This window comes from Rahnella sp. NRRL B-41462 (assembly GCF_003263525.1).
Taxonomy (GTDB): Bacteria; Pseudomonadota; Gammaproteobacteria; order Enterobacterales; family Enterobacteriaceae; genus Rahnella; species Rahnella aceris.
Genome location: NZ_JYDF01000047.1, coordinates 1 through 57,671 on the forward strand (window position 1 = coordinate 1; position 57,671 = coordinate 57,671).

At 53.2% G+C, this 57,671-nt stretch carries 51 protein-coding genes (1 of these 51 running past the window's edge); 16 read left to right on the forward strand and 35 right to left on the reverse strand.

The window, feature by feature from the left end; genetic code table 11:
- Nucleotides 1-59: 59 nt before the first annotated feature.
- The 11 genes from UC14_RS12635 to UC14_RS12685 form a co-directional block, all read right to left on the reverse strand.
- Nucleotides 60-1,382 (reverse strand): cytochrome c, encoded by a 1,323-nt coding sequence (locus UC14_RS12635; RefSeq protein WP_112197832.1) that lies wholly within the window; start codon nucleotides 1,380-1,382, stop codon nucleotides 60-62.
- Nucleotides 1,383-1,404: 22 nt separating this feature from the next.
- Nucleotides 1,405-3,009: a GMC family oxidoreductase gene (locus UC14_RS12640; protein WP_112197833.1), complete on the reverse strand. Its 1,605-nt coding sequence runs from the start codon at nucleotides 3,007-3,009 to the stop codon at nucleotides 1,405-1,407.
- Entirely contained in the window at nucleotides 3,002-3,571 is a 570-nt protein-coding gene (locus tag UC14_RS12645; protein WP_112197834.1) for a sugar dehydrogenase complex small subunit, read from the reverse strand. Before UC14_RS12645 ends, UC14_RS12640 begins: the two co-directional genes overlap by 8 nt.
- Nucleotides 3,572-3,649: 78 nt before the next feature.
- Nucleotides 3,650-4,126 (reverse strand): heme-binding protein, encoded by a 477-nt coding sequence (locus tag UC14_RS12650; protein ID WP_112197835.1) that lies wholly within the window; start codon nucleotides 4,124-4,126, stop codon nucleotides 3,650-3,652.
- A gap of 418 nt (nucleotides 4,127-4,544) precedes the next feature.
- Nucleotides 4,545-6,524: a formate-dependent uric acid utilization protein AegA gene (aegA, locus tag UC14_RS12655; RefSeq protein WP_013575576.1), complete on the reverse strand. Its 1,980-nt coding sequence runs from the start codon at nucleotides 6,522-6,524 to the stop codon at nucleotides 4,545-4,547.
- A 209-nt stretch (nucleotides 6,525-6,733) separates the two neighbouring features.
- Nucleotides 6,734-8,287 carry a serine hydrolase gene (locus UC14_RS12660; RefSeq protein WP_112197836.1) on the reverse strand — a complete coding sequence of 518 codons (1,554 nt, stop codon included), beginning with the start codon at nucleotides 8,285-8,287 and terminating at the stop codon, nucleotides 6,734-6,736.
- 83 nt (nucleotides 8,288-8,370) lie between these two features.
- A complete protein-coding gene (locus UC14_RS12665; protein WP_013575574.1) occupies nucleotides 8,371-9,144 on the reverse strand; it encodes an ABC transporter ATP-binding protein in 774 nt (257 codons plus the stop codon).
- Nucleotides 9,141-9,971, reverse strand: coding sequence for an ABC transporter ATP-binding protein (locus UC14_RS12670; RefSeq protein WP_013575573.1), 831 nt, complete (start codon nucleotides 9,969-9,971; stop codon nucleotides 9,141-9,143). The genes UC14_RS12665 and UC14_RS12670 overlap by 4 nt, the downstream gene beginning before the upstream one ends.
- Nucleotides 9,971-10,846, reverse strand: coding sequence for an ABC transporter permease (locus UC14_RS12675; RefSeq protein WP_112197837.1), 876 nt, complete (start codon nucleotides 10,844-10,846; stop codon nucleotides 9,971-9,973). The genes UC14_RS12670 and UC14_RS12675 overlap by 1 nt, the downstream gene beginning before the upstream one ends.
- 46 nt (nucleotides 10,847-10,892) lie before the next feature.
- Nucleotides 10,893-11,906, reverse strand: coding sequence for an ABC transporter permease (locus tag UC14_RS12680; RefSeq protein ID WP_013575571.1), 1,014 nt, complete (start codon nucleotides 11,904-11,906; stop codon nucleotides 10,893-10,895).
- Nucleotides 11,903-13,498: an ABC transporter substrate-binding protein gene (locus UC14_RS12685; protein ID WP_112152282.1), complete on the reverse strand. Its 1,596-nt coding sequence runs from the start codon at nucleotides 13,496-13,498 to the stop codon at nucleotides 11,903-11,905. The genes UC14_RS12680 and UC14_RS12685 overlap by 4 nt, the downstream gene beginning before the upstream one ends.
- 250 nt (nucleotides 13,499-13,748) lie before the next feature.
- Here UC14_RS12685 and UC14_RS12690 point away from each other — a divergent pair, with 250 nt between their 5' ends.
- Entirely contained in the window at nucleotides 13,749-14,861 is a 1,113-nt protein-coding gene (locus tag UC14_RS12690; protein WP_112197838.1) for a dipeptidase, read from the forward strand.
- Between the two features lie 228 nt (nucleotides 14,862-15,089).
- Here UC14_RS12690 and ydgH read toward each other — a convergent pair whose 3' ends face one another.
- Nucleotides 15,090-16,043 (reverse strand): DUF1471 family protein YdgH, encoded by a 954-nt coding sequence (gene ydgH, locus UC14_RS12695; protein ID WP_013575568.1) that lies wholly within the window; start codon nucleotides 16,041-16,043, stop codon nucleotides 15,090-15,092.
- Nucleotides 16,044-16,578: 535 nt separating this feature from the next.
- On the opposite strand from ydgH, the gene pntA reads away from it, so the two are divergent.
- Nucleotides 16,579-18,108 (forward strand): Re/Si-specific NAD(P)(+) transhydrogenase subunit alpha, encoded by a 1,530-nt coding sequence (gene pntA, locus UC14_RS12700; RefSeq protein ID WP_013575567.1) that lies wholly within the window; start codon nucleotides 16,579-16,581, stop codon nucleotides 18,106-18,108.
- Nucleotides 18,109-18,117: 9 nt separating this feature from the next.
- Nucleotides 18,118-19,509 carry a Re/Si-specific NAD(P)(+) transhydrogenase subunit beta gene (pntB, locus tag UC14_RS12705; RefSeq protein ID WP_013575566.1) on the forward strand — a complete coding sequence of 464 codons (1,392 nt, stop codon included), beginning with the start codon at nucleotides 18,118-18,120 and terminating at the stop codon, nucleotides 19,507-19,509.
- 68 nt (nucleotides 19,510-19,577) lie between these two features.
- Here the strand turns inward: pntB and uspE are convergent, their stop codons facing one another.
- Nucleotides 19,578-20,537, reverse strand: coding sequence for a universal stress protein UspE (uspE, locus tag UC14_RS12710; protein WP_013575565.1), 960 nt, complete (start codon nucleotides 20,535-20,537; stop codon nucleotides 19,578-19,580).
- Nucleotides 20,538-20,672: 135 nt separating this feature from the next.
- Nucleotides 20,673-21,428, reverse strand: a complete 756-nt coding sequence (locus UC14_RS12715) for an FNR family transcription factor (protein WP_013575564.1) — start codon at nucleotides 21,426-21,428, stop codon at nucleotides 20,673-20,675.
- A 440-nt stretch (nucleotides 21,429-21,868) separates the two neighbouring features.
- Between UC14_RS12715 and UC14_RS12720 the strand changes: the two genes are divergently transcribed.
- On the forward strand, nucleotides 21,869-22,894 hold the full coding sequence (locus UC14_RS12720) for a TerC/Alx family metal homeostasis membrane protein (protein ID WP_013575563.1): 1,026 nt from the start codon (nucleotides 21,869-21,871) through the stop codon (nucleotides 22,892-22,894).
- Between the two features lie 79 nt (nucleotides 22,895-22,973).
- Here UC14_RS12720 and UC14_RS12725 read toward each other — a convergent pair whose 3' ends face one another.
- Together UC14_RS12725 and UC14_RS12730 are read right to left on the reverse strand one after the other, a co-directional pair.
- Complete coding sequence (locus UC14_RS12725; RefSeq protein WP_013575562.1) at nucleotides 22,974-24,194, reverse strand: glycosyl transferase; 1,221 nt, start codon at nucleotides 24,192-24,194, stop codon at nucleotides 22,974-22,976.
- Between the two features lie 119 nt (nucleotides 24,195-24,313).
- Nucleotides 24,314-25,129 (reverse strand): mannosyl-3-phosphoglycerate phosphatase-related protein, encoded by an 816-nt coding sequence (locus UC14_RS12730; protein ID WP_112152280.1) that lies wholly within the window; start codon nucleotides 25,127-25,129, stop codon nucleotides 24,314-24,316.
- A gap of 213 nt (nucleotides 25,130-25,342) precedes the next feature.
- Here UC14_RS12730 and smrA point away from each other — a divergent pair, with 213 nt between their 5' ends.
- Both smrA and apbE read left to right on the forward strand, forming a co-directional pair.
- Nucleotides 25,343-25,909 (forward strand): DNA endonuclease SmrA, encoded by a 567-nt coding sequence (gene smrA, locus UC14_RS12735; RefSeq protein WP_112197839.1) that lies wholly within the window; start codon nucleotides 25,343-25,345, stop codon nucleotides 25,907-25,909.
- 114 nt (nucleotides 25,910-26,023) lie between these two features.
- Nucleotides 26,024-27,064, forward strand: a complete 1,041-nt coding sequence (apbE, locus tag UC14_RS12740) for an FAD:protein FMN transferase ApbE (protein ID WP_013575559.1) — start codon at nucleotides 26,024-26,026, stop codon at nucleotides 27,062-27,064.
- Nucleotides 27,065-27,110: 46 nt separating this feature from the next.
- On the opposite strand, the gene glgX is transcribed toward apbE, so the two are convergent.
- Nucleotides 27,111-29,393 (reverse strand): glycogen debranching protein GlgX, encoded by a 2,283-nt coding sequence (glgX, locus tag UC14_RS12745; RefSeq protein WP_013575558.1) that lies wholly within the window; start codon nucleotides 29,391-29,393, stop codon nucleotides 27,111-27,113.
- A 212-nt stretch (nucleotides 29,394-29,605) separates the two neighbouring features.
- Between glgX and UC14_RS27290 the strand changes: the two genes are divergently transcribed.
- From UC14_RS27290 to cbl, 3 genes are all read left to right on the forward strand, one after another.
- A complete protein-coding gene (locus UC14_RS27290; RefSeq protein ID WP_255563060.1) occupies nucleotides 29,606-30,178 on the forward strand; it encodes an NAD(P)-dependent oxidoreductase in 573 nt (190 codons plus the stop codon).
- Nucleotides 30,108-30,551, forward strand: a complete 444-nt coding sequence (locus UC14_RS27295; protein ID WP_255563061.1) for an NAD(P)-dependent oxidoreductase — start codon at nucleotides 30,108-30,110, stop codon at nucleotides 30,549-30,551. Before UC14_RS27290 ends, UC14_RS27295 begins: the two co-directional genes overlap by 71 nt.
- 192 nt (nucleotides 30,552-30,743) lie before the next feature.
- Nucleotides 30,744-31,697, forward strand: a complete 954-nt coding sequence (gene cbl / locus UC14_RS12755) for an HTH-type transcriptional regulator Cbl (RefSeq protein ID WP_013575556.1) — start codon at nucleotides 30,744-30,746, stop codon at nucleotides 31,695-31,697.
- 127 nt (nucleotides 31,698-31,824) lie between these two features.
- Here the strand turns inward: cbl and UC14_RS12760 are convergent, their stop codons facing one another.
- Nucleotides 31,825-33,768, reverse strand: coding sequence for an exoribonuclease II (locus tag UC14_RS12760; protein ID WP_112197840.1), 1,944 nt, complete (start codon nucleotides 33,766-33,768; stop codon nucleotides 31,825-31,827).
- 149 nt (nucleotides 33,769-33,917) lie between these two features.
- The gene (locus UC14_RS12765) at nucleotides 33,918-36,224 is read right to left on the reverse strand and encodes an FdhF/YdeP family oxidoreductase (protein ID WP_112197841.1); all 2,307 of its coding nucleotides are present in this window, start codon (nucleotides 36,222-36,224) and stop codon (nucleotides 33,918-33,920) included.
- Between the two features lie 458 nt (nucleotides 36,225-36,682).
- On the opposite strand from UC14_RS12765, the gene UC14_RS12770 reads away from it, so the two are divergent.
- On the forward strand, nucleotides 36,683-37,852 hold the full coding sequence (locus UC14_RS12770) for a serine hydrolase (protein ID WP_037034044.1): 1,170 nt from the start codon (nucleotides 36,683-36,685) through the stop codon (nucleotides 37,850-37,852).
- A 255-nt stretch (nucleotides 37,853-38,107) separates the two neighbouring features.
- Nucleotides 38,108-39,367, forward strand: coding sequence for an oxalate/formate MFS antiporter (gene oxlT, locus UC14_RS12775; RefSeq protein ID WP_013575552.1), 1,260 nt, complete (start codon nucleotides 38,108-38,110; stop codon nucleotides 39,365-39,367).
- A gap of 107 nt (nucleotides 39,368-39,474) precedes the next feature.
- Here oxlT and UC14_RS12780 read toward each other — a convergent pair whose 3' ends face one another.
- From UC14_RS12780 to UC14_RS27085, 5 genes are all read right to left on the reverse strand, one after another.
- Nucleotides 39,475-39,702 (reverse strand): hypothetical protein, encoded by a 228-nt coding sequence (locus UC14_RS12780; RefSeq protein WP_013575551.1) that lies wholly within the window; start codon nucleotides 39,700-39,702, stop codon nucleotides 39,475-39,477.
- Nucleotides 39,703-39,883: 181 nt separating this feature from the next.
- Nucleotides 39,884-40,822 carry an ABC transporter substrate-binding protein gene (locus UC14_RS12785; protein WP_013575549.1) on the reverse strand — a complete coding sequence of 313 codons (939 nt, stop codon included), beginning with the start codon at nucleotides 40,820-40,822 and terminating at the stop codon, nucleotides 39,884-39,886.
- Between the two features lie 9 nt (nucleotides 40,823-40,831).
- Entirely contained in the window at nucleotides 40,832-41,929 is a 1,098-nt protein-coding gene (locus UC14_RS12790) for an LLM class flavin-dependent oxidoreductase (protein ID WP_112197842.1), read from the reverse strand.
- A gap of 200 nt (nucleotides 41,930-42,129) precedes the next feature.
- Entirely contained in the window at nucleotides 42,130-42,846 is a 717-nt protein-coding gene (locus UC14_RS12795) for a substrate-binding domain-containing protein (RefSeq protein WP_232829680.1), read from the reverse strand.
- Nucleotides 42,803-43,024 (reverse strand): LysR family transcriptional regulator, encoded by a 222-nt coding sequence (locus tag UC14_RS27085; RefSeq protein WP_232829681.1) that lies wholly within the window; start codon nucleotides 43,022-43,024, stop codon nucleotides 42,803-42,805. The genes UC14_RS12795 and UC14_RS27085 overlap by 44 nt, the downstream gene beginning before the upstream one ends.
- Nucleotides 43,025-43,211: 187 nt before the next feature.
- Between UC14_RS27085 and UC14_RS12800 the strand changes: the two genes are divergently transcribed.
- Together UC14_RS12800 and UC14_RS12805 are read left to right on the forward strand one after the other, a co-directional pair.
- Complete coding sequence (locus tag UC14_RS12800; protein WP_112197843.1) at nucleotides 43,212-43,817, forward strand: cysteine dioxygenase; 606 nt, start codon at nucleotides 43,212-43,214, stop codon at nucleotides 43,815-43,817.
- A complete protein-coding gene (locus UC14_RS12805; RefSeq protein ID WP_112197844.1) occupies nucleotides 43,810-45,477 on the forward strand; it encodes a rhodanese-like domain-containing protein in 1,668 nt (555 codons plus the stop codon). Before UC14_RS12800 ends, UC14_RS12805 begins: the two co-directional genes overlap by 8 nt.
- Here the strand turns inward: UC14_RS12805 and UC14_RS12810 are convergent.
- From UC14_RS12810 to UC14_RS12820, 3 genes are all read right to left on the reverse strand, one after another.
- Nucleotides 45,474-45,740, reverse strand: a complete 267-nt coding sequence (locus UC14_RS12810) for a DUF3811 domain-containing protein (RefSeq protein WP_013575544.1) — start codon at nucleotides 45,738-45,740, stop codon at nucleotides 45,474-45,476. The genes UC14_RS12805 and UC14_RS12810 overlap by 4 nt on opposite strands.
- Nucleotides 45,741-46,059: 319 nt before the next feature.
- Entirely contained in the window at nucleotides 46,060-46,353 is a 294-nt protein-coding gene (locus UC14_RS12815) for a DUF1161 domain-containing protein (RefSeq protein WP_013575543.1), read from the reverse strand.
- A gap of 52 nt (nucleotides 46,354-46,405) precedes the next feature.
- Nucleotides 46,406-46,774, reverse strand: coding sequence for a DUF1283 family protein (locus tag UC14_RS12820; protein WP_037034037.1), 369 nt, complete (start codon nucleotides 46,772-46,774; stop codon nucleotides 46,406-46,408).
- A 132-nt stretch (nucleotides 46,775-46,906) separates the two neighbouring features.
- On the opposite strand from UC14_RS12820, the gene UC14_RS12825 reads away from it, so the two are divergent.
- Nucleotides 46,907-47,233, forward strand: a complete 327-nt coding sequence (locus tag UC14_RS12825) for a YnfA family protein (RefSeq protein WP_015689934.1) — start codon at nucleotides 46,907-46,909, stop codon at nucleotides 47,231-47,233.
- 4 nt (nucleotides 47,234-47,237) lie between these two features.
- Here UC14_RS12825 and UC14_RS12830 read toward each other — a convergent pair whose 3' ends face one another.
- Nucleotides 47,238-48,143 carry a LysR family transcriptional regulator gene (locus UC14_RS12830; protein ID WP_013575540.1) on the reverse strand — a complete coding sequence of 302 codons (906 nt, stop codon included), beginning with the start codon at nucleotides 48,141-48,143 and terminating at the stop codon, nucleotides 47,238-47,240.
- Nucleotides 48,144-48,455: 312 nt separating this feature from the next.
- On the opposite strand from UC14_RS12830, the gene UC14_RS12835 reads away from it, so the two are divergent.
- Nucleotides 48,456-49,751: an NCS2 family permease gene (locus UC14_RS12835; RefSeq protein ID WP_013575539.1), complete on the forward strand. Its 1,296-nt coding sequence runs from the start codon at nucleotides 48,456-48,458 to the stop codon at nucleotides 49,749-49,751.
- A 127-nt stretch (nucleotides 49,752-49,878) separates the two neighbouring features.
- On the opposite strand, the gene ydfG is transcribed toward UC14_RS12835, so the two are convergent.
- The 7 genes from ydfG to UC14_RS12870 all read right to left on the reverse strand — a co-directional run bounded on the left by ydfG (nucleotide 49,879) and on the right by UC14_RS12870 (nucleotide 56,960).
- Entirely contained in the window at nucleotides 49,879-50,628 is a 750-nt protein-coding gene (ydfG, locus tag UC14_RS12840; RefSeq protein WP_112152274.1) for a bifunctional NADP-dependent 3-hydroxy acid dehydrogenase/3-hydroxypropionate dehydrogenase YdfG, read from the reverse strand.
- Between the two features lie 126 nt (nucleotides 50,629-50,754).
- The gene (locus UC14_RS12845; protein WP_013575537.1) at nucleotides 50,755-51,810 is read right to left on the reverse strand and encodes an aldo/keto reductase; all 1,056 of its coding nucleotides are present in this window, start codon (nucleotides 51,808-51,810) and stop codon (nucleotides 50,755-50,757) included.
- A 25-nt stretch (nucleotides 51,811-51,835) separates the two neighbouring features.
- Nucleotides 51,836-52,930 (reverse strand): ABC transporter ATP-binding protein, encoded by a 1,095-nt coding sequence (locus UC14_RS12850; RefSeq protein WP_013575536.1) that lies wholly within the window; start codon nucleotides 52,928-52,930, stop codon nucleotides 51,836-51,838.
- Nucleotides 52,931-53,884 carry a carbohydrate kinase family protein gene (locus UC14_RS12855; RefSeq protein WP_112197845.1) on the reverse strand — a complete coding sequence of 318 codons (954 nt, stop codon included), beginning with the start codon at nucleotides 53,882-53,884 and terminating at the stop codon, nucleotides 52,931-52,933.
- A 26-nt stretch (nucleotides 53,885-53,910) separates the two neighbouring features.
- Complete coding sequence (locus tag UC14_RS12860; RefSeq protein WP_112197846.1) at nucleotides 53,911-54,750, reverse strand: carbohydrate ABC transporter permease; 840 nt, start codon at nucleotides 54,748-54,750, stop codon at nucleotides 53,911-53,913.
- Nucleotides 54,747-55,649 (reverse strand): carbohydrate ABC transporter permease, encoded by a 903-nt coding sequence (locus UC14_RS12865; RefSeq protein WP_015689932.1) that lies wholly within the window; start codon nucleotides 55,647-55,649, stop codon nucleotides 54,747-54,749. The genes UC14_RS12860 and UC14_RS12865 overlap by 4 nt, the downstream gene beginning before the upstream one ends.
- A 60-nt stretch (nucleotides 55,650-55,709) precedes the next feature.
- Nucleotides 55,710-56,960: an extracellular solute-binding protein gene (locus UC14_RS12870; protein WP_013575532.1), complete on the reverse strand. Its 1,251-nt coding sequence runs from the start codon at nucleotides 56,958-56,960 to the stop codon at nucleotides 55,710-55,712.
- Between the two features lie 542 nt (nucleotides 56,961-57,502).
- Here UC14_RS12870 and UC14_RS12875 point away from each other — a divergent pair.
- Nucleotides 57,503-57,671, forward strand: partial view of an ROK family transcriptional regulator gene (locus tag UC14_RS12875; RefSeq protein WP_173362098.1) — the 5' portion only. 1,004 nt of this gene lie beyond the right edge of the window; the window shows 169 of its 1,173 coding nt (coding positions 1-169); it begins with the start codon at nucleotides 57,503-57,505; its stop codon lies off the right edge, out of view.

Here is a 57,671-nt window from a genome sequence, read left to right on the forward strand (position 1 = left end):
CTTAAACGATCGGCATTAGCCTTGTGCGGCTCCTTTTGTTTAGCTTTCACCGTCGTGAATTATTTTTGCGTGCCATCTTCAATTTTCGGCGGATAGGGCAGGTCAGCGGCTTTACGCATCTTCGCCACATCTTTCGCGGTGACCGTGGCTCCCGCCGGATTGCCAAACTGTGTGCTGACGTAATGACTCAGCGTCGCAATCTGGTCATCATCGAGCTGACAGGCAAACGACGGCATCATGATTTCGCCTTTATCCATGTGGCGCTGGACGCCGTTGAGGATGACCGAAACCTGATTGCGGCTGTCGTAAGAACCGGTGCTGGTATGGCTGAACAGTGACGGATAGGCATGGAATCCCTCGCCGCTGCCTTCACCGCCTTTGCCGTGACAGGCTGCGCAGCTGGCATTAAACAGGGCGGCGGCTGACTGGTCGATTGTCTGGCCTTCGGCGCGCAGTGGGTAAATATCCTGATTCTGCTCACCCCATGCATCTCGCGGTTTGGTTTGCTTGTCATCTCCGATTGCCGGGACGGAACGGATATAGGTGGCAATCGCGTTCAGGTCACTGTCTGAAAGATGCTGCAGACTGTGCTCAATGGCTTCTGACATCGCCCCTGACGCTGACGCCTTACCGGCAACAAAACCTGTTTTCAGGTAAGTCACCAGATCCTGCTGCGACCAGTTGCCGATCCCGGCATTTTTATCCGGCGTGATGTTGAAAGCTACCCATGAGCCTAAATCGCCACCGGAAAACGCTTTGTCGGTGTCCATGCCCATGGTCAGCGTGCGCGGCGTATGGCAGGTGCCGCAGTGTTCCAGCGCTTCCACCAGATAAGCCCCACGGTTCCAGTCCGCTGATTTGGACGGATCGTTTTTCAGCTCACCTTTGTCGAAGTTAAACAGCTTCCACACGCGCATGCCCCAGCGCTGGTTGAAAGGGAAGGACAAATCCGTCTGCGGGCCAGCGGAATGTACCGCGGGCAGCGACATCAGATAAGCTTTGATCGCTAAAACATCTTCACGTTTCATTTTGGTGAAGGAGTCGTAAGGCATAGCGGGATACAACTGTTGTCCGTCTTTGCCGACACCGTCACGTACCGCGCGCACGAATTCATCGTCCGTCCAGTTGCCAATACCAAACTGTTTGTCAGAAGAAATGTTGGTGCCGTAAATCACCCCGAAAGGCGACGCCAGCGGATAACCGCCGCCGAATTTTGCCGTTTTATCCGCCCCCGGCGCAGTATGGCAGGCGGTACAGTCACCGGCTGTCGCCAGATATTCACCGCGCTTAATTAAATCTGCGTTGCCCGCTGCGTCATCAGCCCGGGCGGCGTTAGCCGCGACCATTAACGGCAGCAACGCCAGCATGAATTTCATTTTCATTACTCAGTCCTCAGAAAATCAATCAGGCCAGGCTTTTCAGCACCGTATCAGCCATACGCAATGCCAGCGCAGTTCCCGACAGCGTGGAGTTCACCGTTGAAGCAGAGGGCATAATGCCGGTACCGGCGATGAACAGGTTCGGGTGGTCATGCGTACGGCAATCACCATCCACCACGGAATCTTTCGGGTCGCTGCCCATGATCATGGTGCCGGTAATATGCTGGTTGTTGTCGTACACCCCACGCTTGCTGTACACCACTTCGGTGCCGCCCATTTCTTTGACGATTTTCTGAAAATCAAGCATCGACTGGTCATAACCGCGGTGAACGTAGTCCGGGAATTTGTAATGCACTTCGAGGCGCGGAATACCCCATTCGTCTTTCTCGGTTTTGCTCAACACCACACGGTTTTCCGGTTCCGGCAGCATTTCCAGCAGGCATTTCAGCTGAATAAAACGCTCGGACTGATAGGTCAGTTTGTCGTTCAGCGCTTTACCGTAATAACCCTGACGCACCAGGCGCTCGGTCAGATAACGCACCGGCGACGTGTTGGCGACGTCGATACGCAGCGCAGAACGATCGCGGCGGAAATCACCATCACGCAGATTATTGATACTGCCCGGGCGCATCGGGCCGCGGCCGAAATACACTGGCTCGTCGGCGTAAAACTCAACAGAGGTGCCGGGGTGATCCATCAGATTTCGACCCACCATGCCGGAGCTGTTGGCGATACCGTTCGGGTATTTATCGCTGGTGGACATCAGCAACAGTTTCGGGCTTTCGATGCCGTTGGCGGTCAGCACGAAGCGTTTACCGGTGACTTTATGGGCCACTTTGTCAGCATCCAGATAGTGCACAGCCACGATCTCGCCGCTGTCATTGGCTTCGATGTTGTACACCACGGCATTGGCAATCACGCGCACACCGGCTTCGATAGCTTTGCGCGCCGAAATACCGCCGTGATACTGCGCATCAATCGGGCAAACAGGCATACAGTTATTGTTGCCGCAGCAGGCAGGACGACCGTCATAAGGAATACTGTTACGCGCCTGCGGGCCGATACCTAATACGTAACCGAGTTTGGCAATGCGTTTGCTGATGCGGTCAAAACCGTAGGGCAGCGGAATACCCGGCAGCGGATAGGGTTGTGAACGCGGTGAATCCAGCGCGTCGTCACCGGAAACGCCCATCTGAATTTCGGCTTCGGTGTAATACGGCTCCAGATCTTCATAACTGATTGGCCAGTCACGACCCACGCCATACAGCGTTTTGATTTTCATATCATTTGGCAGCAGGCGAAACGCCTGTCCCGCCCAGTGCCAGGTTGTGCCACCGACACCGCGCAGATACTGAGCAGCGTAGAGGTCTGGGCCTTTCTGGATCAGATAATTGTTATCTTTCGGCTGGAATTTCGGTTGCGGTGCCCAGGGTTTCGGCGGATAGGGTTCGGTAAAGTCGCCTTTGAGCGGTGACTGACGGAACAGTTCTACCGCTTCGTCTCGTTTGATCACCGGCCCGGAATCGAGCATCAGCACGGAAACGCCGGCTTTGACCATTTTCAGCGCAGCCAGCGAACCGGCGATACCGGCACCAATAACAACGACATCTGCATTCAGTGCATCAGCCATGAGCAATCACCTCCGTGGAATTTTGTTGCAGTGCAGCAGGTTTGTTGACCCAGAAATTCGGTTCACCCGGCGCATAACTCGGCGGCAGCAGGTTATTTTTCAGCAACTGATAGCTGACTATATTTTCAAATCCGATACATTTCTGACTGCCGGGTTGACCGACCACACCGAGATACCAGCCACTGACCAGTTGCTGATACAACTGCGCCAGCTCTGCCGGTTGCTGTGCAAGAAGCTGATGTAAATCATCACCCACCACGCCGCTGTGTGCGGTGATCAGTGCTGAAAGGGTATCGAGTTGTGAGTCGAGCTGCGCGTTGTTCTGCGACTGATGCAGCCAGCTGTAAAGTGCCTGAGCGAGGTGCGGTTCGAGCCTGTCCATGCCGGTCAGCTGTTTAGAAAGTGCCATAAAACTGTCTGGCATTGTCACAGCTGAAGCCAGCGGTGGCGTGGCATGGGCGAGGGTAGCAAATACGCCACCGCCCAGCATCTGGCTACCGATACCCGCAACCATGACGCCCGCAGTGCCGAGTATCCACCGGCGACGAGAGAGATTGATCATGCTGAAAGTCCGTAAATGTTCCGTATAAAACGGCCATGGGCGTGGCCGTCAACAAGAAGGAGTAATTGAAAGTGCCTGTTATTTCAGGACGCTGGCTGCTTTTTCTGATGACTGATTATCGATGTCCTGCTTCGGTGTGCTGACACCGACTGCGCCCACCACTTCACCGTTAATCGTCAGCGGGAATCCACCACCCAGTGGCACGGCATTCGGGATCGCCAATACGGTGGTTTCGCCACCCTGCAGGCGTTGCATGAATTTCAGCGAAGGAGCGTGGTAGAGCGCGGAAGTGCGCGCTTTGCCGATGGACGCATCAACACAACCGGCCGGAGAACCGTCAAGACGCTGGAAGGCCAGTAATGAACCAGATGCATCAACTACTGCGATGCAACCGGTGCTGTGTTGTTCCGCAAGAGTGGATTTCACACTGTCGATGACTTTGGCTGCCTGCGCGTTATCCAGCGGAGGATGTCCGGCGGCGAAAGCGGAAGTGGCGGAGAAGAAAAGCGTGGTGGCACACAGTAAAGCCTGTGTGGTGGTTTTTTTAACAGACATAGACTCATCCCTTGTAGCAGTAGCAAAACATGATTTGATGTATTTTTCGAATAAGAGTTTTTAAATAAGTGTTTTTAAATCAATAGAATTAAAAACAATAACGTTAACGGGCGGAACACTCTGGTGTGTTTCTTAATGCCACACGAACAAAGGCGTTATTGGTTTTTGTTTCGCGGATGTTAATTCAATTAACAAAACAGCAAAAGTGACGGTTGCGCTGGGAAATTAATTCCCGGGAGATTTTGTGCGGATATTATGAGCAAAGCGGGCCTGCAGGCCTTGTTGGATAAGGACTGAACATTTTGTGCTGTTACGAACCAAATGATCCGTTTATATTAATTAAATGTGATCCTGTTAACAAAAAACCTCCCGAAAAGGGAGGTTTGTATTTTGCCGACAGCGCAAAGAAACGGGAGGGCTAATGGGCCGCCGGTCTGAGAGCCGGTGTACGGAAATCCAGCGATGCAATAATGCTGTTTGCTGCCTGTCGTCCGTCCGACATAGCTGTCACCACCAGGTCGGCGCCCCGCACCGCATCGCCGCCTGCAAATATCTGCGGGTGACTGGTCTGATACGGGAAGCGGCTGTGATGCGGGGCCTGTAACAATCCCTGTTCGTCGTGCCTCACCGACAGTTCATCCAGCCACGGCATGGCATGCGGCAGAAAGCCAAATGCCATAATGACCGCTTCCGCTTCGAGCAGGAATTCAGAACCGGCAATCGGTGTGGGTCTGCGTCTGCCGCTGGCATCCGGTTCTCCCGGGGCGGTACGGACTAAGCGGATACCGCAGACTTCGCCCCGGTTATTCAGCTCAATGCTCACCGGCTGAACGTTAAACATAAACTCAGCCCCTTCCTCGCGTGAGTTTTTCACTTCTTTCTTCGAGCCCGGCATGCTTATTTCATCGCGGCGATACGCACAAATCACGCTTTTGGCATTCTGGCGCAGCGACGTGCGCAGACAATCCATCGCCGTATCGCCGCCGCCGAGCACGACCACGCGTTTTCCCGCCATGCTGACATAAGGCTCATGTTTCAGTTCGGGCAGATTCATCAGATGTTTGGCGTTCGCAATCAGGAACGGCAGGGCGCTGTAAACGCCCGGCGCGTTTTCATTTTCCAGTCCGGCTTTCATCGCTTTATACGTACCCACACCTAAGAATATTGCATCGAACTCTTCCAGCAGTTGTTCCGCCTGAATGTCGACGCCGATTTCGGTATTGAGCCGGAACTCAATGCCCATTTCAGTGAAGATTTCCCGGCGTCTGACCAGCACGTTTTTATCCAGCTTGAACGCCGGAATACCAAAGGTCAGCAGGCCGCCGATTTCAGGGTGACGATCAAAGACCACGGCTTTTACGCCATGCCGCGCCAGCACGTCAGCGCAGCCCAATCCGGCCGGGCCTGCACCCACCACGGCTACGCGATAATTACGCGGAATAACCTCTGAAAGATCGGGTTTCCAGCCTTGTGCCAGCGCGGTATCGGTAATATAGCGCTCAATATTGCCGATGCTCACTGAGCCTTGTTTATCAAAAGTGCAGGCGCCTTCGCAAAGCCTGTCCTGCGGGCAGACGCGGCCACAGATCTCCGGCAGGCTGCTGGTGCGGTGCGAAAGCTCTACGGCTTCCAGAATGTGTCCCTGTTTCGCCAGCGCCAGTAATTGTGGGATATCGTTATGCAGCGGGCAGGTCCAGGCGCAGAAAGGGTGATCACTGCAATGCAGACAGCGGCCAGCCTGTTCTTCAACCTGCATCGGTGTAAAGCGCGCATAGATCTCATTAAACGTGCTTTTACGTTCGGTGAGCGGGGCTTTTGCCGCATCGAGGCGCGGTGGTGCCAGGGCGGCGGCGAATACGGCTGCTGATTTGCTGGTCAGTGAAACCTGAGGATTCCGGCCCATGGCGGCGCGGTATTGTTTATCAGCGCGGTTCTGAGCAATGACCTGATCGGTGATGAGATGCAGTGCCTGTGTCGGGCAGGCATTGACGCATGCCTGTCCGTCCGGGCTGTCATTGCACAGATCACATTTATGCGCCACGGCTGCCGCGGCGGGTAAGCCGGTCAGCGGATAGCTCTCATGCTGTACGATATCAATGGCGCCAAACGGACAGGCCACGGCGCAGGTTTTACAGCCGATACAGCGTTCTTCCAGCAACTGAATGCTGTCGTTACGACGAACGAATGCGTTTGTCGGGCAAACCTGCAAACACGGGGCATCTTCGCACTGACGGCATAGCACGGCGCTATGCCGATCGTTTTGCCGGATGACATGAATGCGTGGGGTAAACTGTTCTTTCGACGGATAACATTGTTCATTGTGAGACAAGACGCAAGCGACCTCACAGGCGCGACAACCTATGCAAGCCTGAGAATCAGCAATAATAAATTGGTTCATTTTTACCCTGTCGGCATTTTAGTTTGCTGTGGTCTCTCATAGACCACACAAATACTATGGGTTTGTTTGTCATCCTAATGGATACAAACACAGGGTTTATTTGAGGTGTGTCACAGTTTGACGTGTTGTTGCAGTGAGGGAGTTTAAAAAAACGCCGCCAGACGTGGGCCGGGGCGGCGTTTTGCAGGACAATGCTTCGCAGGTTATTTTTACGGATGCCAGCTGCTGCGGCATTCATCACGACGGAAACTCAGCACGCGGCTGCGGTTGGAAATCAGCCGGACGTTGTAGCCCTGGAAATAAAGACAGAAGTTTTTCTTCCACGGTCCGTCAGGGAGTTCCACCAGCAAACGCCCCGCACCCAGCGATGTTAACTGGCCGCTGGCACGCAGCGTGCCGACGCCCATCAGCAACTGATCGCCCTCAATATCAAAGGCGGCTTTCGATTGGGGATGATACCAGCGCCCCTGAACCATTTTCAGGCAATCATTGGTTTCCACCGGGGTAAAGTAACGCGGCGCGTGTCCGATTTCACCCTGAATGGCGGTGCCGTCCCAGCGCAAACGCATCGGCATGTGTGCGGATAGGGTGATGGCCTCGTCGGCGTCCGCGCCCTGATAGAGGTTATCGGCAGCGCCGAGATAACTGGCCGTGCCATTGCTGACTTTTAGCCAGTACGGCTCGGCAATGCTGGCGTATACACCATCCGGCAATGCATGGCTCCGCGCCGGGAGCGGCGCAGCTAACAGTGACGACATGACTTCCAGCACATGGGTAAACGCTGTGGTGTCTTCGCGATTGGAGACCAGCGCAATGCCTGCATCAAGCTCAGGATGAAGCAGGAAATAGGTTTTATAACCGGCATGGGAACCGCCGTGGCCGTAAACCGTATGTTCACCGATTTTCGTCGAGGTGATGCCCAGCCCGTAAGCGGAAGGAATGTCGCCTTGCAGATAACGTTGTTCTGTCAGCGTTTGCAGTACGCCCGCGCCCGGTCCGTTTTGTGAAAGCAGGCTTTGCAGCCATACTGAAAGCGAACGTACGCTGCCGGTCAGGCTACCGGATGCTGACAGATGCAAACCTGCGACGGCTGTTTTCCAGCCTGTCGTGTCCTGCCAGTAACCGGGCACCAGGTCCGGGACGATATCGAACCAGGTTTCCGGCGCATGGAAAGCGATATCCAGCGGCTGCGCGATATGCTTTTGCAGCAGATCCTCAAACAAAATGCCTTTTTGTTTGAGGATTTCTTCCACCAGCCGGTAACCGGTGTTGCTGTAGGAAATCTCAGTCCCTGCTGTGAAGTTCAGAGCGCCGTCCTGCGTCAGGAATTCCATAATGGCACTGGCTTCGCTGACGTTGTAAACAGAAATCCCCAGCAGCGAAAGAGTTTCCCGCACGTCCGGCAGGCCTGCGGTCATGTCCAGCGCCTGCCCGAGGGTCACTTGTGACATCGGCGCTTTCAGTTGCGGTAAATGCTGACCAAGGGTATCACTCACCGAAAGACTGGCATCGCTTTTCAGCAAGGCCAGTGTGGCGAAAATATGTTTTGTGACAGAGGCATAGCGGACAACAGAATCGATACTGAAAGGTGTCGATGTGCTGAGGTTTGCCAGCCCCCCGGTCGCGAAACAGCGGAGAGTTTTACTGTCAAAAAGGGTGATCGCGCCGCCCGGTTCTCCGGGTTTATCCCAGTTTTTAGTTATGCGTTTTGCTGTTTCTTCAGCCGCCTGCCACTGTAATGCAGACTGTTCGGTGGATGTCATTAACGTCTCCTGACTGTCTTTCAGTGAAAAAGTGGGCAGCCCGGGCTGCCCGCGAAACCCAAATACGTTCACGGCAGGAACGATTATCCGGGCTCCTCTAAACTGAGACTTAACGATCGTAACTCGGCTGTGTGCGGATGGCTGACGTTGCCCATCCGTAAATCGTCTGCGCTCAGAAGTTCGACCATTTCACCACCAATCATTACGCCAATGCTGGTGCAAAGATGCGTAACGACGGCCAGATTGTGACTGACCAGAATATAAGTCAGTTTCCGGCGTTCACGCAGGTCGCTTAGCAGGTTTAGGATCTCCGCCTGCACCGAGACATCCAGCGCCGAGGTCGGCTCATCGAGCAGTAAAATTTCCGGTTCTGAAATCATCGCCCGCGCGATTGCGACCCGCTGACGCTGACCGCCGGAAAGCTGGTGCGGGAAGCGAAAACGCACCGTCTGCGGCAGGCCGACTTCGGCCAGCGCATCAGTGATACGTTTTTCGATATTCAGAAAACCGTGGACAATCAGCGGTTCGCTGAGAATGCGGTCAATGGTCTGGCGCGGATGCAGCGAGCCGTACGGATCCTGAAATACCATCTGCACGCGGCGGAAAAAGCGTTTCTGGCGCACCGGCACCTGATCTTCGCCGCCAATCACCATCCCGCCGGACCAGGACTGATTCAGACCGGCCAGTGCGCGTAAAATGGTGGACTTGCCCGAACCGCTTTCTCCTACGATGCCGAAACATTCACCGGGCGCGACACTGAAACTCACGCCTTTCACCACTTCGGTATCGCCGAACGCGATGCGCAGGTTATTGAGGATTATTTTGCTGTTATCCAGAGGAGGGAGTTCTGCTGTCATGAGGTTTTCCATGCTTCGTCACGCACCAGCACTGGCAGTCTGTCCCGAGGATGTTTCAGCGACGGCAGACATTCCAGCAGCCCGCGGGTGTAAGGATGTTGAGCTTTCAGTAAATTACCGGCTTGTAACGTTTCGACGATACGCCCGGCGTACATGACGGCCACGCGGTCACAGAATTTCGATACCAGTGGCAAATCATGGCTGATCAGAATTAGCCCCATGCCGCGGCTGGATACAAGGTCATCGAGCAGACGCAAAATCTCAGCCTGCACAGTGGCATCAAGGGCGCTGGTCGGTTCATCGGCAATCATCAGTTCCGGATCAGGAGCCAGCATCATGGCAATCATTACGCGCTGACCCATGCCGCCGGATACCTCATGGGCATAACGCTCGGCCACTTTATGCGGCTCACGGATACGCACCTGATCCAGCAGTTCAATTGCTGCATTCATGGCCTGTTTTTTCGAGCCGCCTTTATGCGTTTGCCAGGCTTCGGCCACCTGTTTACCGATCGGCATCACCGGATTGAGCGAGTATTTCGGATCCTGCAAAATGAAACCTACCCGCTTGCCACGGATCTGACGCATTTGCTTCTCGCTGGCATTGCGCAAATCGATGCCGTCGAAAGACAGCGTTTCGGCGCGGCACCTGGCGCTGGAAGGCAGAAGGTTCATCAGGCAACGTGCTGTCAGGGATTTACCCGAACCACTTTCGCCTACGATGCCAAATTTCTCCTTACCCAATGACAGCGATACGCCGCGAACGGCATCGAAACTGCCGCTGTTGGTCTGAAACGTAATATGCAGATCTTTGATATCAACCAGCATTATTGCTCCTTAGGATCGAGGACGTCACGTAGCCCGTCGCCGAGGAAGTTAAACGCCAGAGAGGTCACAAAAATGGCAATGGCCGGAATTAACGGTACCCACCATTCACTGAACAGGAAGCGGCGGGCAGTGGCAATCATCGCCCCCCATTCCGGCGATGGCGGTTGAGCGCCCATACCTAAAAAGCCCAGACTCGCAGCGGTGATAATGATCGAACTCATGTCCAGCGTGATACGCACCACCAGGCTCGGCACACACAGCGGCATGATATGGCGCAGCACGATGCGGGCAGGTGTTGCGCCAGTCAGACGGCAGGCGGCAATATAATCCGTGCCGCGTACCTGCATGGTTTCTGCACGTGCAAGGCGGGCATACGGCGGCCAGGCGGTGAGGGCGATCGCCAGAATAGCGCTCTCGATGCCGGGTTTCAGTGCCGCCACAAAGGCCAGTGCCAGAATCAGACGCGGGAAGGCCAGAAAAATGTCGGTGATGCGCATCAGAATACGGTCAAGTAATCCGCCCGCATAACCGGCCACGCAGCCAATCAGCAGGCCGAGCGGGGCGACAATCGCTACCACGATAATCACCATTCCGAGCGTGATACGTCCGCCATAAAGAATACGGCTCAGGGTATCGCGGCCCAGTTCGTCTGTTCCCAGCCAGTGCAGGGAAGACGGTTTTGCCAGACGATGCGCCAGATCCTGTGCGCCCGGGTCGTAGCTGGTCAGCCACGGCGCGCAAAGGGAAATCAGCAACACAATCAGCACGGTAAACAGGCCGGTTACTGCCAGCGGATTTTTACGCAGACCGAGCCAGATGCGGTAACGACGGCCCCAGACGGCTTGCGTGCGGGTGTGCGGTGTGTCGGCCAGCAGCCAGGCGCGGCTGCCGCGCGGGGTTGAGGTATGACAGGTAAAGTGCTCATTTTACGCGGGGATCCAATAGTCGGTAGAGAAGGTCAGCCAGCAGGTTGAGCAGCACATAAATCGCGCCAATCAGCAATGTTGAGCCGATCACCGGATTCATATCCGCATTCATCAGCGACACGGTGAGATATTGTCCGAGACCCGGCCAGGAGAAGACGTTTTCTGTGACCACGGCGCCTTCGAGAAGGCCCGCGTACGTCAATGCCAGCACGGTGATCAGTTGTACACCGACGGTGGGGAAGGCATGTTTCCAGATAACCCGTTGCGCCGAGAGTCCCTTGGCGCGGGCGGTGATCACGTATTCCCCGCCCAGTGCGTTGAGCATGAAAGTACGCGTCATGCGGGTGATATAAGCCATGCTGAAATACGCAAGGATCAGCACCGGCTGCACCATATGGGCGAGGGCATCCCAAAATGCGCCCATGTCACCGGCCAGCAGAGAATCCACGGTAAGCAAGCCGGTGACCTGCGGGATCATGTCCTGATAAATGATGTCCTGACGTCCCGGCCCCGGCGCGATACCCAGCGCGGAGTAGAAAATCAGCAGGCTGAGCAGCGCCAGCACAAACACCGGCAGCGAGTGACCGGCCAGACATACCACGCGGATAGTCTGATCAATCCAGCTTCCCTGACGGGTGGCGGCCCAGACGCCCAGCGGAATACCGACAATGGCGGCGATAATGATCGCCGCCGTGGCCAGTTCCAGCGTGGCAGGGAAAAACCGGGCGATATCCGTGGTGACAAGATTGGAGGTCAGGGCAGAGCGCCCTAAATCACCGTGGAATACCTGACTGAGATAATGGAAAAACTGCAACCAGAGGGGCTGATCCAGCCCCATTTCATGACGAACCCGTTCGACCACTGCCTGCGGGGCATTATCGCCAACCGCAGCCAGAACCGGGTCCGTCGGCATTACGCGACCGATAAAAAAAGTCACTACCGACAGACCAAACAAAGTAAGACAAACGCTGATGCAGGTACTCAGAAATCCTTTGAGTCTCTTGCTCACGCTTTAACAACCTTCTCGTAGGGGCTGGTGCTCATTACAGTCAGTACCACACCGGAAATCACTTTGCGGCAGGCGGCGGTCATGGTCGGTTGCAGCATGATGGCAAACGGGCTGTTTTCCATATGTTTGGTCTGCAATTCTTCATAGAGTTTGATACGGGTGGCCGGATCCGATTCTTTCAGCGCCTGGGTGCTCAGATCGGAGATTTCCTTATCCTGCCAGCTACAACGCCATGCCAGCGTACGGCTCTTGGCGGCGTCGGTGTTATCCGGATTGCTGCAGAAGGCTTCGGCGTTAGAGTTCGGGTCAAAGTAATCCGCGCCCCATTGGGTCATTGCCAGTTGTTGCTGACGTGCACGCATTTTGGTCAGTACCTGACGGCTTTCCGCAGCCAGCAGCGTCACTTTAATCCCCACTTCGGCGAGGTTAGACTGCAATGCCTGCACGATGTCAGAAGAAGGTGAAGCGGAGTAGTGATCTAAGGTGATTTCAAAACCATTCGGGAAACCCGCTTCGGCCAGCAAGGCTTTGGCTTTTGCCACATCACGTTTGTACATGATGGTGTTCACTGCCGCCGGGAACCCTTCAGGCAGGAAGCTCTGATGGATTTTGTGGGTCAGCGGCACGATATGCTGCTGGATATTCTCGTAATCGATAGCCCATTTGATCGCCTGCCAGACCTGCGGTTTAGCCAGATTCGGATGCGCGGTATTGGCAGACAACATAAAGGTGCCGGCGATACCTTTTTGTACCAGCGTGAAGTTTTTGTCGTTGATCAGCGGACGCAACTGCTCGGTGGTCAGGTTACGGGCGATATCCACATCGCCTTTTTGCAGCATCAGCAACTGAGCGGAAGGGTCGATAATATGGCGCATGATGATGCGCTGAATTTTGCCTGCGTGCGGGTTGTTCTTGTTGCTTTCCAGAATCACGGATTCACTGACTTTCCAGTCGCGCAACTTGAACGCACCGGAACCGGCACTGTTTTTCTTCAGCCAGGCATTACCCAAATCGTCACCGGTCTGATTCGCCAGACAGGCGGATTTTTGCACGATACTGCCGACGTTGGCGGTCAGGCAATACAACAGGAAGGATTCAGATGCCGGTTCAGCGGTTTTGATCACCAGCGTTTGGGCGTCAGGCGCGGTAATCAGGCTCTCGACGTTATCTTTGGTGTAACCAAACTGGTTAATAATGTAGGCCGGGCTCTTATCGAGTTTCACAACGCGTTGCAGGGAGAAAGCGGCGTCTTCGGCAGTAACCGGTTTGCCATCGGCCCATTTGGCTTTCGGATCCAGCTTGAAGGTAAAGGTTTTTTTGTCGTCAGAAGCCGTCCAGGACACTGCAAGATCGCCTTCAATTTCATCAGGGGAGGCCAGTTTAGGTTTCACCAGTTGCTGATACATATTACCGGTAATTTCACTGCCCACGGACTCAAAGCTTTCATGTGGATCAAGGCTGGTAATGATGTCGAGCTGAATAGCCATGACCAGTATTGATGCCGGCGTGGCAGCAAACACGGCATCAAATTTCAGGTAGGACAGCACAGGTATTGCGGAAAAACCGGTAACAAATTGACGCCTGGTAACCATAACTACTCCCATCGTGTTGATATATAAAAGTAAAATTAAAAATTACGGTGGCAAACCCTTGACTTAACTCCGGGCAACTGGCTTAAATGAAAAACGGTTGCTTTGCACTCGTCGACGTTTCATATCGAAAAAACTAATGTGAAGCGTACTGTGTTTGTTCAAAGCTGGTGCAGCATGACTCCATTACTGCACCCCGCATGAACAAATCTCCGTTGTCTTAGTCATGCTTAATCAAAGGTAGACCTTTTTTATGAATAACGTAGCGCACGGAACTGAAGAATTAATGCCGGTTTTTGATGGACATAACGATGTTTTGCTGCAACTTTGGACAGAACATCATCAGGATCCTGAACGCGCATTCCTTCAGGGGCCCGCCAGCGGACAACTGGACCTGCCGCGCTGTCGTGAAGCAGGCTTTGCTGGCGGGCTTTTCGCCGCCTGGGTGCCGACTCCGGATATTGATCTAGCAATTAGCGTGCCGGATCGTTCAGTGGACCCCCGTTTTCTGCCCGAAGGTACTCAAAAACATCCTGATTTTTCCCCGACACCTTCTTTCGATTTTGCACGTGATGTCACATTTGGCATGATGGCGTTCCTGCTGAGAATCGAAGCGCAATCGCAGGGCAAGGTGAAAATTTGTCGTACCGCGCAGGAGATCAGGCAGTCAATGCATAACCATGCATTAGCTGTGGTTATGCATATTGAGGGCGCCGAGGCAATTGATGAGGATTTGTATAATCTTGAGGTGCTTTACAGCATGGGGCTGCGTTCCCTGGGGCCGGTATGGAGTCGTCCGAACATCTTCGGTGAGGGGGTACCGTTTAAATATCAGACCTCACCGGATACCGGACCGGGGCTGACAGAGGCGGGTGTGCGTCTGGTGAAAGCCTGTAACCAGAAACGCATCATGATTGACCTCTCTCATCTGAATGAAAAAGGCTTCTGGCAGGTGGCTGAATTAAGTGATGCGCCGCTGGTGGCCAGCCATTCCAACGCATTCAGTATCTGCCCGCAGTCACGTAACCTGACCGATAAGCAGCTGCACGCCATCAAAGAAAGCCAGGGCTTCGTCGGGCTGAACTTTGCGGTGCCATTCCTGCGTGAAGACGGTAAACGCAGTGATGATACCGGCACCGATATTATGGTACGTCATATGGATTATCTGGTTGAGCATCTGGGTGAGGAGGGGGTCGGATTGGGATCAGACTTTGATGGCGCATCGATGGCACCGTTTTTGAAGGATGTGCGCGGGTTACCGGTGCTGGTTGAAGCCCTGCGCAAAGCGGGCTACGGCAATGCGCTGCTGGAAAAAATCTGCTACAAAAACTGGGTGAATGTGCTGGAACGTACCTGGGGAAACTAAGCGGGTTGCAAGGGCGTTCGCGGCAAAAAAAAGCAGCCACCAGGGCTAATGCCGATCACTTAAGCATTTTTATGAATACAAATTCATTTTTGTGCTTCAAAGGATAATGAAGGAATCAGGCTTATAGCGCTATTTTTCTTCATCGAAGGCCCAAATTCACGGACCTCATTTCCTTAAGTGACCAGCATTAGCCACCTGGGCTGCCTTTTTGCTGTCTGTCATTCCGACTTATTTGAAGAAGTCTGCGCTTACAGTCAGGTTGCCACCGCTCTTGTTCTGCCACTGGCGGGTAATGTGGTAGAACTTGGCACCCTTGGCAGCCGCACGGTTCGCGACTTCCTGCGAAACATCCGTGGTGCTGTTGAAGTGGCCGGTAAAAGTGGTGGAATCAAACGGAACCATCTGTGCGGCAGTTACGTCATTCACTTCCTGAATCTTTGCACCGTTAGTGGCAGTGACAGTGTAACGCTTGCCAGTTGATGACTGCGTTTCAAAGAAACGGCCAACATCACGGCTTGGGCTACCAGAGGATGCCACACCCGGGATTTCGACCTTGGCTGCTGCTGCGCCGCCCGCTGCCAGTGCTGCTTTACCGGCTTCAGAATCAGCAGGGATAGCATCCGGAGACTGAACAACACGTTTTTGTGCATCTTTCTTATAAATGAATGCAGTGATGTACTGGTTGCCGCCGCTGTTGGCATCAATCTGGCGAACGATGAAGAAGGAATACGCCCCTTTTTCTTTCGCTGCTTTCGTAATGGCATCGTTGACGTCTGGCTGGCTGCGGTAGAAACCGTTAACGGTGACGGTATCGAAAGGTTCGAGGCCGTAAGCAACATCTTTAGGCAGCTCAACCACACCGTTGATAACACGGTAGTGAGGATCATTGCTGATTTCTGGCGCATCTTTTTTATAGATGTCTGCAACTACGCGCCAGTTCCCGCTATTGTTAGTGCTGTTGGTATCTTGAATATAAAAATAATCTGCACCCAGCGTATCGGCACGGCGGGAAACGGCGTCAGCGGCGTCGCCCAGCGTGTTGAACCGCCCGGTAATAACAATGCGATCAAAAGGCTTGATGGCTGCGGCTTTCTGCGGGCTAATTTCCTGCGCGGCATGTGCAGCAGACAGCGCAGAAACAGAAAACAGGGCCGATGCGATGATCGTTTTTGTCAGCTTCATAAAAAATCCTTCCACCTTGCGCAGTAATGTTGAAACGTGCTGAATTCTTGATGTGTAACAGGTTAGCGGACGATTATTGCATGTAACAATGCCAAGTGTCTCAGCAATTTATGGCAATAATGCGTGTGCTACCGGTATATCACATCACTTTTATTACTGCGCATAACTTATATAAGTTTGTTGAATAATCCAAGTAGTGAAATAAATGTTAATTATTCACTATTTTCTAACTTTTATGCCCAGTCCGAGCGGGTTATGGTAGAAGGATCCTGAGTGATTGATCCGGTGTTACGGTTGTTATGAGGTGGATTAAAGGCTTGTTTCTCAGGGTTTGCAGCAGGTTTGCGGACCATATCGACTTTTTTAATATTAATTACCTGTCTATCGCTGTGATACGTAGATTATTGATTAGATATTCAGTAGGTTATAGTCAGCCTGAAAAAATAAAATCCGGTGGCTTATGAACCGACGGGCTTGTACTTGAATTGTTATGTCGATGACAAAAATCATCAATGAAAAGGGTGAAGGGAATACTATGCGTATTGGTGTACCAAGAGAGCGGTTGACCAATGAAGCCAGGGTTGCAGCCACGCCGAAAACGGTGGAGCAGTTGTTGAAACTCGGCTTTACGGTCGCTATCGAACAGGGGGCCGGTAAGTTAGCCAGCTTTGAAGACTCGGCTTATGAGCAAGCGGGGGCATCAGTCGTCAGCGGTGATGATGTATGGCACTCAGATATCGTTTTGAAGGTTAATGCGCCAGAAAACGATGAAATCGATAAATTACAGGCGGGAACCACGTTAGTCAGCTTTATCTGGCCTGCGCAAAACCCTGATCTGATCCAAAAACTGGCCGACCGTCAGGTGACGGCAATGGCTATGGATTCTGTGCCGCGTATTTCCCGTGCGCAATCCCTTGATGCCCTGAGCTCAATGGCTAACATTGCCGGTTATCGTGCGATCGTTGAAGCGGCGCATGAGTTCGGTCGTTTCTTTACCGGGCAGATTACTGCCGCAGGTAAAGTGCCACCGGCAAAAGTGATGATTATCGGTGCCGGTGTGGCTGGGCTGGCTGCTATCGGTGCAGCTGGCAGCCTCGGTGCTATCGTCCGTGCGTTTGATACCCGCCCGGAAGTGAAAGAGCAGGTCAAAAGTATGGGCGCTGAATTCCTCGAGCTGGATTTCGAGGAAGAAGCAGGCAGCGGCGACGGTTATGCCAAAGTGATGTCCGAAGCGTTCATTAAAGCGGAAATGGCGTTGTTTGCGGCGCAGGCCGAAGAAGTGGACATTATCGTCACGACCGCGTTAATCCCTGGCCGTCCTGCACCGAAGCTCATCACCAAAGAGATGGTTGCCTCTATGAAGCCGGGCAGTGTGATCGTCGATCTGGCGGCTCAGACAGGCGGTAACTGTGAGCTGACAGTAGCAGACAAAATCACGACCACTGAAAACGGCGTGAAGATTATCGGCTATACCGATTTGCCAAGTCGTCTGCCAACGCAGTCTTCCCAGCTTTACGGTACCAACCTGGTTAACCTGCTGAAATTGCTGTGCAAAGAGAAGAACGGGGAAATCGAGATTGATTTCGAAGATACCGTTGTGCGCGGTGTGACAGTCGTTAAATCCGGCGAAGTCACCTGGCCTGCACCGCCGATTCAGGTCTCTGCTCAGCCTCAGGCTGCGAAAGCCGCAGAGCCTGTTGCCAAAGCTGAAGCCAAACCGGCGTCGCCGTGGACCAAATTCATCATTATGGCTGTGGCTATTGTGCTGTTTGGCTGGCTGGCGAACGTTGCCCCGAAAGAATTCCTTTCCCACTTTACCGTATTCGCGCTTTCGTGCGTGGTCGGTTATTACGTGGTGTGGAATGTCAGTCATGCGCTGCATACCCCGCTGATGTCGGTGACTAACGCCATCTCCGGGATTATCGTGGTCGGTGCCGTACTGCAAATCGGTCACGGCGGCTGGGTGAGTTTCCTGTCCTTCGTCGCAGTTCTGATTGCCAGTATCAATATTTTCGGCGGATTCACCGTCACTCAGCGCATGCTGAAGATGTTTCGTAAGAACTAAGGGGAATATATGTCTGGGGGTTTAGTAACAGCAGCATATATTGTTGCCGCAATTCTGTTTATTTGCAGCCTGGCTGGGTTGTCAAAACATGAAACATCCAAGCAGGGTAACATTTTCGGTGTCACCGGGATGGCGATCGCGTTAATCGCGACCATCCTTGGACCTGACTCCGGCAATGTTGGCTGGATCATCGTTGCTATGGTGATTGGCGGTGCGATCGGTGTTTATCTGGCGCGTAAAGTCGAAATGACCGAAATGCCTGAGCTGGTGGCGATTCTGCACAGCTTCGTGGGTCTGGCGGCGGTTCTGGTGGGCTTTAACAGCTATCTGGATCACGGTGTTGTGCCGATGGAAGGCGTGATGGAAAATATCCATCTGACCGAAGTATTCCTCGGTATCTTCATCGGCGCAGTGACCTTTACCGGTTCGATTGTGGCGTTCGGCAAACTGCGTGGGATCATCTCTTCCAAACCGCTGGCATTGCCACACCGGCATAAACTGAATCTGGCTGCACTGGTCATTTCCTTCCTGCTGATGGTGATGTTTGTTCGCACTGAAAGCGTAGGGCTGCAGGTTCTCGCATTACTGATCATGACCCTGATCGCACTGGCGTTTGGCTGGCACCTGGTGTCCTCCATCGGTGGCGCGGATATGCCGGTTGTGGTTTCCATGCTGAACTCCTATTCCGGTTGGGCTGCAGCTGCGGCAGGTTTCATGCTCAGCAACGACCTGCTGATCGTCACCGGTGCGCTGGTGGGGTCTTCCGGTGCAATTCTGTCCTATATCATGTGTAAAGCCATGAACCGTTCGTTCATTAGTGTGATTGCAGGCGGTTTCGGTACTGACGGTTCTTCTACCGGTGATGCTGAAGAGATGGGTGAATATCACGAAGCCAGCGCGGAAGATGTGGCTGATATGCTCAAAAATGCCAGCTCAGTAATCATCACTCCTGGCTATGGCATGGCAGTTGCTCAGGCACAGTATCCGGTGCATGACATCACGGCGAAATTGCGCGCGAAAGGCATCAAGGTGCGTTTCGGTATTCACCCTGTTGCGGGGCGTCTGCCGGGCCACATGAACGTCTTGCTGGCCGAAGCAAAAGTGCCGTATGACATCGTGCTGGAAATGGATGAAATCAATGATGATTTCAGCGATACCGACGTGGTGCTGGTTATTGGTGCCAATGACACCGTGAACCCGGCCGCGCAGGAAGATCCGCGCAGCCCAATCGCCGGTATGCCAGTGTTGGAAGTGTGGAAAGCGCAGAACGTGATTGTGTTTAAACGTTCAATGAATACCGGTTATGCCGGTGTGCAGAACCCGCTGTTCTTCAAAGAAAATACCCAAATGCTGTTTGGCGATGCTAAAGAAAGCGTAGAGAAAATCCTGCGCGCGCTGTAATCAATCGAAATCCGTAATGCAAAAGGCCAGTCAGTTGACTGGCCTTTATTTTTTGTATGAATCAGACTTTACTCGTCTTCATCTTCTTCGTCGTCATCTGACGTAATAGGGCATTCGAAATCATCGGGTTTGATTGCCAGCAAATCGCATTTCAGATGGTCGATCACCTGTTCGGTAGTATTCCCCAAAAATGCGGCAGAAAGGCCGGTGCGGCCAATCGCACCAAGAACAACCACACCTGCCTGCAAATGCTCTGCAAGGTCAGGAATGACTTCTTCCGGCAGGCCTTTTTCCACGTGCGTATATTTTTCATCAAGCTGGAATTTCTGTCGCAACGCTTTCATCGCGATCAGATGCTGACCGCGGATGGCGTCGTTATATACGCTTGGGTCGAAGTCCGGCAGTTCAATAGCAATATTGATTGGCGTAACCGGATAGGCGCCGACCAGATGGACTTCCGTCTGATTAACGTGAGACGCCAGCTCAATGGTCTCTTTCACCAGTTTAATGTTGAGCGGGTCGTGATAAGGTTCTTCGCTGGAAAGGTTGACAGCAACCACCGCTTTGCCGCCTTCCGGCCACGGCTGGTCTTTTACCATCCATACCGGACACGGACATTTACGCAGTAAGTTCCAGTCAGTCGGAGTGAAAATAACAGACTCAAGGCGGTCATGCTGATGAGCCATTTTCAACAACAAGTCGTGATTATTGGAAACGACTTCCTGAATAATGGCTTCGAAAGGTTTGTTATGCCAGACAACTTTGACATCAATGGGAATGCCCGCTTCGACATAATACCGGCACTGTTCTTTAATCCATTCTTCCCGTTCGCTGATCACACTTTGTCGCATACTGGTCCGTTCGTCGGGCGACAGCATGGTGGTCATCTCATAGGAGAAGTCATAAATCGACAGGAAGGCTTTGATGCGGCCGCCATTACGTTGCACCAGATAAACGGCACGACGTAGCGCGGGTTGGTCATCCTGATTGGGGTCTATAGCAACCAGTAAATTCTGATACTTAGCCATGGGGACTCCTTAACACCTGTAGAAGAACGGCGGTCAGTGTATTAAGTACAGAGTAAACCAAGATTAAGCAATCGGACAGAGGAGAAATTGAGTCGGATCAACAAATTATTCTTTGCAGATCCGACTCAATATTTATCAGGCAGAAACCGGAGCAGACTGACCGGCTAATTGAGAAAGCATTTCATGATTCTCAATGGTGATGTATTTACCTTTTACGCTCAGCATTTCTGATTTCTGGAAACGACCGAGTAAACGGCTGATAGTTTCCACGGTCAGGCCGAGGTAATTACCGATGTCGCCACGGGTCATGGTCAGGCGGAATTCGCGCTGAGAGAAACCACGTTGCGCAAAGCGGCGGGAGAGGTTGTAGATAAATGCAGCCAGTCGTTCTTCAGCATTTTTCTTCGACAACAGCAGGATCATATCCTGGTCGCCTTTTATCTCACCGCTCATCAGGCGCATCATTTGCTGGCGCAGATTCGGCATTTTTCCGGAGAGATCGTCGAGGGTCTCAAACGGAATTTCACAAACCATAGACGTTTCCAACGCTTGCGCAAAACTTGGATGCTGTAAGCCTCCAATGGCATCAAAACCCACTAAATCGCCCGCAAGATGGAAGCCAGTGATTTGCTCGTCGCCTTGCTCAGTGATGGTGTAACTTTTGATGGTGCCTGAGCGAATCGCATATAAAGACTTCAGTTCATCACCGGCTTTAAACAATGCCTGACCTTTTTGGATCGGCTTTTTCCTTTCAATAATGTTGTCTAACTGATCGAGTTCATGTTCGTTCAGCGTGAAAGGAATACAAAGCTGGCTGATGCTACAGTCCTGACAATGGATTGCACAGCCACCAGATTGGATACGTCGAATAATACGCTTTTCCGGGATCATAAGAGTCACTCTGGCAATATTGATATGGGTCAATTTTAACATCTTTTGCAGCGAGTGATAAGTAGCTATAAGTAGCTAAAAGGGCGAAATGTTAAAAAACCCCGTTTTTTAACGGGTTTTTTTTCTCATTATTTTGATCTGCACTGAGAATTAAGCCCAATTGAGAATCAATGAGATTCAAAGCTGGATCAAATTATCACTAAAAAGAATATTTAAATTTTAGAGAATAAGTAGATTGAATCAATTTAGGAGAGAAAACGTCTATTTCATTATCCGTTTTGGTTCGTTATTGACCAAGGTTTTTTGCAATTCTTGCCGTAAAAGACGCATCGGATTATGGCATAAAACGCCGTACCGGATCGACTTTGATACCCATTCACCTCACAACCGCTTACAATGGCTGAATTCGTTTAGCTTTCGTTTACTTTAGGAAAGGTGTAATGCAGTCTGATTCTCTGGGTTTTCCGTTTGAAACCACGCTTGTTTTTGTCGTTGTAGCTGTTGCGGCGCTGCTGACTGACATCTTTGCCCACCGCAGTCATAAGCCTATCGGCCTGAAAAGTGCCTCCCTTTGGACCCTATTCTGGATCGCTGTTTCTCTTGGTTTTGCCGGATTCTTATATATCCATCACGGCAAAGAAGTCGCCAGTCTTTTCCTTACCGGTTATGCGCTGGAACAGGTGCTTTCCATTGATAACCTGTTTGTGATTATGGCCATTTTTGCCTGGTTTAAAGTGCCGGATGGCTATCGTCACCGCATTCTTTACTGGGGCGTGATTGGCGCAATTGTCTTCAGGGGGATTTTCGTGGTGATTGGTACCAGCCTGCTGGCGCTGGGGCCATGGGTGGAAATGGTGTTTGCCGTTGTCATTCTCTGGACCGCTATTCTGATGATGCGCGCCTCCAGCGATGATGAAGAAAATGATGATTACTCCGATCATATTGCTAACCGTATGGTACGTCGTTTCTTCCCGGTGTTCCCGAAACTGGTGGGGCCACATTTTCTGGTCAGCAGTGAGCAGGTAGAAGCTGAACTGGCGAAGCCGGAAAATCAGGGCTTCAGCTTTACGGTGAAGAAGGGCGTACGTTATGCAACGCCGTTATTGCTGTGCATTGCTGTGGTTGAAATTTCAGACCTGATGTTTGCGTTTGACAGCGTACCTGCCGTCATCGCTGTCAGCCGTGAACCTCTGATCGTCTATTCCGCCATGATGTTTGCCGTGCTTGGTTTACGTACGATGTATTTCGTGCTCGAGGCTCTGCGTAAATATCTGGTGCATCTGGAGAAATCAGTGATCTTCCTGCTGTTCTTCGTGGCGGCAAAACTGGCACTGAATTCCAGTAACCATCTGTGGCATCACGGGATTGAAATCAGCGCATTAGCCAGCCTTTACGTGGTGCTGGGTGTTCTGGCGTTAGGCATCATTGCCAGCTTACTTTTCCCAGGGAAAAAAGAAGCCGCGTAACGCCAGTCTGAAATTTATGCATAAAAAAACGCTGCGATTGCAGCGTTTTTACTTTCTGCGGTAATTCTTTTAAAAGGCGTTACACATCGCCTTCGTTATCTTTTTCGACTGCTTCATGAATGCGGTCCAGCATGTCCGGGAAGGCGGACTGCACACGGCTCCAGCTTGGAATGAACGGCTTTTCGCTCGGCGTATCCACAAAAGCCTGACCGGCTTCCATGATCGCGCCTGAGAATAATTCTACCGCCGATTCCTCGCTGTGACGGTCAAAAGTTAACCCGTTCATTTTGGCGTCATTTTCAAATCCGTCGATCATATCCAGCGCATTACGATAATAGGTCGCTTTCAGAATACGGAAAGACTCGCTGGTAATATTCACGCCGAGAATAGCCATCTTACGATACAGCGCTTTGGTGATATCAATACTCATGCGCTGTAAACCATTAGACGCATCCTCTTCTGACATCGGCTGATGTTTATGGTCGTAATTGTCGGCAATATCCACCTGACAAATACGCTTGGTCGCTGTATTACGGTGCAGTTCTGACAGCACACCAATTTCCAGCCCCCAGTCACTCGGAATGCGCAAATCGTTCAGAACATGCGTGCGCATCGCAAATTCACCTGAAAGCGGGTAACGGAAGGTGCGCAGATACTCAAGAAAATCAGAATGGCCGTAAACGATTTGCAGGGATTTCAGCAACGGGAAAACCAACAGGCGACCAACGCGGCCATTGAATTTTCCGTCTGCCACACGGGCGTAATAACCTTTGCAGAAATCATAATGGAAGTTGGGATTGGCCACCGGATACATCAGGCGAGCCAGCATCTCGCGGCTGTAAGTGACAATGTCACAATCATGCAGCCCGACCACTGAGGTGCGGCGCGAGGCCAGCGTATAGCCGACACAAAACCACACATTGCGGCCTTTGCCCGGTTCATTCGGGGAAAGGTTTTCTTTCTTAAGCTCCTCATCCAGTGCCGTCAGGCGCGGACCGTCATTCCATAAAATGCGGTGACGTTGCGGCAGGCGGGAGAAAAATTCGCGGGCAAATAAAAATTGATCACGGTCAGCGCGATCTAAACCAATAACGATTTCTTCCAGATACGGGACTTTCGTCAGCTCGTCGACAATGCGCGTCAGCGCCGGACCTTCCAGTTCTGAAAATAACGACGGTAATATTAATCCCATTGAACGGCGGCCGGAGAACACCTGCAGATCGTATTCCAGTTCTTCGACTTTGCGGTTCGTCAGATTATGAAAATTAGTAATGACACCATCCTGATAAAAATCGCTCATACGGTATTCTCCAATTTTAGAATAGATAAAATTATTGGAAGTCTTCTCTGCAAACACAGAACGATAAACAATGTGGAAACCAACTGTTAATAAAGTATTTTACCTTTTCCATTTTTCCTTCAGAGAAGGGTAATAAAATGATTCAGCCCCTGACTCCAGCCGCGCGGGCCAAATTCATCGGTGCGAAAAACCTGTGTCACATCGTCTCGCTGTAGCGGCATTTCATGCTCATGATGGCCTTTGATCACCACGGCGTAATTCACTGCTTCCAGCATAGATAAATCATTAGGGCCATCTCCCAGACCTATGCTTAACACCGGATGACCGCGTTTTTGCTGATAGCGCGCCGTTAACCATTGCACCGCCTGACCTTTACCAGCACCGGCCCCCATTACGTGCCAGAAACGCCCGCCGCGTGTCAGTGACAGGCCTTCGCGCGTGAGACATTTTTTCAGGTGCGCGAAATCCAGATCATTACCGAACCAGATCAGCGGTTCAGAAGCGTCACGTTGCATCGCCAGTGCCGCGTCCTTGACCGCCAGTCCGGTCCAGACTGCGACCTGTTTCGCCGTAACATCACCAAAGCCGCGAAACTCAAAATCATAACGCTGGCGTAGTTCCACTAAAACCTGGCGGATCTCGCGATAACTCGCGCCGGAAAGGTGAAACGGCGCGGCGTCCTCATCCCGCCAGTCAGGTGGCAGATGAATGATTGCGCCATTTTCTGCAATAAAAGGCTGCTGTGTCAGATTCAGGTCAGCCTGCAGTTCCGCCACTTCTGCTGAGGTTTTACTGGTGGTTAAAATTAACGGAATCTGGGCCACCGAGAGTTTATCCAGCCAGGGCTGCGCGGGTTGCCAACTGTAATCATGATGGTCGAGCAGTGAGCCATCAAGGTCAGTGAAAATAATCAAGGGATCATCAAGGTAAGGCATTTTTTCTCCTCAATTGTGCCGGGGAACGCAAGCACAAGCTCACTGGTTTACTTCTTCCCCAGCAGCTAAGTATAGATATAAAAATGAGTTTTAACGGCGGGCAGGGCATTTCCGGAATTTTTACCGACGCAGTTCCGCAGGCGTGTGACTTTACCCGCAGCGGGTTTATGGCGATAATTTGGTGCAGTCCCCCGCTGAAAAAGAGGTAAGCAGATGAGCGAAGATGATGATTTATTCAGTCAGGAGATGGCAGGTGTACAGCCACTGGCGTCGGATAAACGGGTGGTCTACCTCAAAAACTCAGTTGCGGGGCACAAGGTGAGTGCAGACCCTGAGTCGGAAATATGTGAGAATCCGCTGACTACCGGCTTTCTGAATATTCAGCCATGCGATGACCCTCTCGAATACAAACACGATGGCGTACAGCAGGGAGTGCTGGATAAACTCCGGCAGGGGAAATACCCGCTGGAAGCCAGCCTGAACCTGTTGCGCAAACCTGTTGAGCAGTGCCGTCAGGAACTGTTTGCCTTTTTCTGTCAGGCACAGGCTGAAAATTTACGCACCTTGCTGATTATTCATGGGCGTGGCCGCGAAGACGAAAGTCATGCGAATATTGTGCGCAGTTATATTGCCAAATGGCTGCAGCAACTGGATGACGTGCAAGCGTTTTGCGTCGCTGTTCAGAAAGATGGCGGTGCAGGAGCCTGTTATGTCGCACTAAAGAAAACCGCGCAGGCAAAACAGGAAAACTGGGAGCGCCACGCCAAGCGCAGCCGGTAATTTTTATTGCGCTATGGTTCAACGGTGCGTCCGTTGCAGCGTGGTTTAAGCATCACCCCTTACTGTCCTGATACTTTTCATGCCCGGCGACGGGCACTTAATCGAGTTATTTCCATGTTCTCAAAACCGGTTTATCTGCGCTGTACACTTGTGTTGTGCGGCGTCAGCCTTTTATCTGCCTGTGATCGTCATATTCCTGAGCCGCTGGTGATTGAGGGCAAAACTATGGGCACGTTTTATCGTGTCAGTCTGGCAGGAGTGGATAAAAACCGGGAACCGGCGCTGCGCGAACAAATTGAAGCACAGCTTAAAGAAGACGATCATCAGCTGTCGACTTACAAAGATGACTCCGTACTGTCACGTTTTAATCAGTATCAGGGCAACGTGCCGCAGCCGATCAGTGAAGGAATGGCCGATGCGATTGTTACCTCCATCCGGATTGGCAGGCTGACCGGTGGCGCGATGGATATTACTGTCGGCCCGCTGGTGAATCTGTGGGGATTCGGGCCGGACAAACAGCCGGTAAAAATCCCGACAACGGAGCAAATCGATGCCGCCCGCGCCCGCACGGGTTTACAGCATCTTAAAGTGATCCAGCAAAATGACGGGCAGTACCTGCAAAAAGATTTACCCGGGATGTATGTCGATCTCTCGACCGTGGGCGAAGGCTACGCTACCGATCATCTGGCACGTTTAATAGAAGGCAACGGCATCAGCAATTATCTGGTGTCTGTCGGCGGAGCGGTGGTTTCCCGCGGGCATAACGCGCAGGATAAACCCTGGCAGGTGGCAGTTCAGAAACCGACGGACAAAGAAACTGCGGTGCAGGCGATTGTTGATTTGCAGGGCATGGGGATCAGCACTTCCGGCAGTTATCGTAATTATTACGAACTGAACGGCAAACGCCTTTCACACATCATTGATCCGGCGACCGGTTCGCCGATCACGCACAAGCTGGTGTCAGCCACGGTGATTGCACCGACCGCACTGGAAGCGGATGGCTGGGATACCGGCCTGATGGTACTTGGCACGAAGAAAGCGCTGGCGCTGGCTGAGCAACAGCATCTGGCGGTGTATCTCATCACCAGAGAAGGCGACACGTTTAAAAGCTACATGTCTCCACAATTCAAAGCCTATCTGAAAGATCCGGAGTAGGTTTTCGCTGCTTCAGATCCTCCTTGTCTGAAGCAGCGCCAAAGTCTTAGTGTTTCGCGGTGCTGATCAGCTCGAACAACACGACAGTGCGGGAGGTGCAGACGTACTCGCGGCCAAACTCAAAGTTGTGCTCGTTGATGTCGTCCGGCTGGAAGGTATCGAAAATATGTCGCCAGCTTTCACCGTGCGCCACCGAAGGCAAGGTGAACACCACGTCTTCGTGTGACGCGTTGAACAGCAGCAACACGGTGCTTAGTGAGCCCTGGCGAACCAGACCGGTGGGCTGGGCGCGCCCGTCAAGCAGCATCGCAATGCATTTGGCATGCGGATCTTTCCATGCCGCATCCGTCATTTCCGGCCCCTGTGGCTGGAACCAACTGACATCTTTCACTCCCAGTTTTTCATGCAATGCGCCCGTCAGGAAACGTCCGCGATGCAATATCGGGAAGCGCTTACGCAGGGCAATGAGCCGGTAGGTGAATAGCAACAACGACTGACCTTTGTCTCCAATATCCCAGTTCACCCAGGCAATCTCTGTGTCCTGACAATAGGCGTTATTATTGCCGTTTTGCGAGCGGCCAAATTCATCACCCGCAAGCAGCATCGGCGTTCCCTGAGAAAGCAGTAACGTCGCCAGCATATTACGCATTTGCCGCAACCGCAGTTCATTGATGGCCGGATCGTCAGTCGGGCCTTCCACACCATAGTTGGCCGAAATATTGTTATCGCTGCCATCCTTGCCGTCTTCGCCGTTCGCTTCGTTGTGTTTACTGGCATACGACACCCAGTCATTGAGCGTGAAACCATCATGGGCAGTAATAAAATTCACGGAAGCATAAGGCTTGCGGCCCCGGTGATTAAACAGATCTGCTGAACCGGAAAGCCGTGTGACAAACTGCGCCAGTTGGCCCTCGTCGCCACGCCAGAATTTGCGCACCGTGTCGCGGAACCGGTCGTTCCATTCCATCCAGCCCGGCGGGAAGCCGCCCACCTGATAGCCGCCGGGACCGCAATCCCAGGGTTCGGCGATCAGTTTGCACTGACTGAGGATCGGATCCTGACGGCAGGTGTCGAGAAAACCGCAGCCCTCATCAAAGCCATAGCTTTCACGTCCGAGGATCGTCGCCAGATCAAAGCGGAAACCATCGACCTGCATCTCGGTTGCCCAGTATCGCAGCGAGTCTGTGACCATCTGTAATACGCGCGGATGACTGAGATTGAGCGTATTACCGGTACCGGTATCGTTAATGTAATAACGCTTATTGTCCGGCATCAGCCGGTAATAGCTGGCGTTATCGATACCTTTAAAAGACAGCGTCGGACCCAGCTCGTTACCTTCAGCGGTATGGTTGTAAACGACATCCAGAATGACCTCAATACCCGCAGCGTGCAGGGTGGCGATCATTTGTTTGAATTCGTTGACGGTATGCGTTGCCATATATTGCGGATGCGGCGCAAAGAAACTCAGCGTGTTGTAGCCCCAGAAATTATGCAGACCTTTGTCCTGCAAGTGCCGGTCATCGGTGAAGGCGTGGACCGGCATCAGCTCGACAGACGTGACCCCGAGAGAACGGATATAGTCCACGATATGCGGCGTGCTCATGCCGGAAAACGTGCCGCGCAAATGCTCAGGTACTGCCGGATGGCGCATGGTATAGCCGCGTACATGCGTCTCATAAATCAGGGTTTTTTCCCAGGGGATATGTCTTTTACGTGAACGGGCCCACGAGAATGCCGGATCAATCACCCGGCATTTAGGCAAAAACGGTGCGCTGTCACTGTTATCGATGTGCAAATCTTTCTTTGGGCTTTGCAGGTCATAGGCAAACAGAGCATCGTCCCATTTCAGTTCGCCGACAATCTGCTTGGCGTAAGGGTCGAGCAGTAACTTGGCGGGATTAAACCGGTGACCATCGTGCGGCGCATAGGGACCATGCACGCGATAGGCATACAGCAGGCCAGGACGGGCATCCGGCAGATAACCATGCCAGACTTCATCGGTATATTCCGGCAGTTCGATCACATCATATTGCTCGCCGTTTTCGTTAAAAAGACACAGTTCTACCTTGGTGGCGTTGGCTGAAAACAGTGCGAAATTTACGCCCAGCCCGTCCCAGGTCGCCCCCAGAGGCACCGGCAGTCCTTCGCGTACCCGTGTGGTGTGTCCGGAATCGAAACTGCGCACAATTTCACCGTCGCTGTAAGGCTCGATAATACGTACGCCAAACTCATCTACTGCAATATCAACCTGTAAATGCGCCGGAAGGGTGCGGATTGCTTCCGTTGTTACGGCAGGTTTACTTATCTTGCTGGATCGGGCCTTTGCCATACTTGACGTCACTCCGTTTCAGGGAAATCTGACAAAAATTGCCGAAAAGGGCCGTCTGCGTTCACGCAGACGATAACAACGAGTGTAGACCGGACTTCGTAACTTCTCCCGTAAACCGCCGAAAAGCTGTACAAGAGGAAGGGCTTCGTCGATAGTGAAAGCGAAAAAGCTAGCCTGCTAGTTATTGTCTGACTTTATCCAGAGGAATCTCCATGACCATCGCGTTGCTCAGCCATGTTGAACTTGATGCTGGCTATCCTGACCGGTTCGAAGCGGCCGGTTTTACTCTCTTTTTTGCGACGACGCCTGAACAACGTGCGAACCTTGATCCGCAGATTGCTCAGCAAATCCGTGCGGTATTAACCATTGGCAGCATCGGACTAAGTGCAACTGAAATGGACGCGTTACCGTCGCTGGAAATCATTTGTGCACAGGGTGTAGGGTTTGAACATATTGATGTCGCGGCTGCAAAACAGCGCGGTATTCACGTCACGAATGGCCCCGGCACCAATAACGCTTCTGTCGCTGACCATACACTGGCGCTGATGCTGGCGGTCACGCGGAAAATCCCGCAGTTTGATGCCGCTGTACGTACGGGAGAATGGAAAAAAACGCGCTGGAATACGCCGGGAATGGCGGGTAAACGTCTGGGAATTATCGGGCTGGGAAATATCGGTGCATTGATTGCCCGCCGCGCGGCGGGCGGATTTGGATATGGCGATCGGGTATCACAACCGGCGTTCGCTGGAAGACAGCCCGTACCGTTATTTCCTCACCATCACTGAGCTGGCTGAGTGGGCTGATTATCTCGTGGTGGCGACGCCGGGCGGCAAAAATACCGCCAGGCTGGTGGATGGCAATATTCTGCGCGCGCTGGGGCCGGAAGGGTTTTTGATTAATATTGCGCGGGGAAGTGTGGTGGACAGCGCCGCGCTGATTGCCAGCCTGCACAATAACGAAATCGCCGGTGCCGCACTGGATGTGGTGGACGGCGAGCCGCAGGTGCCGGCGGAAATGCTCACGCTGGATAATCTGGTGATCACGCCGCACGTCGCGGGGCGTTCGCCGGAATCAGTAGAAAATATGCTGGCCCTGGTGTTATCAAATCTTGAGGCGCATTTTGGCGGCAAACCGGTCTTGACGCCGGTGCCTGAGTAAGGCGCTGATTGTTACCGTATTGCTGAGAATGCTTTAAAAACGCTGCTTGCCGGCGTTTTTTTATGGCGGCCAAAAAACAGACACATGATTTCTATAGTCGTAAAAAGCATAAGTAACCGCTTTTTCTTATTTGTCTGGCATAGCAACAGATCGTAACAATAGGGTTTTCGGCAAGCAAAGAGGCAGACAGCGGTGAACTTTCAACAACTCAAAATTATACGGGAATCAGCGCGATGCAATTACAACCTGACCGAAGTATCGAACATGCTGTTCACGTCGCAGTCAGGTGTCAGCCGTCATATCCGCGAGCTGGAAGATGAGCTGGGCGTTGAGATATTTATCCGTCGTGGAAAGCGCTTACTGGGGCTGACTGAGCCGGGTAAAGAGTTGCTGGCAGTGGCCGAGAGAATTCTCAATGAGGCGCAGAATATCCGCCGTCTTGCGGATGTTTTCTCTAAAGAAGACGCGGGCGTGCTGACCATCGCCACCACTCACACTCAGGCGCGTTACAGTTTGCCTAAAGTCATCAAAGCCTTCCGTGCGATTTATCCGGGTGTACGCCTCGAGTTGCATCAGGGGTCGCCACAGGAAGTGCTGACAATGCTGCTGAGCGGGCAGGCGGATGTCGCCATCGCCAGCGAAAAGCTGATGAATGACCCGTCAGTCGCCGCGTTTCCGTATTACCGCTGGCATCACGCAATTGTCGTACCGCAAGGGCATCCGCTGACGTTGCAACACCCGCTGACGTTACAACATCTGAGCGAACAACCGCTGATCACCTATCGTCAGGGTATCACTGGCCGTTCCCGTCTCGATGAAGCTTTCAGCCGTGCCGCGCTGACCGCCGATATCGTGCTGAGTGCGCAGGATTCTGATGTGATTAAAACCTACGTCGAGCTGGGGTTGGGCGTGGGCATCCTGGCAGATAAGGCATTTGAAGCCGCCCGTGATACCGGCCTGCAGTTGATCAATGCGGAGCATTTATTTGAAGCCAATACGGTCTGGCTGGGACTGAAGAAAGCGCAATTGCAGAGAAACTACGTATGGCGGTTTATCGAGTTGTGTAATCCGGGTCTTTCTGTGAATGAGATCAAAGAGAAGGTATTTGCAACGGGCGGGGAGCCGGTGATTGACTATCAGATTTGAGGGGCAAGCTTTTCGCTCCTCCCCCTGCGAAGGAGGAGGCTGGGAGGGAGCTAACGGAGCTAGGTAAATTTTACATATAAAAAAACCGGTCATGAGACCGGTTTTTTACCTTCGCTAAAAGCGAAACCTAGACTGCCGGTTTGGCGATCACATTGCGGTTTTCCATGCGAACTTCAGCAATGTTCACCTCAATGATGTCGCTCTGGCGGTAGGCCACTTCGCCTTTGATCAGGACAGTACCGGTATCGGCGCTGCACACCAGTTCGTCGCGCACGCTGTGCAGGAACGGAGCAGGGATGAACGCCACGGCACCGATATCTTGCAGACGTATGCGCAGGCCGCCGCGGGTGACATCGATAATTTCAGCACTGAATTTAACGTCAGTGCCGACTTTATCTTCCAGGTAACGGGCATACAACCAGTCACCGACATCGCGCTCAGCCATGCGGTTGGCACGACGGCGTTCTGCCAGTTGAATGGTCATGTCGTCCTGAGGTTTTTCAGCAGACTGTTGCAGGATCATCGCTTTCAGCAAACGGTGGTTCACCATGTCGCCGTATTTACGGATAGGTGATGTCCAGGTCGCATAAGCTTCCAGCCCCAGGCCGAAGTGCGGCCCCGGAGTGGTGCTGATTTCTGCAAAGGTCTGGAAACGACGGATGCGACTGTCGAGGAACTGGGTTGGCAATGCATCAAGCTTACGGCGCAGAGCGCAGAAGCCCGGCAGGGTCAGCAGTTCTTCAGCGTTGGCTTCAACGTCATTGGCCTGCAGCACGGTGACCGCGTTTTCCACCAGCAGAGGATCAAAACCGGTATGCACGTTATAAACGCCGAAACCGAGGCTGTCGCGCAAGGCGATAGCGGCACAGACGTTGGCGGCAATCATCGATTCTTCAACGATGCGGTTAGCAATGCGGCGATGTTCGGCGATGATTTCCAGCACGTTACCTTTCTCACCCAGCACGAAGCGGTAATCAGGACGGTCTTTAAATACCAGTGCATGTTCGGTCCGCCATGCGCTGCGCACGTCGCAGACGCGTTTGAGCAGGCGGATCTGTGAGGCGATCACCTCGCTGGCCGGTTGCCATTCGCTTTTCTCATCCGCTTCCAGCCAGTCAGACACGTCGTCATAAGCCAGTTTGGCTTTCGACTCGATAGTCGCCGCGAAGAAACGAATGTCGCTGCCCAGTGTGCCATCTGCGCCGACTGTGACAGAACACGCCAGAACCGGACGGCTGACGTCCGGCCACAGGGAACAGATATCATCGGACAATTCACGCGGTAGCATCGGGATGTTGAAGCCCGGCAGATAGTTGGTGAATGCGCGTTTTTTCGCAATGTTGTCCAGCTCGCTGCCTTCGCTGACGTAAGCCGTCGGGTCAGCAATTGCGACAGTCATTTGCAGGGTGCCGTCGCCGTTGTCTTTCACATACAGCGCGTCATCCATGTCCTGCGTACTGCCGCTGTCGATAGTGACAAATGGCAGGGCGGTCAGGTCTTCGCGGGTCAGGCCTTCATCGCGTAGCTCGGCAATGTCAGATTTCGGCGCTTCACGTTCAAGGTTATGACGTGCCAGCGTGACCCACCACGGCGCAAGATCGTCGGCGCCGGTGGTGATCCATTCGGTGATTTCAGCCTGGAAGCTGTGGTCGCCTTCTTTCAGCGGGTGACGGCGCATTTCAGCCACACACCAGTCGCCGTCATTCACTTCATGATTGATGTTGCGGGCAACGCGGCACTGAATAGCATCACGTAATAAAGGATGATCCGGAATGATAGAAAGACGGTCGTCTTTCTTCGTTACGCGGCCAACAAAACGGCTGAGAAAAGGTTCAACCAATGTTTCCGGCTGGACGACTTCACGCTCTTTTTCGGTTTGCAGGGAAGCGATAACGCGATCCCCGTGCATGACTTTTTTCATGTACGGAGGCGGAATGAAATAGCTTTTTTGACCGTCTACTTCAAGAAAGCCAAAGCCTTTCTCAGTGCCTTTTACGATGCCTTCGACACGCGGAGTCTGAGAGTGAAGTTGCTGTTTTAGCTGCGCGAGCAGCGGGTTATCTTGAAACATATCGTCCAGAGAATTGGGGGTTAATGTGGCTCGATTAGCGGCAGACAGTTTTACGCGATCTGACCCCTTCGGGCAAGCGGCATCTGCCCCTTTCGCCTCATAACCCTGAAGCGAAAGGGGAGATTTGCGCGATGTCGCGCAAGTACGACTTATGCGATACGTTGCAGGTCCACTTTTTGTTCGCAGCGACGGATAGTCACCGGGACGGCTTTGGAGGTCGGGGTGTGAGTCTGGTCACCAAAACTGGACATCGGCACCAGCGGGTTGGTTTCCGGATAATAAGCCGCCAGGTTACCGCGGGGAATATCGTAGCTGACCAGTTTAAAACCGGTCACTTTGCGCTCAATACCGTCGTTCCACAGCGTTTCGATTTCCACCAGTTCACCGTCTTGCAGGCCCAAGTCCGCCAGATCCTGCGGGTGAATGAACAACACTTCACGCTGGCCGTAAACACCACGGTAACGGTCATCGAGGCCGTAAATGGTGGTGTTGTACTGGTCGTGAGAGCGTAACGTTTGCAGGGTGAACGGCGCATTCTGGTCGCCCATCGGGATCAGCACTTCAGGCAACGGGGATGCACTGAAATTGGCCTTGCCACTCAGGGTGTTGAATTTCAGCTCTGCTGCCGCATTACCGAGATAGAAACCGCCTTTGATATCGCAGCGCGCATTGAAATCCCGAAAGCCCGGAATGGTGGCTTCAATATGATCGCGGATAAGATTGTAATCGTCAGCCAGCGCCATCCAGTCGAGGTATTTATCACCCAGAACGGCATTGGCGATACCGCAGACAATCGCGGTTTCAGAACGCTGTTCTTTGGATAACGGAATGCCTACGCCTTCGGAGGCATGTACCATGCTAAAGGAGTCTTCAACGGTGATGAACTGCGAACCGGTCGCCTGCATATCCAGTTCGGTACGGCCCAGCGTTGGCAGGATCAGCGCTTCTGCACCCGGCGTCAGGTGCGTACGGTTCAGTTTGGTGCTGATCTGAACGGACAAATCCAGATTGCTTAGCGCCTGTTCTGTACGCGGAGTATCCGGTGCCGCCGCCGCCAGATTACCGCCAAGGCAGATCAGGACTTTGGCTTCTTTACGCAGCATGGCTTCCAGCGCTTCTACGGTGTTATGACCCGGGACACGCGGTGGCGTGAATTTGAAGTGGCTTTCCATCGCATCGAGCAGTGCTTTTGGCGCTTTCTCATCGATACCCATGGTGCGGTTACCCTGCACGTTGCTGTGACCGCGCACCGGACACAACCCGGCGCCAGGTTTGCCAAGCTGACCAAACAACAGTTGCAGGTTAGTGATTTCGCGCACGGTCGGCACAGAGTGTTTATGCTGCGTCACGCCCATCGCCCAGGTACAAATCACCCGTTCGGCGTTCATATAAATGCTTGCCGCTTCGCGCAAGTCCTGTTCACTCAGACCTGACTGTTCAGTAATTTTTTCCCAGCTGGTGGCATCGACCACGGCCAGATACTCATCGACACCGGCACAGTTTGCCGCGATAAATTCTTCATCGAACAGGGAAGGCTGACCGGAAGCAATACGTTCGCGGTGTGTCTGCAATAACGCTTTAACGATACCGCGCACGGCCGCCATGTCACCGCCAAGGTTTGGCTGGTAATAGGCGGCGCTGATGCGACCCGCTTTCGGTGTCACCACTTCCAGCGGTTTTTGCGGATCGGCAAAACGTTCCAGACCCCGTTCACGCAGGGTATTAAAGCTGACCACTTTTGCCCCCCGGTCAGACGCATGACGCAGACTGTGCAGCATACGCGGGTGGTTGGTGCCCGGGTTCTGGCCGAAGACAAAAATGGCGTCTGCTTTCTCAAAATCATCCAGACGGATAGTGCCTTTACCGACGCCGATGCTTTGTTTGAGGCCCACACCGCTGGCTTCGTGACACATGTTCGAACAGTCAGGGAAGTTGTTGGTACCGAACATACGGCCGAACACCTGATACAGATAAGAGGCTTCGTTACTGGCACGCCCGGAGGTGTAGAAATCTGCCTGATCGGGACTTTCCAGCCCGTTAAGATGGCTGGCGATCAGTGAGAATGCGGCATCCCAGCTGATAGGCTCGTAATGGTCGGTGGTGCGGTTGTAACGCATCGGATGGGTAAGACGCCCCTGATATTCCAGGAAATAATCGCTCTGTGCACGCAGCTTACTCACACTGTGTTGAGCAAAGAACTCTGGTTCGACGGCTTTGCGGGTGGCTTCCCAGCTGACGGCTTTCGCACCGTTTTCACAGAAGCTGAATGTGCTGTGATTATCGTCTCCCCAGGCACAGCCGGGACAGTCAAAACCGCGACCTTTGTTAACACGCATCAGGTTACGCAGGTTAGAAAGGACTTTCTTACTGTCGAAGACGAAACGGGTGGTGGATTCCAGTGCACCCCAGCCGCCGGCCGCGCCGTGGTAGGGTTTGATCTCAGTTTTGAATTTCATAGTTATGCTTCGCAGGTGGTTTTTGTCTTGTCTGTGAACAAACCGGATGATGAGTTGTTAACCGGATTGTTAATTTTATGTCACAAGTTTAGGAGCGGGTGACAAGAACGTCTAATCGAATGCTGTGATGGAGCGATAGGAATCCTCTATCGCAGGGAAATATCGGGGAATAACGGAAATTCCCCGCAAGGAAAGGGGCGCATCACCGTATTTCATCCCTGTTGAAAACAGCGGGTTGTGATAATAAAACCTGATTGCAGGCTCAGTGGCAGGTGTTGGTGGAAATTAACGCAAGTTGTAACAGAACCGTTTCACTATGAAATGGTTAGCAAAAGACTAAGGGTTTTTCTGCAGGGGGTTTTAGTGCAACCTATGCCGCAGATTTTATCCCATAGGTTTTTGATATATTTCCGAGTTTAATAATAGCCCGGCAATATGGCGTGTTTAAGGAAGATTCAGTGAAACGTAGTGTAATGAGTGTTTTATCTTGTGTATTGATGTTCTCCGCAGGCAGTGCGAAAGCTATCGCGCCACTGGATTTCCCTGTCGTGCCGCCAAGCATTGACGCCGCTTCTTTTGTGCTGATGGATTATGCCAGCGGTGATGTGCTGGCCGCCGGCAACCCGGATGAACGCCGTAACCCGGCCAGCCTGACCAAACTGATGACAGGTTATGTCATTGACCGCGCGTTAGATCATAAAAAAATCACCATGGATGATGTGGTGACGGTACCGCAGGAAGCCTGGGTCGCTGGCAATAAAAGTCTGGCCGGTTCTTCACTGATGTTTCTAAAGCCAGGTGACCATGTCACCGTGCGTGACCTGATCCGCGGCATCATCATTACTTCCGGTAATGACGCCTGCGTGGCCATGGCCGATTATGTGGCGGGCAGCCAGGATTCATTCGTAGGAATGATGAATCAGTACGTGGTGAGCATGGGGCTGACCAACACCCATTTCGAGACTGTGCATGGCCTGGACGCGCCGGGGCAATACACCACCTCTTATGATCTGGCGAAACTTTCCCGCGCCATTATCGGCGGGGAACCTGAGGAATATCATATGTATGCTGAAAAATCGCTGACGTATGACAACATCACTCAGCAAAACCGTAACGGCCTGTTGTGGGATAAAAACCTGCAGGTTGATGGCCTGAAAACAGGTCATACCGAAAGCGCCGGTTTCAACATTATTGCCTCTGCGACGCAGGGTGACCGTCGTCTGATCGCCGTCGTGATGGGCGGTAAAAGCTCAAAAGGCCGCGAAGAACAGGCGCGCAAACTGCTGACCTGGGGTTTCCGCGAATATACCAGTAAACAGATTTTCAAAGCTGATCAGACCGTTTCCAGCGAACATGTTTGGTTTGGTGCTAATGCACAGGTGAAGGTCGGTTCACTGAGTGATGTCTTTATCAGCGTGCCGCAGGCCGATGCCGATAAACTGAAAGCCCAGTACGTGCTGACCCGTCCGCAGATTGACGCGCCGCTGAAGAAAGGTCAGGAGCTCGGCAGTATTAATATCGTAGATAACGGCAAAGTCATCAAAACCGTGCCGCTGGTAGCACTGGAAGATGTCGCAGAAGGCGGGATCATCAGCCGTGCGATTGATTATGTGAAGCTGAAAATTTAACGTCTGTTCCGCTGGTCAAAACGCAAAAAGAGCCTGCCCGAAAAGCAGGCTCTTTTTTTTGCACCTGCTGCACCACAGTTGAACATTCTGCGGCACCGGGGCGACATCTTTATTCCTCCCCGTCGGACAGGGCAGGTGTAATTACCTGAAAATCCCATCGAATCAATGTGGCATGTTTGTTGCTGAGAACTTATTTCTTGCTAGCAATGTTAAAAATCTTTGGCTGGCGTTGACAGGAAATAAGGGAGACGACGAATGACAACATTGAATATGCCCATGACAATCGCGGCCAGCGCACGGTGGCGGCAGTTAGTTCTGGGGCTGATTTGCATGGCGGCGATTTCCAGTCCGCAATATGTCTGGACTCTGCTGACTAAACCGCTCGCGCTTAAACTGGGGGTTCCGCTGGCAGAGTTACAGGTTACGTTCTCGCTACTGATAATTCTGCAAACCTTCTTTTCTCCTTTTCAGGGCAGCCTGATTGAACGTTTTGGCCCGCGGAAACTGATTTCAATCGGCACGCTGTTATCAGGGTTCAGTTGGGTACTGGCGTCACAAGTCAGCAGCATTACGGGCCTTTATCTGGTCTATGGCTGCATCGGCGGACTGGGTACCGGCATTGTTTATGTCGGTGTCGTCGGGTTGATGGTGCGCTGGTTCCCGCATAAACGTGGCTTTGCGGCGGGAATGGTGGCTGCCGGATACGGAATGGGGGCGATTCTGACCACGTTCCCTGTTTCGACGTCCCTGACCAGTCGCGGGCTGGAAAGTACGTTGATTATCTTTGGCGTTATTTTCGCCGTCATTGGTTTTCTGGCCAGCCAGGGATTACGGCTGCCGCCGTCGCTCAGCGAGCGTCAGGATGTGCCGGTCATGGTGACGGAAGGCAAACAGTACCGTCCGAAACAAATGCTCAGACAGCCTCTGTTCTGGCTGATGTTTTTCATGATGGCGATGATGTCGACTTCAGGGCTGATGGTCACCTCGCAAATGGCGGTGTTTGCCCATGATTTTGGTATCACGGAAGCGGTGGTGTTTGGCATGGCCGCGTTGCCGCTGGCACTGACCATTGACCGTTTTACCAACGGGCTGACACGCCCGCTGTTCGGTTTTATTTCGGATAAATTTGGTCGTGAGCAGACGATGTTTATCGCATTTGCGCTGGAAGGCTGTGCGATGATTTTGTGGCTGATGTGCCGCGACAATGCTGTGTTGTTTGTTCTGCTGTCCGGCGTGGTGTTTTTTGGCTGGGGAGAAATTTTTTCCTTGTTCCCGTCAACGCTGACCGACACCTTTGGCAGTCAGAATGCCACTGCCAATTATGGCTGGTTGTATATGTCGCAGGGCATAGGATCCATTTTTGGCGGCCCGCTTGCGGCACTGATTTATCAGCACACGGGCGGATGGAATATTGTATTCACCTGCGCCATCACGCTGGATTTTGTCACCGCCATTCTGGCGCTCTGGGTACTGAAACCCTGGCGTGCCCGTTTTATGCAGGCAGCCCGTGACTGAATAATCCTAAACTAGCGGGGTCTGGAGACGTTGTCACAGAGGAATGTTAACAAGCTGTAATTCAGGTAAAGCAGCGGGGCGACCGGCTCACGGACGCCCCGAACGGCCTAAAACACTTTCGAAGAAAAATCCGTTTTCACTTCGCTTTCAATGTAGGTATTTAAACCCCAACCGGCGCGCGCCAGTTCCTTCATTTTTTCGAGATGTTCGGGGCCAGGATGGCGGATATCGTAGAGATAAACGTGATTGTTCTTGAAGCGGATTTTGATCGAGTTGGCATCAATCTGGAAGCTGACAACCTGTGAATCACCGCTTTTGTTGGCGTAATTTTCCATGCTGCATCCTGTTAGCTAAGCCTGATTTCGGGCGACATCTTCTATTAACCACGTCCGGGCTTTTCTTGCAGGGCGACAGTTCACAGTTTCTTCAACTCGCTGAAAACTTAGCTTATCTGTGTACATCACTCCCCGATTTTTCGGGAAGTGATGTAACGGGGGGCATTACGCTTCTTCGCGATTATTTCAGCAGGAACGAATGATCAAAGGTGCCGCTGACATTCAGCGCGACGGGCAATAATCCCTGCGCGTGATAGAAATCTGCTGTTTGCTGTTGCTGCGTCTCGGTTGCGGCATCTATCGGCTGCCAGTAGGATTTACGACGCTCGAACCCCAGCTTTGCGGCGTCCAGCGGGAAGCCGATGATTTTCGCCAGTTTTTCGCTGTACGCATCCAGATTTTTATACGCCCATATCTGTGCATCGCTCAGGCGCTGCAGATAGTCAGCGATGGCCTCGCGTTTAGCTTTATCTTTCAGCGCCGTATCCGTCGCGGCAAGGAAGCTGTTACCCGACCACAAGCCGCGGCCATTTACGACCACACGCAGATGATCCTGAGTCTCAGCGAAGGCGGTGTAGGGTTCCCACGTTGCCCAGACATCCACTGAACCTTGCGTCAGTGCCAGCTTCGCATCGCTTGGCGGCAGGAAGCGGAACGTGACGTCTTTGGCGCTCAGTCCGGCAGAGGCAAGGGCTTTCAGCGCGACAAAATGTCCGATGGAACCGCGGTTGGTCGCGATACTTTTGCCTTTCAGATCCGCGGCGCTTTTGACCGGGCTGTCCGGTTTCACCAGCAGCGCGGTGCCGTAGGCGTCTGACTTATCCACGGCGATGGCTTTTACCTGCGCACCTGCGGCCTGTGCAAATAACAGCGGCGCATCACCGATAATGCCCACATCTACCGCCTGTGCATTCAGCGCTTCTGCCAGCGGCGCAGCAGCCGGAAACTCTGACCATTCAATTTTATAGGGCAGCTTATCCAGCTTATTTGCCGCTTCCAGCTGTGCCCGCATGTTGCCTTTCTGATCGGCGACCCGCAGGGTAATTTGTTCGGCATTTGTGGCGAACACAGCGCCGGTCAGCGTGACCAGCAGCAGAAGATTTCTCACATTCAGTCGCATCGGGTTTCCTTAACTCAGGGCAGTCACGGCGGTGTGTTTTCGGGCTTCCCGCGCAGCGATTTTCTGCTTCGTCAGCGGGATCAGACTCTTACCGTATTCGACGGCGTCATTCAGCGGATCAAAGCCGCGGATCAGGAAAGTGGTGATGCCCAGATCGTAATATTTCAGCAGTGCATCGGAGACCTGTTCCGGCGTACCGACCAGGGCCGTAGAATTGGAACCGCCGCCAATCAGCCCGGCGATGCCGGTCCACAGGCAGGAATCGAGACGATCGCCTTGCGCGACGGCTTTCAGTAAACGCTGAGCTCCCACGCTTTGGAGTTTGGCTGCCAGCACCTGACCTTTCTCAGCTTGCAGGGCGGTGGCTTTAGTGAGAATTTCATCCGCTTTCGCCCAGGCTTCTTCTTCTGTTTTGCCGAGGATAGGGCGGAAGGAAATACTGAAGTTAATATCCCGGTTGTGTTTTGCCGCAGAGGCTTTTACCGCTTCCACCGTTTCTGCTGCACTGGCCAGCGGCTCGCCCCATAACGCAAATACATCCGCCTGTTTACCCGCAACACGGATGGCATCATCGGAAGATCCGCCGAAAAATACCGGCAGTTTTTTCTGACAGGGCTTAATGGCAGAGAAAGCATTTTCCGCCTGATAAAATTCACCCTGATGGTCAAAACCGGTTTCTGAATACCAGCTCTGTTTCAGTACATCGATGTATTCATCCGTGCGCTGATAGCGGCCGGATTTCGCCACATAATCACCGTCACGGCGTTGTTCCGCATCGCTGCCACCGCTGATGATATGCACTGCCACGCGACCATCAAGCAGGTGGTCGAGGGTCGCCAGCTTACGGGCGGCGAGGGTCGGCGCGACGAATCCCGGCCGGTGAGCCAGAAGAAAATGAATGCGGGATGTGCTGGCCCCGGCGTGCGCGGTGACCAGAAAAGCATCGGGCTGGTCGGAGGCATAGGCCACCAGAATGCGGTCAAAGCCAGCATCTTCATGGGCTTTGGCGAAATCGGAAATGTATTTTTTATCGAAAATCGGGCCGGTCGGTGGGATGATTTCAGAAGCCAGACGGTGTCCGATCATACCAATAAATTGCACGCTCATAGGCTGTCACTCCTCGGGATGAGGCCAGCGGATGAAGGTCTGCGCTGGCAGGAGTTATCACCATAAACGGTAACTTACTATGTGAGAAATTCATTATCTTCATAAGCTAATATAAAAAATGTGCATGAACAGGTGTTGCTTTGGGCATCGCGCCCAGGGGGTTGACCTTAATGCCAGTCCGGATGGCAATCCCATAATCACTACCTGCCACAATCCAACCCGTTAGCTATCGCCGCGGCAAACGCATCAATCGCTGGTACCTGACTCGCAGGAACGTTGGGATAAATCAGCCACAACTGGCTGCGGGGGGCGAAATCTTTCAGGTCATACAGCGCCAGTTCAGGGCGCAGTGCATGTTTTTCTACCAGCGCGCGCGGCATCAGCCCCAGGCCGCGCCCTTCAGCAATCAGGGATAATTGTAAGGTCGTGCCAAACGCCTCAAGATTGATGAGCAAAGGTAAACCCTGTTCAGTCAGCGCGCGCTGCAGGGCGGCGCGGAAACCACAGCCATGCGGATTGAGGATCCACCCGTGCTGATAACAATCTTCCAGACGTTGTGGCAAAGCCTGCGGTGCTTTCGGGCCGACAACCACTAAATCGACCGTACCCAGCGGCTGGTTTTCGACACCCTCAGGGAATTGCTTACTGGCAGGGAACAGCACGACCGCGGCTTCCAGTTCCTGCTGCTGTATCCGTAACAATAATTCGTCGCCCCAGCCGCTGGAAAGTCGCGGCTGGATTTGCGGAAATTGCGCAGACAGGGTTTTCAGGGCAGGCAACAGACTGCTTTCGCTCAGGCTTTGTGGCACGGCAAGGCGCAGAAGGCCGGAAGGTGGACTGTCGGCGGCAACCAAATCACTGAGCGCATCCACCTCACGCAAGATATGACGGCATTGCTGATAAACACGGTTGCCCATCAGGCGTGGGTTTCAGGGGTTTGGTCTGGCGGTTCAGCAGCGGAATGCCCAGCGATTCTTCAAAATTTTGTACCCGACGGGTAATTGCCGGCTGTGTCAGCCCCAGCTCATCGGCAGCAAGCCGGGTAGATTGCAGGCGGATAACGGCGACAAAAGCAGTCAGGTCTTCAATTTTCATAGGCACTCAGCGTCAGGATTAACGTAAAAACGGATGCCGGCAGGATAAAACAATTTTCACGCGGACGCTGGATCCTGATGCACATTTTTATGTGTGATTTGCATATTAGCTTATCCATAAAATGAATTTTGCTTGGATCATGGCGATGCTAACCTGTCGGAAACAGTGATGAAGTATGAGGAAAGTGATGACGACTTTACAGCTCGCGCCGCTGAGACAATTTCTGGCGGACTTCACCCGGCTGGTGCAGGAACCGCACGGTCAGACGCAAATACTGGCGCAGGGAAGCGAACTGCTGACCCGTCTTATCGGCGAAGATAACTGGCTGCCGGAGGAGTTTGCGCAGCCTCATCCTGAACATTATCAGCAATATCTCTTGTACGCCGATCCGCTGTCGCGTTTTTCTGTGGTGAGTTTTGTCTGGGGGCCGGGGCAGAAAACACCGGTGCATGACCATCGTGTCTGGGGGCTGATAGGTATGCTGCGCGGTGCAGAAGTCAGCCAGAATTATACCCGCCACCCCGACGGAACGCTGCAACCGGAAGGAAATCCCATTACGCTGCACGTTGGCGACGTCGGGAAAATCTCCCCCGATCAGCTGGATATCCACCAGGTCAGCAATTTTTTCAAGGAACAGGTCTCGGTCAGCATTCACGTTTACGGCGGCAATATCGGTGCGGTTTCACGGGCGGTTTATCTGCCAGACGGCACCGGGAAAACCTTTATTTCCGGCTACTCCAGCCCGCACCTTCCCAATATCTGGGACCTGTCAAAAGAGAGAAATCATGACTGATTCATATTCACTGCCTTTGCGCCATTTTTCTGAACTCCGCGAGGCGTTGCTCGAAGGACAGGATGTGGCACTGGTTGACCTGCGTGAAGAAGCGGCCTTTGCCACCGGACATCCCTTATTTGCTGCCAATCTGGCTTTGTCTAAACTCGAACTGGAAGTGCTGGATCGCATACCAAACCGTCTGACGGCTATTACGTTGTATGACAATGGTGAATTTTATGACGTGCAGCGCGGCGAGCGTAAAACCATGCGGGCGGCTCAATTGCTGAAATCGCTGGGGTATCAGAATATCGCGTTGCTGGCCGGTGATCTGGCTGGCTGGAAAGAAGCGGGTGGTGAGATATTTATTGATGTGAACGCGCCCAGTAAAGCCTTCGGGGAATGGGTTGAACATCATTACGAGACACCGTCCCTGAGTGCGGAACAGGTGCTGGCATTGCAACAGCAGGGGGCAAACATTGCTGTGCTGGATGTGCGCCGTTTTGATGAATACCAGGTGATGAGTATTCCGGGCGGCGTGAGCGTACCGGTAGGCGAACTTGTGCTGCGCCTGAAAGATGTGGTGCCTGATGACAACACGCAGGTGATCATCAATTGTGCGGGGCGTACCCGCAGCATTATCGGCACGCAATCTCTGATTAATGCCGGATTAACGCAGCCGGTGTCTGCATTGCGTAACGGTACGATTGGCTGGACGCTGGCGGGGCAGGCACTGTCGCACCTGCAACATAAACAGTTTCCGGCACTGAGTGAAGCCTCACGCAGGGTTGCGCTGAAAGGCGCGCAAACTCTGGCTTTACGCGCGGGCGTGCGCTCAGTGACGTTGTCACAATTACGTAACTGGCAACAGGATGATTCCCGCACGTTATACGTGTTTGACGTGCGCACGGCAGAAGAGTTTCGTGCCGGGCATCTGGCAGGCACGCGACACGTTCCCGGTGGCCAGTTGGTTCAGGAAACCGATCACTATGCCAGCGTTCGTGGCGCGCGAATAGTGCTGGTGGATAATGATGGTGTGCGTGCGCGCATGGCGGCCTCATGGCTGGCACAGATGAACTGGGAAGTGTATATCGCCGAAGTGAGGGCTGAAGATCTGACTGAACAAGGCGACTGGAAAGCCCGGGTTGCGCCCGCACCGGCTGTGGAATCTGTCAAACCGGAACAACTGCTGAACTGGCTGAGTGAGGGTAATACCGGCATTATCGATCTCACCACCAGCGCGAATTTCCGTAACCGGCGCATTCCGGGTGCGGTCTGGACAACACGGGGCAATATCCCGCAAATTATTGCCTTACAACCGCAGAAAGCGCGTTGGGTTGTCACCTGCACCAGCGGTTTGCTGGCACGTTACGCTGTCACGGAAGTGGCCGGATTAACCGGCAAACCCGTTTATTTGCTGGAGAAAGGCACGGTGGGCTGGATCGACCACGGGTTGCTGCTTGAGCGGGGGGATTCTGCTTATCTGGACGACGCGCAAGACAGATATCGTCGTCCGTACGAAGGCACGGATGTCAGCCCGCAGGCGATGCAGGATTATCTGGACTGGGAATACGGGCTGGTCGGGCAGTTGGAAAAAGACGGAACGCACGGTTTCAGATTACTGGAAGCCTCAGGGCTGAGGCCTCTGCGTGAGGAACGCAGAGGTTCAGTTAACGTTTAACGACGACCACGCGGATGAGTGCGGGCTGTCCAGTCGTATGTTGCAGAAGTGCTTGGAACGGCTTTATTACGGCGCTTTTCGGCCCGCGCTTTCGCAGCGACTTTTTCTTTTTCTGCCATCAACGTATCGATGTAGTCATCTTTAATCCGGTTATTTTCCGAATTCGTCAGCTCACGGCCCTGTGCTTTACGGGCTCTGTCCAGCAGTGTTTTTAACTCACGCTGTTCGCTTTCCGTCATATCTTGTTGGGTCAGTCTTTTCATTTTTACCGCATCCTGTGAGGAAAGTGGCTACCATTGTAGTCGAAATGGTGGCAGGAGTCGCTGCAACTCATCACCTTACTTGTTTTGTTTTTTTAAAAGGCAGTTGTTTCAGAAAGCTTGCTGAACGGAGCGGCAGCGTGTGTTGAAAACGTGAAGGGAGATCCGGGAGGGAAAAAGCACTTTTCTCTCCCGGTGGTTTCGGTGCGAAGATCGTATGATAACTGTTATTAAGAAACCGAAAGGTTCCCGATCAGGTCATCGGGCTTTCACTGCAAGTGATAAACCGCCGGTGATATCCGCTCCGACATCACCGCGAATATTACTGTGAATCCTGGCTGGTCCCGGTCTTAGGACTTGCCGCTGAACTGTCACCCGCATCGGCGGTTTTGGTATACACAATCTTCTGACTGTCATTGCCGCAGTGGCCCACGACCTGCCCGCCAGCCTGATCGGCCTGATCATTTGGCACGATATCGAGTTTAAACCCTGATTCAGGCAAGCCGTTTGCCACGATTTTCTGGGTAATGTCAGCTTTTACGCTTTCACAGGAAGCCTGTGCCATCAGCGGTGCGAACATAACGACAGCAAGACCCGCTAAAAGTGTCTTTTTCATCATTCATTCCTTTTATGAAAACCAGTGTACTTATGAGTCTAGCAGATAGGATTTACGGAGCCAGTAACTGACGGCCATTACGACGGTCAAGGCAGCGCTCAGTGTTCGGTTCCCAGTACGCATTGATGTTTTGGCTGGCCTGACACTTGTCGCGCAGATCAATCGAATTGTCGTATTTGGAGAAGTCTTTCTCGTTACGCTGGTTTTTCATGGCGCGCAGGCGTTGGGTTTCATTCCATTGCTCTTTGCTCTGACGTGCTTCTTCGTTGGTCATGGCATCATTGCCGGTACCGCCAAAGACACAGGTTCCGCCCGCACAATTGGTGGCCGCGAGTGCAGGCGCCTGCCAGCTGGCGGTTATAGCCAGCAAAGCCACAGGCAGAATGCTGCGGGTCAGTCGGGATTTAAACGTTGTATTCATCAGCTCATCCTTTTAATTTACACATCGCTCAGGCGAATAATTGCATTATAACATCCGGCCGAATGACGTCACCCTCTGCCGGTAAACTGGTTGATATCTTATTGAACTTCGGACTGTAAACCTGGCCCAATTATGCTCAAAACGTCTTTACTGTTCTTTGCGACCGCACTGGCAGAAATCATTGGCTGCTTTTTACCTTATCTCTGGCTGCGCAAAGGGGCAAATGTGCTGCTTTTATTACCCGGGGCGCTCAGCCTGGCGGCGTTTGTCTGGTTGCTGACATTGCATCCGGCGGCAAGCGGCAGGGTGTATGCGGCTTACGGCGGGGTCTATGTCATGACCGCCATGCTGTGGCTGCGGTTTGTCGATGGCGTGAAGCTCAGCGCCACCGACTGGCTGGGCGCATGTGTGGCACTGGCGGGGATGCTGATCATCATTTCTGGCTGGAAAACGGCGTGAACGGCTATTGCGATAATCTTTCCATCAGCACAATCACTTTCTGAATCACAATTTGCGCCGCGCGGGATAACTGGCGGCGCGGGGCAACGCACAACGCCAGCGTCAGCGGTTTGGCGCTGCGGCCCTGAAGCGGCACAAACGCCAGTCGCTTTTCCTGTAAATCTGGCAATACATCTAACAAACTCAGCACGCCGACACCGGCCCCTTTGCGGATAAGTTCGCGCATCATGCGCACGTCATTACAGACGATCGACGGCGTTTCCAGTAACTGATAGCGGTTATACAGCAGTCTGGCGCGGGCATTGACCATCAGCGGTTCGGAGGGAATGATCTGCCGGTAGGAGGCGATGTCACTGAACGACAACGATTCCTTCTGCGACAGTTTATGACCCACCGGCATCGCAATCCCGATGGGTAATTCCGCAAAAGCGCGTACTTCCAGCCCGGTATGTTCGACGGGATCGAGCAACAATCCAAAATCCACTTCCGCTGAACTGACCTGTTCGCTGATGTTCCGGCTGTCTTCGATGCGGATATCAAACGTCAGGTAAGGGTGTTCTGCGCCCACGTCGGCAATCAGTTCCGCCACCATCCCTTCGCTGAGAGCGGCAATCATAGAGATGGTGACATGCCCGCGTCGCAGTCCCTGAATTTCATCGAAACGTTCGCGGGTGCGGGAAAATTCTTTCCGCCAGCGGCGGATGTCATCGAATAAAATTTCGCCTGCTGAGGTCAGTTTCAGGCCTGTCGGTAAGCGTTCAAACAGCGGGGTTTCCAGCGTTTGTTCAGCCTGCAGGATCTGCCGGTTTATGGCTGAAGCCGAGACGTGCAGCACTTCTGCCGCTTTGCGCAAACTTCCTGTTCGGGCGACTTCGGTAAAATATTGCGAAAAACGGGAGAATGGCGACATGGGTGTACTAATTTATGCAGTGAATAAGTGAGATAACTATTATGGACTGCATCACTCATTTTTCCTAGATTGTGCGATGCCCCTTTGTAAAACAATCACCTCAGGTTGTTTTACAGGCAAAACGGGCAATGACAGGGTTCGTCAAAACACGTTTAAGCTCGCGTGCTGTATTCCACGGGATAATGGTGGGACGAATTGTGGCGTTCGTTCTGCTGGTGCGCGTGCGTGTGTTTTGAAAAACAACACTAATAACAAGCGTGCATTTTTGATCACCAGACTGAAAGTGATCACGCGACCAAGAGATTCCTTCTCATGTTAGAAAAACTATTTAAGTTAAAAGCTCACCGTACTAACGTGCGGACTGAGATTGTGGCTGGACTCACTACATTTTTAGCAATGGCCTACATTCTGTTTGTTAACCCGTCTATTTTGGGCGCGACGGGGATGGATAAAGGTTCGGTTTTCGTGGCTACTTGTCTTGCTGCCGCAATCGGTTCCGCACTGATGGGCTTTATCGCCAACTACCCGATCGCACTGGCTCCGGGCATGGGGTTAAACGCCTTCTTCACCTACACCGTGGTGCTGCATATGGGTTACACCTGGCAGATCGCGCTGGGGGCCGTTTTCCTTTCAGCCTGTATTTTCTTCGCGTTATCGATTTTTAAAATCCGCGAATGGATTATCCGCAGTATTCCGCTGCCATTGCGTTCGGCCATTGCGGCGGGTATCGGTTTATTCCTGGCGCTGATTGCGCTGGAAAATGCCGGTATCGTGATCGCTAACCCGGCGACGCTGGTCGGTCTGGGCGATCTGACCAAGCCGGGTCCGCTGTTTGCGATGCTCGGTTTCATTCTGATTGTGGTGCTGGAAGCGCGTAAAATCACCGGTGCGGTGCTGATCGGTGTGCTGGCCGTGACCGTTCTGGCGATTGCACTGGGTTATTCGCCGTTTGGCGGCGTAATGTCGATGCCACCTTCCATTGCGCCAACCTTCATGCAACTGGACATCAAAGGCGCGTTTAACGTTTCGCTGATTAGCGTGGTGTTCGCGTTCCTGTTCGTGGATGTGTTCGACAACTCCGGCACCCTGATTGGCGTGACCAAACGCGCAGGGCTGGCGGATGAAGACGGCAATATCCCGAAAATGGGCCGTGCGCTGGTCGCTGACAGTGCGGCGGCGTTGTTCGGTTCACTGCTCGGCACCTCAACCACCACCAGCTACATCGAATCCGCAGCAGGCGTGAGCGCTGGCGGACGTACCGGTCTGACGGCGATTGTGGTGGCTATTCTGTTCCTGCTGAGCCTGTTCTTCGCTCCGCTGGCAGGCAGCGTTCCGGCCTTCGCCACGGCTCCGGCTCTGTTGTTCATCGCGGTTCTGATGACGTCTGGCCTGGCTGAAATCGACTGGAAAGACATCACCGTGGCAGCGCCTGTTACCGTGACTGCGCTGACCATGCCGTTCACGTATTCCATCGCCAACGGTATCGCATTTGGTTTCATCACATGGACGCTGGCAAAACTGCTGACCGGTCGCTGGCGTGAGCTGAATTCTGCGCTTATCGTCTTGTCGATTCTGTTTGTGATTAAACTGGGCTGGCTGAGCGCGTAATACGTTTTCGGTTGCCGGATGTCGGAAAGGCGCGGGCAGGTTGCCGCGCCTTTTTTGTGCGCACTGATAAAAGGCAGATAATAAAAAAGCAGCCGGAGCTGCTTTTCGTGTCAGTCAGGGCGCAATATTACCCTTCGCGATGTACCTGCAAACCGGCGAGAGACTGGCTGACCGGCATCATTTCGATGCTGTTGATGTTGACGTGTGCCGGCAGGGTGGATACCCAGAATACGGATTCGGCCACATCGGCTGCGGTGAGCGGATTAGTGTTATCGTAGGTTTTACTGACTTTCTCGTCGTCGCCTTTAAAGCGCACGCTGGAGAATTCAGTACCACCGCACAGACCCGGTTCGATATTGGTGACGCGAACGTGGGTGCCATGCAGGTCGGTGCGCAGGTTCAGACTGAACTGACGCACAAACGCTTTGGTCGCGCCATACACGTTGCCGCCTGCGTATGGCCAGTTGCCTGCGGTGGAACCGATGTTGATCACATGCCCGGTGTTGCGTTCAACCATGCCCGGCAACACGGCGCGGGTCATGTACACCAGCCCTTTGGTGTTGGTGTCGATCATTTTGTCCCAGTCTTCCAGCGAGGCTTTATCCGCTTTTTCCAGACCGAGTGCCAGACCGGCGTTGTTAACCAGAACATCAATGTTACGCCAGTCAGCAGGCAGGCTGGCGATAGCTTCTTCAATAGAAGCCCGGTTAGTCACGTCCAGTTCAACAGCGTACAGCGCGTCTCCCAGTTCGGCTTTCAGGTCATCCAGACGCTCTTTACGGCGACCGGTAGCAATCACTTTATGGCCTTCTTTAACAAATTTACGTGCGATTTCAGCACCAAATCCGGCAGTTGCGCCGGTAACAAAAATAATCATCCCGGTATTCCTCAGTTTTTAAGCAAGGTGTGCACGAGGCCCACTAAAGAAACTCTTTAAGTATTAACACAAAAATAACGAGACCGGCATAGTCAACCGGTCTCAGTGCGTATCATTTTGTTGCAGTTACTTTTTCAGATAGGGCGCGATCAGCGATAAATCCGCTACAGACAAGCGATCCGGTGCGGTCTGCGCCTGATGCCAGTAAGGATACAACAAAGGTAACTGGCTGACCTGATTAAGTCGTTCAATTTCTTCGTTATTGAGGGTTAAATCAGCGGCGAGCAGGTTATCCTGCAACTGCGTGTCGTTGCGCGCCCCGACAATCACCGAGGTCACCTGCGGACGGGCAATCAGCCAGGCCAGCGCAATCTGCGCCGCAGAAACGCCACGGGCTTCGGCGATGTCCACCAGCACATCGACCACATCGTACAGCGCACTTTCATCACGCACCGGCGGTTCGCCCCAGTCGGCCAGATGACGGGTGCCTTCCGGTGCCGCCTGATTGCGGCGGTATTTACCGGAAAGCAGACCGCCTGCCAGCGGGCTCCAGACCAGCACGCCCAGCCCCTGATCCTGCGCGGCAGGCAGCAACTCATATTCAGCTTCACGCGCCTGCAGGGTGTAATGGATTTGCTGACTGACCGGACGGATATAGTGATTAGCGTCGGCCACGCCCAGCGTTTTCATCACGTGCCAGGCGGAAAAGTTAGAGATACCGACGTAACGCACTTTGCCACTGCTGACCAGATCGTCGAGCGCCCGCAGCGTTTCTTCCAGTGGCGTCAGGCCGTCCCATTCATGCAACTGATATAAATCCAGATAATCCGTGTTCAGACGTTTCAGGCTGGCTTCACAAGCGCGCAGAATATGATGACGGGACGAACCACGGTCATTCGGGCCTTCACCCATTGGAAAGCGGGCTTTACTGGCCACCAGCACGTCGTGACGTTTGTTGCCCAGTGCTTTACCGAGGATCACTTCCGATTCACCGCCAGAATAGACATCAGCGGTATCGAACAGATTAATCCCGGCATCAAGACATAATCCTGTCTGACGTTGTGCGGCCTCAACGTCAGTTTGCCCGGTTTTGGCAAATTTCCCCTGACCACCAAACGTCATGGTACCCAGGCTGAGAACTGAAACTTTCAGGCCAGACCGGCCTAACAGACGGTATTCCATAGTTTATCTCCATTGAGAGTCATTTTTACCGCAGATCCTCTGCCAGCCGTTCACCGGTCTGGGCATCAAACAGATGGATCGCCTCGCGGTTGGCATCGAGATACAGCGGCTGACTGGCGCTGATACGGGCGCGTCCGGCGAACTGGACGTGCAGCGGGAAACCGCACCAGTCGATGTGCAACAGGCTGCTTTCTCCGGTCACTTCCAGCAACCGTAACGTGGCGGCAGGTTGGGTACTGTGCTCTGCCGGTTTTAAATCGTGCGGACGCAGGCCGAGCGTGACGGGTTCTCCCTCAGCGTGCCGTGCCTGCAACGCCCACTTCTCTGGCAGTGCGAACCACAACTGATTACAGTTCACACCTGGCTGACCGTCAATATTGCGGAAGACGCCGCTGAGCAGATTCATGGGCGGTGAACCGATAAAACGCGCCACAAAGGTATTTACCGGCTTGTCGTAAATCGACAACGGATCGCCCTGTTGTACGATAAAACCGTCTTTCATCACCACGATATTATCGGCCAGCGTCATGGCTTCGATTTGATCATGGGTCACATATACCGTGGTGGTGCGGAACTGCTGATGCAGCGATTTGATTTCTGCGCGCAGTTCCATACGTAACTGGGCATCGAGGTTGGAAAGGGGCTCATCGAACAGAAACACTTTTGGATTACGCACCAGCGCACGACCCATCGCCACACGCTGGCGCTGGCCGCCGGACAAATCTTTCGGCAGGCGTTTCAGTAAGTGATCGATACCCAGCACTTTTGCGGCCTGTAGCACTTTGGCCTGTTGTTCGGCTTTCGGCACTTTCTTCACCTGCATGTGGAATGCCATGTTTTCGGCCACGGTAAGATGCGGATACAGTGCGTAACTCTGGAATACCATCGCAATATCACGATCGGCGGGGTCAAAATTATTGATCTGCTGTTTATCGAGCAGAATGTCGCCGTCAGACAGGGATTCCAGCCCGGCCAGCAGGCGAAGTAAGGTGGATTTTCCACAGCCCGAGGGGCCGACCAGCACGGTGAAACTGCCGTCAGGGATGGTCAGATCCAGCGGTTTCAGCACCTGCACTTTGCCATAATGTTTGGCGACTTTTACCAGTTCTACCAGAGCCATTTAGATTTTCTCCACAAGGCCAAAAAGTGATTGCCAGTCAGGGTAACGGCGCGGGGAACTGCTGATGGCACAACCGGCAACGCGAACCCCCCATTGCAGCGCCGTGGCAGGCGGCAGGCCATAAATCAGCGCGGATAAAAACCCGGCATTAAAACTGTCTCCGGCACCGATGGTATCGACCACCCCGACCGGTTCGGCATGCTGATGCAGCGTCAGATTTTTGGCCCACAGACGCGCCCCCTCCGGTCCGCATTTCGCCACGCAAAAGGCGTTATCCGCCATCTGCTCCAGCAACGTCAGCGCGGCGACGTCCAGTGTGGTAGCGTCTGCCAGCCCGAGTGTTTCGACTTCATTGAGCAGCAGCGCATCGCAGAATGGCAGCCATTTTGCCGCCTGTTCACGTAACGCATCGCTCCAGTCTTCCGGCGGCCAGCCACTGTCGACAGCCACCTGATAACCACGCTGTTTCAGCGCTGCCAGCAGTTGCGGATAGTCAGTGTAAAGCGCGGTACACAGCCAGGTGCCGCACAGCAATACCCAGTCTCCGGCCTGTGCCGTTTCAGGGATTTGCCCCAGAACGTCCTGCATGGACAGGCGCACAATATGTCCCTGATTACTGAAAAATGTTCTTTCGTGATCAGGATGTGTCACACCAAAGGTCAGCGAGGTTTCGCAATCGCAGGTCGGCCAGCGTGAGGCGCTTTCCGGGAACATACCTGCCAGCCAGCCGCTGAACTGGTCATTGCCCTGATTTGCCACCAGACGAAAAGGGGAACCGAGCGCAGAGAGTGCCAGCGCGCAGTTTCCCGCCGACCCGCCGGGGCGCAGTGAACTGCTTTCGAGCATCGCTTCCGTGCCTTTTTTCGGCCATTCGTGCAACGTGCTCATGATCAAATCCACGTTGATATTGCCCGTCACATACAGCGTGGCGCGGGTCAGAGGTTTTGTTGTCATTGATGAGGTTTCCCTGATGTTCATTTTCAGCCCTTGCTGCCGCCGGAGGTCAACCCGCTGACCATGGTTTTTTGCAGCCAGAGCGCAATAAAGAGCGGCGGAATGGCCGCAAGGATCCCGACAGCGGCAATCAGACCGTCGTCAGTGGCGCGCCCGGCGGTGAATCCGGCGATGGTGACCGGCAGCGTCTGGGCGTCGATATTGTTGGTAAACAGCAGGGCGTAGAAAAATTCATCCCAGGCCAGCAACCAGCCAAACATCGCCGATGCACCCAGCGCCGGTTTTGCCAGCGGCAGGGTGATGCGCAGCAATACTTGCCAGTAACGCAGCCCGTCGAGACGCGATGCCTGTTCGATATCCACCGGCAGCGCGTCAAATTGGTTTTTCAGCATCCAGGTGAGGAACGGCAGGATCATCGAGCAATACACCAGAATCAGCCCGAGATGGGTATTGAGCAGCGCAAGCTGTTGCAGGATGAAATACAGCGGCAGCACAAACGCCACCGGCGGAACCATGTAAATCGCCAGGCTGCCAAACAGCCAGCCGTCGCGACCGGGATAGCGCGAGAAGCTATAGGCCGCCGGTATCGCCAGCATCAACGACACCAGTGTGGCACCACAGGCGACCAGCACACTGTTGCCGAGCGCATGCAGGAACAGCGCACCGGGCGTTCCGGCCTGTAAGGTCAGCAGGCGGGTATAACGGTTGAAATCCCAGTGGCGCGGCAGCCATTCCAGCGGAATGCGGGTCAGATCTTCCGCCGAGCTGACGCTCATCAGGAACATCCACAGCAGCGGGGCAAGAATCGAAATGGCCACCATCAGCGCCGCAAAGTAACGTAAAACGAGCCGGATTTTTTGTTTCATTCGTTGCTCCCTGAACGGCGCTGACGCAGTAACATCACCATGTAAATCATGATCAGCAGTGCGCAGATCAGCGTCATGAGTATCGCGTACGCAGCACCGCTGCCAGCGCGCAGATAACTGAACGATTCCTGATAGACAAAGAAACTGACGGTTTTGGTGCTGTCGAGCGGCCCGCCACGGGTCATGACATAAATGATGTCGAAGATTTTGAAGGCGTCGATGGTGCGCAGGACAAGCGCGACGGCCAGCGGTGCGGCAATCGCCGGTAAGGTGATTTTACGAAAACGGCGGAAAGCCGATGCGCCGTCGAGCCGTGCGGCTTCGAATAAATCTTCCGGAATGGTTTGCAGCGCCGCCAGCACCAGCAGGGTGATCAGCGGATAGTTTTTCCAGATATCCGCGAACATCACGGCATTGATCGCCGAAGACGGATCGCCGAGCCAGCTACGGTAGGCGTCAATCAGCCCGAGCTGAGAAAGCAGGGCGTTAATGCTGCCGTAATCGGGATTAAAGTTCAGCCGCCACAGGGTGGCGTTGACGATAGTCGGCAATGCCCATGGCAGAATCACCAGCACGCGCAGAGCGCTGCGTCCCCAAAACGGCTGGTTCAGCAACAGCGCGACCAGCACGCCGATGATGCCTTCAATAACCACTGAGACGACAGTGAAATAGAGCGTCCGCCAGAGTGCGGCGCGAAAATCCGGATCCGTCAGCGCATAGATGAAATTCTCGCTCCCCACCCAGTTGGGCGCAGAACCGTCGCCGATTAACCCGGCATCCGTAAAGCTGAGCCACAACGTGCGGGCGAGCGGCCAGGCGGTCAGTAAGAACATCATCAGAAGCATGGGCGCAAGCAGCAACCAGGCCTGACGTTTCTCGCGTTGGGGTAATGTCAGCATATCTTTTCCCAGCCCGTCCGGCCGGAACCGGGCGGGCTATTATAGTGTTGGCTTTAAAACTTAACGTAAACGATCAGCGGCTTTGGTTGCGGCTTCCATACCATCCTGAGCCGGGGTTTTACCCTGCAATACCGCCTGAATGTTTTGCTGCAAGATGTTCGACAGACGGGAGTAATCTGCTGTAACCGGGCGCGACAACATCACATTCAGCGAGGTTTTCGCCGCCGCGATCAACTGCTCCTGATCTTTCTGCACCGCCGGATCTTCATAAGACGATTTCCAGATTGGCAGACTCAGTTTGGCGTATTTGTTCTGCACTGGCTGCGACGTCATGTAGCTGATGTATTCCCATGCCTGGTCCGGATGTGCGCTGGCTTTGGCGATGCCCAATCCCATCGACCCGTTAACGCCGGATGCGCCGCCTGCGGTTTCACCCGGTGCCGGAATGACCCCCACGTCACCCGCGACTTTGCTCTGTTTCGGGTCGTTCGCCATGTTGTACATGTAGGTCCAGTTCAGTGCGAAAGCCGCATCACCGTTGGAGAACGACTTACGCACATCTTCTTCCAGATATTCACGCGAATTCGGGTTAGTCAGCCCTTTATCCAGCGTCTCTTTCATGTAGCTGATGGCTTTCATCGCGCCGGAATTGGTGAAATTCAGTTTGCCGTCTTTGTAGAAATCCCCTTTGAACGCCGACACCAGCGTGGTGTAGTCGCACAACAGCGCTTCGGATTGTGACCAGCTCCAGACCAGCGGATATTTCACGATGCCTTTTTCTTTCAGGATCTCCGATTGCTTTTCAACATCAGCCCAGGTGGCGGGCGGGGTAGTGATCCCGGCTTTGGCCAGCATGGCTTTGTTGTAATACAGATATTTGGTATCGAGGATCCACGGCATCCCCCAGCGTTTATCTTTGTAGGTCACGGTGGAAATCGCGCCGTCAAAAATCTTATTGCTTTCTTCAGCCGGGATACGCGCCGTGACATCCTGCAACAGGCCGTATTTGTTAAATTCAGCAGGCCAGATCGCATCGAACAGCACCACGTCATAACCTTTGTCACCGGCACCACGTGCGGCGACGATTTTGTCGTGCAGGGCTTCATACGGCACAAACTCCAGGTTCACTTTGATATCCGGATGCTGTTTGGTGAACTCGGCGGTCATTGCGCGGATATCCGCTTCGCTGTACGCCGCCTGAGTCATAAATAAGGCACTGAGCGTCGTATCGGCCAGCGCGCTGGCGGAATATCCCAGGGTGAGGGCAGAGAGGGCGCACAGGGTGGCCGCAGGGGTAAATCGTAGGCTCATCGTCATTCTCCGAAACAGGGTTAGGTTTATTAAATCAATTTGATTGCTTTAATCGGCTAAAAAAAATGGGAAGGCATAGTTCTGCCAGTCCCTGCGTCCCTGCCGGATTTACCCTTCATACTTCGGGCTGCTGATGCGTTGGCTACGCTCCATCACCCGAATCACTGACTTATGTCAGCTCATCGGGATTCACTCGCTTGCCACCTTTCTGCAACCCGAATTATCTTGGGTATAAAACGTGTGCTACACGGATGATTCAAATCTAAATAATGACTGGCGATTATTATTAACATGGCAATAACATTCAAAGCTGTGATGCCACCGTCATATTCATATCATCCCAGGTTAACCCTAAATAATTCGGGTTGCAGGAAGGCGGTAAGGCACGAATCCCAGGAGCATAGATACCTATGTGACCGGGGTGAGTGCGCGCAACCAACGCATCTGCAATACGAAGTATGACGGGTTAATAAAATCAATTTGATTGCTGTAATCACTGGCCACATACTGCCCGCAAGGTCTTCACCGTGGAGAGGGATGTGATAACAACGTCTGGTACCAATCTTGAGCACGCCCGTGCTCACAATCGTCGGGTGGTGATCGAAGCCATTCGCCTTAACGGTGAACTGACCCGCGCTGAAATCGCCCGGCTGACGTCGCTCACCCCCCAAACGGTCTCCAACATTGCCACCGAACTCGAGCAGGCGGGTA

Coding starts and splice junctions, on each gene's coding strand:
- UC14_RS12635 (WP_112197832.1), bottom strand. CDS start 1,382: ATGAAAATGAAATTCATGCTGGCGTTGCTGCCGTTAATGGTCGCGGCT.
- UC14_RS12640 (WP_112197833.1), bottom strand. CDS start 3,009: ATGGCTGATGCACTGAATGCAGATGTCGTTGTTATTGGTGCCGGTATC.
- UC14_RS12645 (WP_112197834.1), bottom strand. CDS start 3,571: ATGATCAATCTCTCTCGTCGCCGGTGGATACTCGGCACTGCGGGCGTC.
- UC14_RS12650 (WP_112197835.1), bottom strand. CDS start 4,126: ATGTCTGTTAAAAAAACCACCACACAGGCTTTACTGTGTGCCACCACG.
- aegA (WP_013575576.1), bottom strand. CDS start 6,524: ATGAACCAATTTATTATTGCTGATTCTCAGGCTTGCATAGGTTGTCGC.
- UC14_RS12660 (WP_112197836.1), bottom strand. CDS start 8,287: ATGACATCCACCGAACAGTCTGCATTACAGTGGCAGGCGGCTGAAGAA.
- UC14_RS12665 (WP_013575574.1), bottom strand. CDS start 9,144: ATGACAGCAGAACTCCCTCCTCTGGATAACAGCAAAATAATCCTCAAT.
- UC14_RS12670 (WP_013575573.1), bottom strand. CDS start 9,971: ATGCTGGTTGATATCAAAGATCTGCATATTACGTTTCAGACCAACAGC.
- UC14_RS12685 (WP_112152282.1), bottom strand. CDS start 13,498: ATGGTTACCAGGCGTCAATTTGTTACCGGTTTTTCCGCAATACCTGTG.
- UC14_RS12690 (WP_112197838.1), top strand. CDS start 13,749: ATGAATAACGTAGCGCACGGAACTGAAGAATTAATGCCGGTTTTTGAT.
- ydgH (WP_013575568.1), bottom strand. CDS start 16,043: ATGAAGCTGACAAAAACGATCATCGCATCGGCCCTGTTTTCTGTTTCT.
- pntA (WP_013575567.1), top strand. CDS start 16,579: ATGCGTATTGGTGTACCAAGAGAGCGGTTGACCAATGAAGCCAGGGTT.
- pntB (WP_013575566.1), top strand. CDS start 18,118: ATGTCTGGGGGTTTAGTAACAGCAGCATATATTGTTGCCGCAATTCTG.
- uspE (WP_013575565.1), bottom strand. CDS start 20,537: ATGGCTAAGTATCAGAATTTACTGGTTGCTATAGACCCCAATCAGGAT.
- UC14_RS12715 (WP_013575564.1), bottom strand. CDS start 21,428: ATGATCCCGGAAAAGCGTATTATTCGACGTATCCAATCTGGTGGCTGT.
- UC14_RS12720 (WP_013575563.1), top strand. CDS start 21,869: ATGCAGTCTGATTCTCTGGGTTTTCCGTTTGAAACCACGCTTGTTTTT.
- UC14_RS12725 (WP_013575562.1), bottom strand. CDS start 24,194: ATGAGCGATTTTTATCAGGATGGTGTCATTACTAATTTTCATAATCTG.
- UC14_RS12730 (WP_112152280.1), bottom strand. CDS start 25,129: ATGCCTTACCTTGATGATCCCTTGATTATTTTCACTGACCTTGATGGC.
- smrA (WP_112197839.1), top strand. CDS start 25,343: ATGAGCGAAGATGATGATTTATTCAGTCAGGAGATGGCAGGTGTACAG.
- apbE (WP_013575559.1), top strand. CDS start 26,024: ATGTTCTCAAAACCGGTTTATCTGCGCTGTACACTTGTGTTGTGCGGC.
- glgX (WP_013575558.1), bottom strand. CDS start 29,393: ATGGCAAAGGCCCGATCCAGCAAGATAAGTAAACCTGCCGTAACAACG.
- UC14_RS27290 (WP_255563060.1), top strand. CDS start 29,606: ATGACCATCGCGTTGCTCAGCCATGTTGAACTTGATGCTGGCTATCCT.
- UC14_RS27295 (WP_255563061.1), top strand. CDS start 30,108: ATGGCGATCGGGTATCACAACCGGCGTTCGCTGGAAGACAGCCCGTAC.
- UC14_RS12760 (WP_112197840.1), bottom strand. CDS start 33,768: ATGTTTCAAGATAACCCGCTGCTCGCGCAGCTAAAACAGCAACTTCAC.
- UC14_RS12765 (WP_112197841.1), bottom strand. CDS start 36,224: ATGAAATTCAAAACTGAGATCAAACCCTACCACGGCGCGGCCGGCGGC.
- oxlT (WP_013575552.1), top strand. CDS start 38,108: ATGACAACATTGAATATGCCCATGACAATCGCGGCCAGCGCACGGTGG.
- UC14_RS12780 (WP_013575551.1), bottom strand. CDS start 39,702: ATGGAAAATTACGCCAACAAAAGCGGTGATTCACAGGTTGTCAGCTTC.
- UC14_RS12785 (WP_013575549.1), bottom strand. CDS start 40,822: ATGCGACTGAATGTGAGAAATCTTCTGCTGCTGGTCACGCTGACCGGC.
- UC14_RS12790 (WP_112197842.1), bottom strand. CDS start 41,929: ATGAGCGTGCAATTTATTGGTATGATCGGACACCGTCTGGCTTCTGAA.
- UC14_RS12795 (WP_232829680.1), bottom strand. CDS start 42,846: ATGGGCAACCGTGTTTATCAGCAATGCCGTCATATCTTGCGTGAGGTG.
- UC14_RS27085 (WP_232829681.1), bottom strand. CDS start 43,024: ATGAAAATTGAAGACCTGACTGCTTTTGTCGCCGTTATCCGCCTGCAA.
- UC14_RS12800 (WP_112197843.1), top strand. CDS start 43,212: ATGACGACTTTACAGCTCGCGCCGCTGAGACAATTTCTGGCGGACTTC.
- UC14_RS12805 (WP_112197844.1), top strand. CDS start 43,810: ATGACTGATTCATATTCACTGCCTTTGCGCCATTTTTCTGAACTCCGC.
- UC14_RS12810 (WP_013575544.1), bottom strand. CDS start 45,740: ATGAAAAGACTGACCCAACAAGATATGACGGAAAGCGAACAGCGTGAG.
- UC14_RS12815 (WP_013575543.1), bottom strand. CDS start 46,353: ATGAAAAAGACACTTTTAGCGGGTCTTGCTGTCGTTATGTTCGCACCG.
- UC14_RS12820 (WP_037034037.1), bottom strand. CDS start 46,774: ATGAATACAACGTTTAAATCCCGACTGACCCGCAGCATTCTGCCTGTG.
- UC14_RS12825 (WP_015689934.1), top strand. CDS start 46,907: ATGCTCAAAACGTCTTTACTGTTCTTTGCGACCGCACTGGCAGAAATC.
- UC14_RS12830 (WP_013575540.1), bottom strand. CDS start 48,143: ATGTCGCCATTCTCCCGTTTTTCGCAATATTTTACCGAAGTCGCCCGA.
- UC14_RS12835 (WP_013575539.1), top strand. CDS start 48,456: ATGTTAGAAAAACTATTTAAGTTAAAAGCTCACCGTACTAACGTGCGG.
- ydfG (WP_112152274.1), bottom strand. CDS start 50,628: ATGATTATTTTTGTTACCGGCGCAACTGCCGGATTTGGTGCTGAAATC.
- UC14_RS12845 (WP_013575537.1), bottom strand. CDS start 51,810: ATGGAATACCGTCTGTTAGGCCGGTCTGGCCTGAAAGTTTCAGTTCTC.
- UC14_RS12850 (WP_013575536.1), bottom strand. CDS start 52,930: ATGGCTCTGGTAGAACTGGTAAAAGTCGCCAAACATTATGGCAAAGTG.
- UC14_RS12855 (WP_112197845.1), bottom strand. CDS start 53,884: ATGACAACAAAACCTCTGACCCGCGCCACGCTGTATGTGACGGGCAAT.
- UC14_RS12860 (WP_112197846.1), bottom strand. CDS start 54,750: ATGAAACAAAAAATCCGGCTCGTTTTACGTTACTTTGCGGCGCTGATG.
- UC14_RS12865 (WP_015689932.1), bottom strand. CDS start 55,649: ATGCTGACATTACCCCAACGCGAGAAACGTCAGGCCTGGTTGCTGCTT.
- UC14_RS12870 (WP_013575532.1), bottom strand. CDS start 56,960: ATGAGCCTACGATTTACCCCTGCGGCCACCCTGTGCGCCCTCTCTGCC.